The organism is Mesorhizobium sp. M0833 (assembly GCF_040319905.1).
Classification (GTDB): domain Bacteria; phylum Pseudomonadota; class Alphaproteobacteria; order Rhizobiales; family Rhizobiaceae; genus Mesorhizobium.
Window position 1 is genome coordinate 1 of the sequence record NZ_JAMYOQ010000001.1, and the last position, 57338, is coordinate 57338.

Here is a 57338-nt window from a genome sequence, read left to right on the forward strand (position 1 = left end):
GCTTGGGCATGGCAAATCACCTCCTTAAGGAAGTGAATCACAAACCCGACGTTAGCGGAATCCTTCGCGATTCAACCTGAATGTCCGACGCTCTAGGTGATCCTGGCGAAGAACGCCTCCAACTGGGCGAGGCCTTCGACCTGGTGACTCGACCGTCGGTTCGCGCCGGTCGATCCGGCCATGATCTGGACCTGAGGTCGTCGAGACCGACCTGCGGGCCGATCTCGCTTCCCGGTTCTTCAACAGAGCACGGTCTGCTTGTGGTCGAACTTGGCGTCGATCTGCCATCTGGCACTGAACATCGCCGCCTCACTCGTCCCATGCCTGCACGACGGTCTGCCGCGCGATCTGGCCGTTCTTCAGCTCCAGCATCGCCGCGCAGAACACCTTGGTCCGTCCGGATAGGCGCAGGCCTGGGTGAAGGCGAGATTGTTGCCGTCGGCGATGGTGGTGTCGACCTTGTGGGTCATCGCGCGGCTGCAGATGTCGTCCCAGAATGTGGTGATCGCCGCGCGCCCGCGGATTTCGCGCGGCTTGCTCGGCGGGTTGTTGCGGTCGATCACCCGCACCAATGCGTCGTCGGCATAGAAGCTCGCCAGCAATTTTCCGTCACGGCCCTCGATCGCCTTCTTGATCGCCGCGCCGTCTACCGCCTGTGTCTTGGTCAGCATTTTTGTCCTCCATGGGCCCGTCTTGACGATCGGGCGGTTGCTTGATCAGCCGCTGCCTGGCGCTCGCCGCCGGGCAGCGGTTTTTCACTGCGACTTCGCCTTGACGGCCGCGAACACCTCATCGGACTGCTTCTTGAAGGTAGCGAGATCGACCTGGCTGCCGTTGAGCATCGTCGACCAGTGGCGCACGATCGCGGCCATCGCCACCGCCTCCTTGATTTCCTCGTCGCTGGCGCCATTGAGCTTGGCCGCCTGCGTGTGGAAATAGATGCAGTATTGGCAGGGGATCTGCGAGGCGACGGCGAGGCCCATCAATTCCTTGGTCTTGCCGTCGAGAGCGGTGTTCGGGTTGAGTTGCACGCCCTTGATCTCGGCCCAGGCGCCGGCGACAGCGACGTCCGGCAGCGTCTTGAACATGTCCGGCACCGAGCCGAGCGTGGCCTGGATGTCCTTGTAGGCGGCCGTCGCCGAGGCGTCCTCGGCCTTGGCAGGAACTATCGCCAGCAGCGCGCCAACGCCTGCCGCCAGCACCAGCGATTTGAGTGTCGACTTCAGCATTTTATTTCTCCCTTCGCAGCGCCTTTCCCGGCGATATCCGCCTGGCCTGCATGGGACGAAGTGATAGCGCTCAGGCATGCCCAGCCGCTTCGCCCGAAAGCGCCATGGCTGCTATGGCCCGTGCGGGCCAGCGTGCCGGGCCGAGAACGCCGCCGCCGCCGCCCGCGACGGCAGGTCCAGCTTGAGCAGAATATTGGCGACGTGGCGCTTGACCGTGTGTTCGCTCAGCCCCAGTTCGGCGGCGATCGCGGCATTGCTCTTGCCGTCGGCAATGAGGTTCACCACCTCGCTTTCGCGCGCCGTCAGTGCGGCCGGCTCGGCAGCCTTGGCCTTCAGCCGGAAGGCCGGCTCCAGATGCTGTTCCGAGGTCGCCTCCACCAGCGCCAGCGGCTCATCCAGCTCGTCAAGTGCGATGCGCCCGGCGTCATTGAAATGAAGGTCTGAACCGGCGGCGAGGTCGGCGACCAGCCGCGATGCGAGGATGTCGCCGCGCCCGGCATGCGCGGCAAGCTGCATCGTCACGCGCGTCGTCAATCCCGTCGGCGGCCCACGCAACTCGACCTCGCCGACATGCACGCCCTGCGCGCTGGCGACGCCGATCTCCTGCGCCGCATCGCGCAGCGCCGCCGCGCAGCGTACGGCCCGCGCCGGGCCGTCGAAGCGCGCCATCATCAGCTCACCATGCGTGCCGGCCGGGCGGCCGCCATGGCGCCCAACCAGCAGGCGCCATGTTTCCTGAAAACGCTGGCTGCGCTCGCTCCACATGCGGTCGCCAAGCCGCGCCGTGTCGTAGATCCGGGTGACCAGCAGTGCCGCCAGCACGCGCTCGGCCTCGGCGACGGCGCGCGCTCCGGTCAGGAATTCCTCGATCACATCAGCCACCCGGTCGACATCGCCGGTCCAGATCGGGTGGTCGCGCCCGGGTACCTCGACCAATCGCGAATTCGGGATATTCCTTGCCAGGAAGCGGCTGGCCTCCGGGTCGACGCGTGCATCGTTTCGGCGGTGGACCAGCAGCGTCGGTGCGCTGATCGCCGCCAGCACGCCGCGCACGTCGATTGCTGCATTCATGCGGGCCAGGGCGATAGCCGCCGTCGGGCTCGCCGACAGCCGCTCGAAGCGCGCCCACCATGTGGCGAAACGCGGATCGTCGACGCGACCGGGCGCGAAATGCGGCAGGGTGGCGCCGGTGCCCCATGCGGTCTCCGCCGTCGCGATGAAGGCCTCGAGGCGTTCCGGCGGCATCACCCATTTGTGGAAATGCGCATAGCCGCCATAAAGCGCCAGCGCCCGCGTCCGCTCCGGGTAGGTGGCGGCGAACAGCATTGCCATCGGCGCGCCTTCCGAAGCGCCGAGCAAGGCGGCGCGGCCGCTGCCGGTCGCATCCATCACGGCGCGCACATCGTCCATGCGGGTTTCGAGGCTGGGCAGGTGGTGGACATCGACGCGGTCGGACAGGCCGGTCCCGCGCTTGTCGAACAGGATCAGCCGTGAGAACGCGGAAAGCCGCTTCAACAGCCGGCTGTAGCCCTCGTCTTCCCAGTGCAGGTCGAGATTGGAAATGAAACCCGGCACGAAGACGAGATCGAGCGATCCCTGGCCGACCACCTGATAGGCGATCCGCACGTCGCCACTGAGCGCGTATCGAGTTTCGATCGGCCTCACGAATTGTCCGCCCGACCCGACGATTTCTTATCGCCGGATTATAGCAGAGCCGCGCAGCTTGCGGCAGATGAAACTTTAGCGCGAGTGAATGTGGGCCGGCGACGCCTACTTCTGTGACGCGGCGGTCTCGGTGCTCGCTCCGCCGACGCTAAAACCTGCGCCCTCCGGCGCGCCCGGCCGCTTGATGTGTGGCGCGGCCGCGACGACAAGCTCGTTGAAACCTTCGCCGCCGCTGTCAAGCATCTCGAACAATTGCCGGCGCATTCTCGGCTCCCAGAACTTGTTGATGTGCTCGGCGACGCCGGCAATGCCTTGCTCGCGCGGCTTGGAGTGGAAAAAGGCGGCGATCTGGTTGGCCATGCGAACCAGCTTTTCGCTGGTGCTCATGAGGTGGCCTTCGTCATGCGACATGCTTGGCAACTCCGGAAACCACGCGGTCAGGATGGGTGAAAATATCGAAATCGTCGCCGCGCACCAGCGCCACCAGCGTCATGCCGGCCTCGTCCGCGGTGCGGATGGCAAGTGCGGTCGGCGCCGAGACGGCAATGATGACGGCCGAGCCGATCGCCGCAGTCTTCTGCACCATCTCGACCGAAACGCGCGACGTGACGACGACGGCACCGCTGGCGCCGTTGATACCGGCCCTGGCCAGCGCGCCGGCCAGCTTGTCCAGCGCATTGTGGCGGCCGACATCCTCGCGCGCCATTACGACGCCCCTGTCGGGAAGGTAAAAACCGGCGGCGTGGACCGCGCCAGTCTCGGTGTGCAGCGGCTGCACCTTCGACAGCAGCTTGACCGAACGGACGATGTCGTTGGCCTCAAGCGTAAGTGTTGACGCACCGACCGAGTTTACCGAGCGCATCGCTTCCTCGATCGATTCGATGCCGCACAACCCGCAGCCGACCGGGCCGGCCAGCCGTCTGCGCCGCGCTTCGAAGCGGGTGTTGGCCTGGTCCTTCAGCCGGATCTGGATGTCGATGCCGGCGCCGTGATCCTCGACCTCGATGGCCTCGATTTCGTCCGGCGAGGCAATGATGCCTTCGGTCAGCGAGAAGCCGAGCGCGAAATCCTCGAAATCGGCCGGGCTTGCCATCATCACCGCATGCGTGGTGCCGGCAAAGGAGAACGCCACCGGCGTCTCTTCGGGCACCATCCGGTTGGCGGCCGCGGTGCCGCCCGCGCGGCGCGCCAGCCGCGAGATCTGCGCAATGGCTTTGCGGCGCGCGGTCAAGGACTACTCCGCCGCTTCCAACTTCGCGATGCGGCGGCTTTGCTTTGCCTGCTCGTCATAGTCGCGCTGCCATTCCGACGGGCCGTTGGACGCGCCCACCTGCACTGCGGTCACCTTGTATTCCGGGCAGTTGGTCGCCCAGTCGGAGAAATCGGTGGTGATGACGTTGGCCTGGGTGTCGGGATGGTGGAAGGTCGTATAGACGACGCCTGGCGACACCCGCTCGGTGATCAGCGCGCGCAGCGTCGTCTCGCCGGAGCGGCTGGTCAGCCGCACCCAGTCGCCGTCGCGCAGGCCGCGATTTTCGGCGTCGTGCGGATGGATCTCCAGCCGGTCCTCGCTATGCCAGACCACGTTCTCGGTACGCCGGGTCTGCGCGCCGACATTGTATTGCGACAGGATGCGGCCGGTGGTCAGCAGCAGCGGGAAGCGCGGCCCGGTCCTCTCGTCGGTCGCGACGTATTCGGTGCGGATGAACTTGCCTTTGCCGCGCACGAAGCCGCCAATATGCATGATCGGCGTGCCCTCCGGCGACTTCTCGTTACAGGGCCACTGCACCGAGCCTACCCGGTCGAGAAGGTCGAAGGAAACGCCGGCGAAGCTCGGCGTCGTCTTGGCGATCTCGTCCATGATCTGCGACGGATGCGTGTAGGTCCAGCCGAGGCCGAGCGCCTTGGCGAGCTCCTGCGTCGTTTCCCAGTCGGCATAGCCGCATTTCGGCTCCATCACCTTGCGCACCATGTTGATGCGGCGCTCGGCATTGGTGAAGGTGCCATCCTTCTCGAGGAAGGTCGAGCCGGGCAGGAAGACATGCGCGTAATTGGCCGTCTCGTTGAGGAAGAGATCGTGCACGACCACGCATTCCATCGCCGCCAGTCCGGCGGCGACATGCTTGGTGTCGGGGTCGGACTGCAGGATATCCTCGCCCTGCACATAGAGCCCCTTGAACGAACCGTCGACGGCTGCATCCAGCATATTGGGGATGCGCAGGCCAGGCTCGTCGTCGAGCTTGACGCCCCACAGGCTCTCATAGATCGCGCGCACCGCGTCGCCTGAAATGTGGCGATAGCCGGGAAGCTCGTGCGGGAACGAGCCCATATCGCAGGAGCCCTGCACATTGTTCTGGCCGCGCAGCGGGTTCACGCCGACGCCCGGCCGGCCGATATTGCCGGTCGCCATGGCGAGGTTGGCAATGGCGATGACGGTGGTCGAGCCCTGGCTGTGCTCGGTCACGCCGAGGCCGTAATAGATCGCGCCGTTGCCGCCGCGAGCGTAGAGCCGGGCCGCGCCGCGTATGTCGTCGGGATCGACATTGGCAAGCTGGCCGACGACCTCCGGGCTGTTTTCCGGCAGTGCCACGAACGACGCCCAGTCCTGGAACTCGTCCCAGTCGCAGCGCTCGCGGATGAAGGCCTCATCGAACAGGCCTTCGGTGACGATCACATGGGCAAGCGCCGTCAGCATGGCGACGTTGGTGCCCGGCTTCAGCGGCAGATGGTACTGAGCCTCGACATGGGCTGAGCGCACGATGTCGGTGCGGCGCGGATCGAGCACGATCAGCTTGGCACCCTGGCGCATGCGCTTTTTCATGCGCGAAGCGAACACCGGATGCGCATCGGTCGGATTGGCGCCGATCAGCAGGATCACGTCCGTCTGCTCGATCGAATCGAAATCCTGCGTGCCGGCTGAGGTGCCGAAGGTCTGGCCGAGACCATAGCCGGTCGGCGAATGGCAGACCCGGGCGCAGGTGTCCACATTGTTGTTGCGGAAACCCTGCCGGACAAGCTTCTGGACGAGGTAGGTCTCCTCATTGGTGCAGCGCGAGGAGGTGATGCCGCCGATCGAGGTGCGGCCGTACTGGTATTGGATGCGGCGGAATTCATTCGCCGTGTGGGTGAGCGCCTCTTCCCACGACACTTCGCGCCACGGATCGCTGACCCGCTCGCGGATCATCGGCTTCAGGATACGGTCCTTGTGCGTCGCATAGCCATAGGCGAAGCGGCCCTTGACGCAGGAGTGGCCGTGGTTGGCCTTGCCTGCCTTGTAGGGCATCATACGGATGACCTCGTCGCCCTTGACCTCGGCCTTGAACGAGCAGCCGACGCCGCAATAGGCGCAGGTGGTGACGGTCGAGCGCTCGGGCAGGCCTTTCGCCAGCACGGTCTTCTCCCTCAGCGCATCGGTCGGGCAGGCCTGCACGCAGGCCCCGCAAGAGACGCACTCGGAATCGACGAACGCCTCGTGCATGCCGGCCGAGACCCTGGATTCGAAGCCGCGGCCCTCGATGGTCAGCGCGAACGTGCCCTGTACCTCCTCGCAGGCGCGCACGCAGCGCGAGCAGACGATGCATTGCGCCGGATCGTAGGTGAAATAGGGGTTGGATTCATCGCGGGCGATATAGTCGATGGTCAGCGAGCCATGGCCGGGCGCCACGCCGTTTTCCTGCTTGACGTGGTTGCGCCCGTCCACGCCATAGCGGTTCTCGGTCAGGCCGACCGTCCTGACGACCTTGTCGAACTCGCTGGCGCCGGTGCCGGCCTTCTCGCCCCACGCCACCGGGTGGTCAGAGACGTAGAGTTCCATCACGCCGCGGCGAATGGCGTTCAGCCGGTCGCTCTGTGTGTGCACGACCATGCCCTCGCCGACCGGCGTCGTGCACGAGGCCGGCGTGCCGCCGCGCCCGTCGATCTCGACGAGGCAGACCCGGCAGGAGCCAAACGAATCCAGCATGTCGGTTGCGCAGAGTTTCGGGATTTCAACGCCCGCTTCCATCGAAGCGCGCATGATCGAGGTGCCCGCCGGCACCGTCACCGACTTGCCGTCGACTGTCAGCGTTACCTGCTGTTCGGCTTCGGAGGCGGGTGTGCCGTAGTCGATTTCCTGGACCAGCGATTTGATGTCGAATGCCGCGTTCATGCCTGTCCGCTCCTATTCCGCTGCTTCGGCGACCGGCGTCGGCCGAAAGTCGTCCGGGAAATGGTTGAGTGCACTCATCACTGGATATGGGGTGAAGCCGCCGAGAGCGCAAAGCGAGCCGAACTTCATCGTGTTGCAAAGGTCGGTGACCAGTGCGATCTGCTTTTCCGGTTCGATGTTCTGGGCGAGCCGGTCCAGCACCTCGACGCCGCGCGTCGAGCCGATGCGGCACGGCGTGCACTTGCCGCAGCTTTCGATAGCGCAGAATTCCATGGCAAAGCGTGCCTGCTTCAGCATGTCGGCGCTGTCGTCGAAAACTACGATGCCGGCATGGCCGATCAGCCCGTCCTTGGCGGCAAACGCTTCGTAGTCGAACGGGGTGTCGAACAGCGCGCGCGGGAAATAGGCGCCGAGCGGGCCACCCACTTGCACAGCCTTGACCGGACGCCCGGTCGCCGTGCCGCCGCCGATATCGTCGACGATCTCACCCAGCGTCATGCCGAACGCCGCCTCGTAGAGACCGGGATATTTGACGTTGCCGGCAATCTGGATCGGGATGGTGCCGCGCGAACGGCCCATGCCGAAATCCTTGTAGAAGGCGGCGCCCTTGTCCATGATCACCGGCACCGAGGCCAGCGAGATGACGTTGTTGATCACCGTCGGCTTGCCGAACAGGCCCTTGTGCGCCGGCAGTGGCGGTTTGGCCCGCACCTGTCCGCGCTTGCCTTCGAGGCTGTCGAGCAGCGCCGTCTCCTCGCCGCAAACATAGGCGCCGGCGCCGACGCGGACTTCCATGTCGAATGAATTGGCCGAGCCGAGCACATTGACGCCGAGCACGCCGGCCTTGCGGGCGATCTCGACGGCCTTCTGCATCACCGCCACCGCATGCGGATATTCGGAGCGGATATAGATGAACCCCTTCGTCGCGCCGGTGGCGATGCCGGCGATCGCCATGCCTTCGATCAGCACGAAAGGGTCGCCTTCCATGATCATGCGGTCGGCGAACGTGCCGGAATCGCCTTCATCGGCATTGCAGACGATGTATTTGCGCTCGGCCGACGTATCGAGCACCGTCTTCCATTTGATGCCGGTCGGGAAGCCGGCGCCGCCACGACCGCGCAGCCCGGACTCGGTCACCTGCTTGACGATGTCGGCCGGCGTCATCGCCACTGCATTCTGCAGGCCGTTCAGCCCGCCATGCGCCTTGTAGTGATCGAGCGACAGCGGATCGGTGACGCCGCAGCGCGCAAAGGTCAGCCGCGTCTGCCTGGCCAGGAATGGGATCTTGTCGGGAGCGCCGAGCCAGCGCTTGTGGTGGCCGCCGGTGAGGAAGCCGCAGTCGAACAGGCTTTTGACGTCGGATGGCTTCACCGGCCCATAGGCGACACGGCCATTGGCCGTTGCCACCTCGACCATCGGCTCGAGGAAATAGGCGCCGCGCGAGCCGTTGCGCACGATCTTGGCCTCGATGCCGCGCTCGGCCAATTCCGCCCGAACCGCCTTGGCGACTTTTTCCGCACCCAGCGCCAGCGCGCCGGAATCGCCGGGAATATAGATACGCGGGATCATGAGCGCACCTCGGCAACGATTTCATTGAGCTTTTCGTCGTCGAGCCGCCCGATCACCTCGCCGTCCAGCATCGCCGACGGCGAGCAGGCGCAAAGGCCGAGGCAATAGACCGGCTCCAGCGTCACCGAACCGTCGCGGGTTGTCTCGTGGAAGCCTATGCCCAGCAATGATTTGAGCCTGGCGGCAATCGCATCCGAACCCATCGACTGGCAGGCTTCCGCCTGGCAGAGCTTCAGCACATGCCGGCCGGCCGGCTGGCTGCGATAATCGTGATAGAAGGTGACGACGCCATGCACCTCGGCCCTGGAAATGTTCAGCGCCTCGGCGATGACCGGCAGCGCGTCCTGCGGCACATAGCCGAACTCTTCCTGTATGCCGTGCAGGATCGGCAACAGCGGGCCTTCGAGGCCTTTCAGCTCGTGGATGATCGCCGCGGTGCGCGATGCGATCTCGGTACTTGCAGGCTGCATCGTCATGCAGCGCCCTCCCTGGTCGTGGCGGTCTTCCACTAAGTGCTTAGGAAATCAGAGGAAACCCGCTAAATCAATAAAGCCGATCCGTTGCTCGATAGAAATTTTCTATCGTTCGCGATCACCAGCATTGTCTAGCCTAGCGACGGGTGCGGAAATCGTCCGCCAGCGCCATTGCCTCGTCCAACAGCGCCGAGACCAGCGGCGTGTGCGGTTCGCGCGGCGCCGCCACCAGCCCGACGGTGTGGCTGGCATCCGGCTCGACGATCGGGATAGCCCGGATCGGCTCGGAAAAGCCGAACGTTTCCGCAAGGTTAAGCGGCATGATGGACGACCATTTGCCGGTGCGGATATGCGAGAACAGCACGATCATCGAGTTGGATTCCAATGTCGGCCGCACCTGCACGCCGGCTTCGGCCAGATGCTGGTCGATGATGCGGCGGTTCTGCATGTCCGGCGTCAGCAGGCAGAGCGGCAGCTGACTGAGCTCGGCCCATGTCACTTTGTCGCGGTCGAAATACCGGTTCCCGACGGCGGTGATCAGCTGATAGCGCTCGTCATAGAGCGGCACGCTGGTGACGCGTCCGAGCGGCTCGTTGTCGAGATAGGTGATGCCGGCGTCGATATCGAAATTGCCGAGCAGCGACAGCACCTCGATCGAGGTCCGCGACAGCACCGAGAAGGTGACGCCGGGGTGTTTTGCCCGAAACGGCGTCGTCAATCGCGCCACCATGGCCAGCGCCGTCGGGATCGCCGCGATGCGGATACGCCCTGACAGGCCGTGACGCGCCGCCCGCATCTCCTCGCGCATGGTCCTGCTATCGCCGACGATGCGGCGCGCCCACACCAGCACCTGTTTGCCTTCCGGCGTCAGCCCCTGGAAGCGCGAGCCGCGCAGCACCAGCATCACGCCGAGCTGGCCCTCCAGCTGCTTGATGCCGGCCGAAAGTGTCGGCTGGGTGACGCCGCATACTTCGGCCGCCCGGCCGAAATGCTCTTCCTTGGCAAGTGCTATGAAGAATTCCAGCTTGTCGATCATGCCGTCGGGAGCCTGTCACGGACGATATGTCCTGTCGTAGCGCGCAAGGTCGTGGAAATCGCCTTCGGCCGCAAGCCGCCTGTGTAAATCGTCCGCATCCACATCTTTCAGCCGGCTTACTGTTTCCCGCAATGGAATGCGGCGCTATGTGGATCAGACGGGGTCGTGGACTGGACACGACGGGAGACCGAACATGCTGGGCTGGTTCCGCAAGCTTTTGCCGCGCGAAGATCGCTTCTTCGACCTGTTCGAGCGGCATTCCCGCACCGTGGTCGGTGGCGCCGAGGCACTGCAGCAGCTTCTGCAGGGCAACGACATCGACCGCTGGTGTCAGACGATCATCGATCTCGAGGACGAAGCCGATCAGATCACCGCGGAGGTGCTGCTTGCGGTGCGGCGCTCCTTCATCACTCCCTTCGATCGCGGCGACATCAAGGACCTGATCCAGTCGATGGATGATGCCATCGACATGATGCACAAGACCGTCAAGACGGTAAGGCTGTTCGAGAAGAAGGAATTCGACCCGCTGATGCAGGAAATGGGAGGCGTCATCGTCGAGGCCGCCAAGTTGGTGGCCGAGGCGATCCCGCTGCTCGGCAAGGTCGGGGCGCACACGGTGCGCCTCAATGCCATCGCCGAGGAAGTCATGCGCGCCGAAGGCCGGGCCGACGACCTGCACGAGCAAGGCTTGAAGGACCTGTTCAAGCGGCATGGCCGCAGCGACCCGATGGCCTATCTGATCGGCAGCGAGATCTACGGCCAGCTGGAGAAGGTGGTCGACCGCTTCGAGGACGTTGCCAACGAAATCAGCGGCATCGTCATCGAGAACGTATAGTGGAAGCCGCGATAGCCTTTCCCGTGCTGGTCGGCCTTGTCGTCGTCGCGCTGTTCTTCGATTTCCTCAACGGCCTGCACGATGCCGCCAACTCCATCGCCACCATCGTCTCCACCAGGGTGCTGCGGCCGCATTATGCGGTGTTCTGGGCGGCCTTCTTCAATTTCATCGCCTTCATGTTCTTCGGTCTCCACGTGGCGGAGACGCTGGGAACCGGCATCATCGACGCCAGCATCGTCACGCCGGCAGTGATCTTCGCAGCACTTGTCGGCGCCATCGTCTGGAACATCGTCACCTGGCTCGTCGGCATCCCGTCCAGCAGTTCGCACGCGCTGATCGGCGGTCTGGTCGGCGCCGGCGTCGCCAAGGCAGGCACCGGCGCCATTGTCTGGGCCGGGTTGGGCAAGACCACGGCGGCAATCGTGCTATCGCCGGCGGCAGGCTTTCTGCTGGCGCTCGTCCTGATCCTCGCGGTCTCTTGGCTGTTCCTGCGGCAGACACCGTTTGCCGTCGACAGCACCTTCCGCGTCATGCAGTTCTTTTCCGCCTCGCTCTATTCGCTTGGACATGGCGGCAACGACGCGCAGAAGACCATGGGCATCATCGCCGTGCTGCTCTATTCGCAAGGCATGCTCGGCGCGAATTTTTACGTGCCGCTGTGGGTCGTCATCACCTGTCAGTCGGCGCTGGCGCTGGGCACATTGTTCGGCGGCTGGCGCATCGTCCACACCATGGGCTCCAAGATCACCCGGCTGAACCCGATGCAGGGTTTCTGCGCCGAGACCGGCGGTGCGATTACCCTGTTCGCCGCCACCTGGCTGGGTATTCCTGTATCGACCACGCACACGATCACCGGCGCCATCATCGGCGTCGGCGCCGCCCGCCGCGTCTCCGCCGTTCGCTGGGGCATTGCCGGCAACATCGTGGTGGCATGGATCGTCACCTTGCCGGCAACCGCGGCCATCGCGGCTCTCACCTACCTCGCGGTCGGCCTGGCAAAGTGATGCGAACGGGCCAGCGTCTGGAGCCGCCTCTGGCGCGGCGACTACCTGTCCACAAGGTTCAGGATGTTGCCGTCCGGATCCTTGAACCACGCGACCTTCATACCCTGGCCGACATGGACATCGCCCTCAAGCGTCAGGCCTGGCATGTCGTAATGCTCGAAGGTCACGCCCTTCGATTTCAATGCCTCAACGATTTTGCCGAGTTCATTGCCGACCGTCCAGGTCACAGCCGTCGCCTTGTTGGTCCCGGCGAAATTCGAACGGTACACGTTGATGGCGGTATCGCCGCTTTCGTAGACGATCAGTTCACCACCCTCATTGTGCACTTCTTTCAGGCCGAGGACCCCTTCGTAGAATGCCCTGGCGTTGGCCAGGTCCTTCACAGCGAGATTGGCGGTTGCGTTGCTGTTTGCGAGCATGATTCGTCTCCTTCCCTGGCGGTCATTCCATGTCCACTGAAATAGGTTGCGTTGACGATTTGGCGACGGCCACTCCCGCTGGAAATGCTGTCGTATGGCCCCGGCCTTCCCGGTACGTCGCGGCAACTGTTGGTCCATCGCTTGGTTCTGTTCGGGAAGTGCATTATCTGGAGCGGAGAAGTAGAGGAAAAACTCATGCCCGCCGCCCATGAAAACGTGACCAAGGAAATGGTTATCGAGCGCCTGAAGACGGTCAATGGGCCGGATTTCACCGGCAATATCGTCGACCTCGGCATGGTTTCCGAGATTTTCATTGCCGATGCCAAGGTGTTCTTCTCGATCACCGTTCCCGCTGCCCGTGCCCAGGAGATGGAGCCGCTGCGTGCGGCGGCCGAACGTGTCGTCAAGGCGATCCCCGGTGTCGCCGGCGCCGTGGTCGCGCTGACGGCGGAAAAGAAGGGCGGCGGCATGGAGGCGCCGGTTCCGCAAAGACCTGCTCAGAGGCCCGCCCCGGCGGCTGCACCTGCGCGTCCCGCCCCGCAGGCGCCTGCCTCGCACAGCCAGGGCAAGCGCGGCGTACCCGGCATCGAGGCCATCATCGCCGTCGCTTCCGGCAAGGGCGGCGTCGGCAAGTCGACCACCGCCGTCAATATCGCCCTTGGGCTTGCCGCCAACGGGCTGCGGGTCGGCGTGCTCGATGCCGATATTTATGGCCCTTCCATGCCGCGTCTGCTCAACATTCGTGGCAGGCCGCAGACCGTCGACGGCAAGATCCTGAAACCGATGCAGAATTATGGCCTCAAGGTCATGTCGATGGGCTTCCTCGTCGATGAGGAGACGCCGATGATCTGGCGCGGGCCGATGGTGATGTCGGCATTGACGCAGATGCTGCGCGAGGTCGAATGGGGACCGCTCGATGTGCTCGTCGTCGACATGCCGCCCGGCACCGGCGACGCCCAGCTGACCATGGCCCAACAGGTGCCGCTGGCCGGCGCCGTCATCGTCTCGACGCCACAGGACCTGGCCCTGATCGATGCGCGCAAAGGCCTCAACATGTTCAGAAAGGTTGACGTGCCGCTATTGGGTATCGTCGAAAATATGAGCTATTTTCTCGCCCCCGATACGGGAAAACGCTACGACATCTTCGGCCATGGCGGCGCGCGCCGCGAGGCCGAGCGTCTCGGGGTCACCTTCCTTGGCGAAGTGCCGCTCGAGATGGGCATCCGCGAAAGCTCGGATGCTGGCACGCCGGTGGTGGTCTCGAAACCCGATGGCGCCGAGGCGAAAATCTACCGCGACATCGCCGCCAAGGTTTGGGACCGCGTCAATGAAGAGCGCGGCGCGGCCGAGGCTGCAGTCCCGAGCATCGTGTTCGAGTGATGCGGATGTCCTCCCCCAAGTGGGACCTTGAGGGGAGGGCGGCCGGAACGGCCGGGTAGGTCCGCGGCGACACGTTCCAGCTTTTCCGGGATAGCGGGCTGACAAACCACGATCCCGTCTAGCGCGGAGGCAGATGTGTGTCTATCGCACCAAAGTGCGGATTCGGATGGCGCGTGCCCCTTGCCTGCTCCCGCGCGTTGTCATATCGATTTGTCATACAAATACGGAGACCACGATGGCAGGCGCCCCAACCAGCAAGAAAAAATTTCGCTCGCAGGAGTGGTTCGACAATCCCGACAATCCGGGCATGACGGCACTCTATCTGGAACGTTACCTGAATTACGGGCTGACGCGGGCCGAACTGATGTCCGGCAAGCCGCTGATCGGCATCGCGCAGACCGGCTCGGACCTGTCGCCCTGCAACCGCCACCACATCGAACTGGCCAAGCGCGTGCGCGAAGGCATTGTCTCGATGGGTGGCATCCCTTTCGAGTTCCCTTGCCACCCGATCCAGGAGACCGGCAAACGGCCGACTGCTGCACTTGATCGCAATCTTGCCTATCTCAGCCTGGTGGAGGTGCTCTACGGCTATCCGCTCGACGGTGTGGTGCTCACCATCGGCTGCGACAAGACGACGCCGGCCATGCTGATGGCCGCGGCCACCGTCAACATCCCGGCCATCGCGCTTTCGGTCGGGCCGATGCTCAACGGCTGGCACAAGGGCAAGCGCACCGGCTCCGGCACTATCGTCTGGGAATCGCGCCAGCGCCTGTCGGCCGGCGAGATTGGCTATGACGAGTTCATGGATATCGTTGCCTCCTCGGCGCCGTCGACCGGCTATTGCAACACGATGGGCACCGCCACCACGATGAATTCGCTGGCCGAGGCGCTCGGCATGCAATTGCCGGGCTCGGCCGCTATCCCCGCCCCCTATCGCGAACGCGGCCAGATCGCCTACGAGACCGGAAAGCGCATCGTCGACATGGTGCATGAGGATCTGAAGCCCTCCGACATCATGACCCGTAAGGCCTTCGAGAACGCCATCGTCGTCAACTCGGCGATCGGCGGCTCGACCAATGCGCCGATCCACCTCAACGCCATCGCCCGCCATCTCGGCGTGCCGCTCGACAATGACGATTGGCAGAAGGTCGGCCTCAACATACCGCTCATCGTCAATCTGCAGCCGACGGGCGAATATCTCGGAGAGGACTATCACCATGCCGGCGGCGTGCCGGCCGTGATCGCCGAACTGATGAAGGGCGGTCTGCTGCCCTATCCGGAAGCCACGACCGCTAACGGCAAGACCATCGGCGACAATTGCCGCGGCGCCGTTAACGAGAACCTCGACGTCATCCGCACGGTTGCCGAGCCGCTGAAAGCCAATGCCGGCTTCATCAATCTCAAGGGCAATCTGTTCGATTCGGCGATCATGAAGACCAGCGGCATCTCGCCCGAGTTCCGCGAGCGCTATCTGTCAAACCCGAAGGACCCCGAAGCCTTCGAGGGCAACGCCATGGTCTTCGACGGCCCCGAGGACTATCACGCCCGCATCGACGACCCGGCACAGGGCATCGACGAGCACACCATCCTGTTCATGCGCGGCGCCGGTCCGATCGGCTATCCCGGCGGCGCCGAAGTCGTCAACATGCAGCCGCCTGCCTATCTGATCAAAAAGGGCATCCACGCGCTGGCCTGTATCGGCGACGGTCGTCAGTCGGGCACGTCGGGCTCGCCGTCGATCCTCAACGCCTCGCCGGAAGCCGCCATCGGCGGCGGCCTGGCGCTGCTGAAGACCGGCGACCGCGTCCGCATCGACCTGCGCAAGGGCACCGCCGACATCCTCGTCAGCGACGACGAGATCGCGCGGCGCCGCGCCGAGCTGCAGAACAATGGCGGCTATCACTATCCGAAGCACCAGACGCCCTGGCAGGAAATCCAGCGCGGCATGGTCGACCAGTTTTCCGAAGGCATGGTGCTGAAGCCGGCGGTGAAATACCAGGATGTGGCGCATACAAGCGGCGTGCCGAGGGACAATCACTGACCAGGGTCCATCGCACGGGCCAGCCGTCAGGTCGCCGGTGTTGCGGTCACCTCATTTCTCCCCGTTAACAGCCCGCTAACGGGGAGAAATGTCCGGCACAGAGTTGGACGCGATCGTTTGTCAAAAACGATTGTCCTACGACAGCAGGGACAAATGCTTGACAAGCGAGCGTGACAAATCCACGATCATCGCAAGGGGTGCATCGCGACGACCCCGTGAGGCGTCAGCCCAACGTTCGCGTCCAAGCTTCTCTTTCAAGGAGGTGGACGCCATGCCGTCAACAACCGCTATCACCGTATCGCAACTATCCCGTCTGATTGGGCTGCCGGGTGCGCCCGCAGTCATCGACGTCCGCATCGATGATGACTACAACGCCGATCCGCGCCTGCTGCCGGGGTCGGATCGGCGTGATTTCAGGACTGTCTCGAACTGGGCTGCCGACTTCGCCGGCAGGCAAGTGACAGTCGTCTGCCAGCAGGGGAAAAAGCTCTCGCAAGGCGTGGCCGCATGGCTGCGGCACGAGGGCATAGCCGCCGAATCGCTCGACGGCGGGTTTGAAGCATGGCGCGATGCCAAGGGCCTTCTCGTTCACGCCGACAAGATACCGCCCGCCGACGCCAAGGGCCGCACCGTTTGGGTGACGCGTACGCGCCCGAAGGTCGACCGCATCGCCTGCCCCTGGCTGATCCGGCGCTTCATCGATCCTCACGCGGTCTTTCTCTTCGTCGAGCCGACCGAAGTGGCAGCCGTCGCCGATCGCTTTCAGGCCGTGCCTTTCGACATCGAGAACGTGTTCTGGAGCCACCGCGGCGAACGCTGCACCTTCGACACCATGATCGAGGAGTTCGGGCTTAAATCCGAAGCGCTCGATCGCCTGGCCACGATCATACGCGCTGCCGATACTGCGAGCCTCGATCTTGTTCCACAGGCGGCCGGGTTCCTGGCCGCCTCGCTTGGCCTGTCACGGATGTTTCGCGACGATCTGGAGCAGCTCGAGGCCGGCATGCTGCTCTACGATGCGTTCTTCCGCTGGTGCCGCGATGCCACCGAGGAGACGCATAACTGGCCGGCCGCCGGCGCAGTCAGTCTCGGCACGGGCAAACCATCGTGAGCGCCGTCCTTTCGAAAAAGCCGGCGGAGATCCGGGAGCCGGTTGTGCCGAGCTTCCGGCAGGCCGTGAAGGTCTGGGCGAAAATCGGGGTGCTCAGCTTCGGCGGCCCGGCCGGGCAGATCGCGCTCATGCACAAGGAACTGGTCGAGGACCGGCGCTGGATCGGCGAACAGCGCTTCCTGCATGCGTTGAACTACTGCATGCTGCTGCCTGGTCCCGAGGCCCAGCAGCTTGCCATCTATATCGGCTGGTTGCTGCACAAAACGGTCGGTGGCCTTGTTGCCGGCATTCTCTTCGTCGTGCCGGGCGCGCTTGTAATGCTCGTCCTGAGCAGCCTCTATGCGCTCTATGGCGATGTACCACTCGTCGCGGCGCTGTTTTTCGGGGTCAAGGCAACCGTGCTCGCCATTGTCATCGAGGCGGTGATCCGGATCGGCAGACGCGCGCTGAAAAACCCGGTCATGGTGTCGATCGCACTCGCCGCCTTCATCGCCATCTACGCGTTGAACGTGCCGTTTCCGCTGATCGTGCTGCTTGCCGGCCTGGCAGGCTGGATCGGCAACCGTAGTGCGCCGGCATTTTTTTCCGGCGCACCACAGGGCAAGGGCGATGTTCCCGACGTCAAAGGCGCGGTCGATCTGATGTTCGAGCGCGGCGAACTGACCCACGTCAGGCCGACGCGATGGCATGCGCCGCGCACTTTGGCGATCTGGCTGCCGATCTGGCTGGGACCTGTTCTGCTCGTCTGGGCTGTCACCGGCCCTGCCAGCGTTTGGACGCAAATCGGTGGCTTCTTCAGTGTCATGGCGGTCGTCACCTTTGGCGGCGCCTACGCCGTGCTTGCCTATGTCGCGCAGGCAGCGGTCGAGTCCTTCGGCTGGCTGGCACCCGGTGAAATGGTCGACGGCCTTGGGCTTGCCGAAACCACGCCCGGCCCGTTGATCCTGGTCTTGCAGTTCGTCGGTTACGTTGCCGCCTTCCGCCACTCCGGCGCGCTTGCTCCGCTGCTCGCCGGCGCGCTTGGGGCATTGCTCACATTGTGGGCGACGTTTACCCCATGTTTCCTGTGGATATTCCTTGGCGCGCCTTACATCGAAGCGCTGCGCGGCAACAAGGCACTGTCGGCGGCGCTCGGTGCGATCACCGCCGCCGTCGTCGGCGTCATCATGAACCTCGCTCTATGGTTCGGCTTGCACGTCATCTTCGGCGAAGTGCGCAATGTCGGGCTTGGAATGGACGTGCCGGTGCTTTCATCGATAGACTGGCGCGCGGCGCTGCTTTCCTGTGCCTCGATGATCGCCATCCTGAAGCTGAAGATCGGCATGCTGCCGACGCTTGCCGGATCGGCGCTGGCCGGTGTGTTGTTGCTGGCGGCGAGCGGGTAACGCTCAGCCGCCCATTCTGTCGCGCGGCAGCTTGATCATATCGCCGAAGCGGGCGCGCAATTTGTCGTCGACCGGTTTTGGCACATGGCGCGGGAAGCGTTCGGCAAGCACGCGTTTCTTCTCGATGATCGCCCGTTGCAGGATATCGGGCCTGCCTTTCTCATTCCATTCCTTCGGCGAAAAGCGGTCGCCGACGGCCGGATAGAAATATTCGGTCTGCATCAGCCGCAGCGTCTGCTCGTTGCCCAGATAATGGCCCGGCCCTTTCAGGCAGACATCGGCAATGGTGTCGATCGACAGCGACTCGTCCGTCACTTCGATGCCGCGCACGCAGCGCAGGCAGTGGCCGAGCATGTCATTGTCGATGATCAGGCTCTCCAGGCAGAAGCCGAGCAGCGAGGCATGCATGCCGGCCGACTCATAGACCAGGTTGAGGCCGGCGAGACCGGCCATCACGTCGGTTATGCCCTTTTCGTAGCCGGACTGAATGTCAGGCAGTTTCGAATCTGTCATGCCGGCGGCCGAACCGCCCGGCAGGTCGTAGAATTGCGCCATCTGCGCGCAGGCCGCGGTCAGCACCGCCTGCTCGGCCGACCCGCCCGACATGGCGCCGGTCCTGAGATCCGAGACAAACGGCCAGGTGCCGAAGATCGCTGGATGGCCGGGCTTGATGGCGTTGACGTAGATGAGGCCGACGAGCACTTCGGCGACCGCCTGCACCACGGCGCCGGCAATCGCCCCCGGTGCCGTTGCACCCGCCTGTCCTGCCGACAGCAGCAGGATCGGAATGCCACCCTCGACGCAGGCTTCGAGAACGCCGCAGGCGTCCTCGGCAAACTTCATTGGCGGCACGACGAAGCAGTTCGAATTGGAGACGAAAGGCCGGGCGCGAAAATTCGCTTCGCCGCCCGCGATCGCATAGAGCATGTCGAGCGCCGGCTTGACGTTCTCACGCACGGTAAACGAGGTGCCGACATGCTTCGACGTGCCCATGACGCAGGCGTAGAGCGTGTTGAAATCCATATCGAGCGGGTCGGGAATGTCGCGCGGCACCATCGGCCGCTGAAAGAAATGGATGTTGTCGAGCCCTTCGACCAGGCGCGCGGCATCGTAAATGTCCTGCAGCAGCGACTCGCGATACTCACGCTTTTCGACATCGACAAGATGCACCGCAGCACCAGCCGTGCCGTAATGCACACGCTTGCCCTGGATCACCATGTCGTGCTTCGGATCCTGGCCGTGCAGGGTGAAATGCCGCGCCGCTTTCTTGATGGTGTCGAGCACAAGGCCGCGAGGAAAGCGCAGGCGGCCGTCCTCACCGAGGGTCGCACCCGCCTTGGTCAGTGCCTCGATGCAGGAGGGGATGGCATTAGCGAAGCCGACCGTCTCCAGAAGGGTAAGCACGGCCTCGTGGATACGTTCGCAATCGCTGCCGCTGAGCGGGCTGTAGCTTCCGCCTTCGAGGCCGGCGCGCACCGGCTTGACGTCGTCGGCAAGCGGCGCCGCCCGCATGGCGCGGCGCGCCTCGCGCCCGCCGGACCGCCGCGAACGCTGGTCTGCGGACACGTCCTGCTTCTCATGGGCCATTGGCATGAAGGCACTCCAACTTTAGCTGCGGAGCGGGCGCGGCGGTTGGTCCACCATCTGCCTGCTTCGTCCCCTATACCCCGACTATGCCGCCGGCATTGGCACAGCCTATGTGCCAGCCGATCCCGTCGCATATGCCAAGGAGCTAAAGAACCGGAGCCGCACTACATGCGCCAGGCTCCGGTCGGGGAAGGGAGATCAGGCCGCTGCCGGCCTGCGTCCAGCTGCCGTCGCCAGTTCGCGGATGCCGGGTTCGATGTGCTGCAGCGCGATCGAGGAAATGCCCAAGCGCATGAAACGCGAAGGCTTTTCGGTGCGGTCGAAGAAGCGGTCGCCGGGCTCGATGATGACGCTGCGCGAGGCCGCGGCCTCCGCCAGTCCGCGCGAATCGGTGCCGCGCGGCCCCTCGAGCCAGAGCGACGTACCGCCGGCCGAATCGGTCGAGCGCCATTCGGGCAGGAAGGCGGAAATCGCATGGACCAGACGCTTTCGCCTCTCGTCGAAGGCACTCGACAGCCGCCGCACCAGCGCCTCGTGATGGCCGAGCGACAGGAAGAGCGCCACGGCGCGCTGGTTGTTGGCCGGCGGATGGCGCAGCATGAAGCGGCGCAGCGCCCGCAACTCGGAGATCAGCCCGGCCGAGGCGACGATGTAGCCGAGCCTGAGGCCGGGAGCCAGCGTCTTCGACATCGAGCCGACATAGACGACGCGGCCGGACCGATCGAGGCTCTTCAGCGCCTGCTGCGGCGCCTCGTCCAGGAGCTGGCTGTCATAGCCGTCCTCGATGATGATCTGGTTGTGCCGGTTGGCGCGCGCCAGAAGATCCTGCCGCCGCTCCGCCGACAGCGGCACCATGGTCGGGCAATGGTGGCTGGGCGTGACGAAGACGAAGCCGGAATCACTGGGAATGGCAGAGGTTACGATGCCGGAGGGGTCGACTGGAACCGGCTGGATATCGGCGCCGGCCAGCCGGAAGATCGAGCGTGCATCGGGATAGCCGGGGTCTTCCATCGCCACCTTGGAGCCCTTGGTCATCAACAGCGTGGCCAGCATGTAAAGCGCGTTCTGCGCGCCCAGCGTCACGATGATCTCGTCCGGATTGGCGAAGATGCCGCGCCGCGGCAGCAGCCGGGCCTGGATCTGCTCGATCAGGAGCGGATCGTCGCGGTCGACCATGTCGGATGCCCAGTTGCGGATTTCGAGCACCGCCAGCGCCATGCGGTTGCACTCGCGCCATTCGGCGGTCGGGAACAGCGCCGGGTCGAACTGGCCGTAGACGAAGGGGTAAGACGACTTGATCCAGTTGTCGTGCTTGGCCGGCGGTGGCATGTCGCTCGCCGCGATCTGCCGGCGCGCCTTCCAGTCGATCTCGTTGGCCTGGTCGGGCGCCTTCTGGTGCGGCTTGGCCGGCGTTGCCAGCACCTCGGGATTGACAAAATGGCCGCGGCGCTCGCGCGCCACCAGAAAGCCCTGGTCGACCAGCTGCTGGAACGCCAGCACCACGGTGCCGCGCGCTACGCCGAGTTTTTCGGCAAGAATCCGGCAGGACGGAAGCGGCATCGAAGCCGCGATCTGCCGGTCGAGGATGGCGGCGACGATCGCCTGGCGGATCTGCGCCTGCAGGGTCTGACCGGAGTCCGCCGAAATCCGGAACAGGCCGGACCATATGGCCGTGTCGTTTCGCTGTGGCATGGGAGATGTTCCTCGATGGCCAGCTTTTTTCACTTGGCTGGACCAGTCGAATGTACCGGTGGCACAAGGTGTTGCGCCAATCAATTTTTCTGATCGCTGGGATTTATGCCAGTGATCCTTTGCGCCGGCCCGCGCTGCGCTGCGGCATCGCTGCGCATTGAAACAGATGGAATTCGACCCGATAGTTTGCCGCGACGACACGCGCCGGAAACATCCGGCCTGATAAGATGCACCTCAAGAACCGGAGCGAGGCAGTGGATCAACCGTCCTTTCAAAAGCAGCTCGGCGCGTTGCGCGATCATCGTGCGGCCAAATCGGGCTCGATGCGCGAGGCTTTCGCCGCCGATCCGCAGCGCTTCGAGAAATTCTCCGCCAGCGACGGCGACGTGCTGCTCGACTGGTCGAAATGTGCGGTCGATGCGCGGACGATGGAGTTGCTGGAGAAGCTGGCCGAGGCCGCCGACCTCGAAGGCCGGCGCGACGCGATGTTTGCCGGCAAGAAGATCAATGTCACCGAAGGCCGCGCCGTGCTGCACACGGCACTACGCAACCTGACCGGCAAGGGCATCGTGCTCGACGGCCAGGACGTGAAGGCGGAAGTCCTCGCCGTGCTCGACGCGATGGGTGCCTTCGCCGACGCGGTGCGTTCCGGCAAAGCGGCCGGCGCGACCGGCAAGAAGATCACCGACATCGTCAACATCGGCATCGGCGGCTCCGATCTCGGCCCTGCCATGGCGACGCTGGCGCTGGCGCCCTATCATGACGGGCCGCGCGCGCATTACGTATCCAATATCGACGGTGCGCATATCCACGACACGCTGAAGGGTCTTTCCGCCGAAACCACCCTGTTCATCGTCGCCTCCAAGACCTTCACCACGGTCGAAACTATGACCAATGCCGAGACCGCGCGCGGATGGGTCGAGAAGGCGCTCGGCAAGGAAGCGGTCGGCAAGCATTTCGCCGCCGTCTCGACGGCGCTCGACCTGGTCGACAAGTTCGGCATCGCGCCCGATCGCGTCTTCGGCTTCTGGGACTGGGTTGGCGGCCGCTATTCCGTCTGGGGTGCGATCGGCCTGCCGGTGATGATCGCCATCGGCCCGAAGGATTTTCGCGCCTTTCTCGACGGCGCCCATGAGATGGACGAGCATTTCCGCACCGCGCCGCTGGCGAAGAACCTGCCGGCGCTGATGGGGCTGATCGGCTGGTGGCACCGCGTGATCTGCAAATACCCTGCTCGCGCCGTCATCCCTTACGATCAGCGTCTGTCCAGGTTGCCGGCCTATCTGCAGCAGCTCGACATGGAATCGAACGGCAAGAGCGTCACCCTGGACGGCGGCGCTGTGACGACGCCGACCGGCCCGCTGGTCTGGGGTGAGCCCGGCACCAATGGCCAGCACGCCTTCTTCCAGCTTCTGCATCAGGGCACCGATTTCATTCCGGTCGAATTCCTCGCCGCTGCCGTAGGCCACGAGCCGGAACTGAAGCATCACCACGACCTTCTGCTTGCCAATTGCCTGGCGCAGTCGGAAGCCTTCATGAAGGGCCGCACGCTTGAGGAAGCCCGCGCGCAGATGCTGGCGAAAGGCATGAAGCCGGCCGATGTCGACAGGATTGCTCCGCACCGCGTCTTCTCCGGCGACCGCCCCTCGGTGACGATTCTCTACAGAAAGCTCGACCCCCACACGTTCGGACGGCTGATTGCGCTCTACGAGCACCGCGTCTTCGTCGAAGGCACGCTATTCAACATCAACTCCTTCGACCAATGGGGCGTCGAACTCGGCAAGGAACTGGCGACCGGGCTGCTGCCCGTCGTTGAAGGCAAGGAGAACGCCGCAAAGCGGGACGCCTCGACTGCCGGACTGGTGGAATACATCCACCGCTTGCGCGGCCTGGAGTGAAAAGCTTGGCGGACATCAAGGGAATATTGTTCGACAAGGACGGCACGCTCGTAGATTTCAACGCGACATGGCTGGGCATCGCCGACTTCATGGCGATGGATGCGGCCGAAGGCGATCGCTGGAAAGCAGACAGGCTGCTTGCGGCGGCGGGCTTCGACTTCGCCAGCAAGCGCTTCAAGCCGGATTCGATTTTTGCCTCGGGGACCAACATGGACGTCGTCGAGCTGTGGTTTCCACGGCTGTCCGACGAGGACCAGATGCTTGCCGTCGCCCGCTTCAACGCCATTACTTCGGCGCAGGGATCGGCAATGGCGGTGGCGCTGCCGGGTGTGGTCGAGACGCTTGGCCTGCTTCACAGAAAATCCTACCGACTTGGCGTCGCCACCAACGACTCGACCAGCGGCGCGGAAAAGACCTTGGTCACTCTGGGCGTCGCGCAGCTTTTCGACGCCGCCTATGGTTACGATGCGGTGGCCAATCCGAAACCGGCGCCGGATACGATCCTTGCCTTCTCGGATCTGACAGGGCTCAGGCCGGCGACGATCGCAATGGTCGGCGACAATCGCCACGATCTGGAGATGGCGCGGGCCGGCGGCTGTGGCCTGGCGATCGGCGTGCTGTCCGGCACCGGCACACGGGAATCGCTGTCGCAGATCGCCGACGTCATCCTCGATTCAGTTGCCGATCTGCCCGATTTTCTTGCGGCCCGAGTCAGCGAGACGGTCTAGACTCGCAGCTAAACTGTCCGAACGAGAACACGCCACTCGGTTTCATCGCCGCATTCCTGCCTTCGCCGACATCCGGCACCTCGTATTCGGCCAGCAGGCGAAGCCGCGAGCGGGGCAGATAGGCGCGGCCCGGATCGCCGACCAGCACCTCGATGCCGGCAGGGAGGCAGCGGTCGAGGAAGGGAACGACCCGGCCGGCAAGATCATGGGCGTAAAACAGGTCGCCGACCACCACGACATCCACCGGTGGCGGCGGACCGCTGGTTATGTCCCCGCCGATCGTCGCAATCACAACGCCGTTCGCCATCGCATTGAGGCCGATCGCGGCAACGCCGTTGCGGTCGATCTCGGCCGCGATCACCGCGCTTGCGCCGGCTTTTGCCGCTGCGATGCCGACGAGGCCCGAGCCGGCGCCGAGGTCGAGCACGCGACGGCCGGTCACGGTCTCCGGCCGGTCGAATATATAGCGGGCGAGCACCGCGCCGCCGGCCCAGACGTAGGCCCAATACGGTGGCTCCGGTTCAGGTCCGTCTTCTTCGGTAGCGTGTTGGTTCCACTCGACAAGCCGCCTGAGCCCGCTTCCTGGATGGGCGGTGTAAAGCCGAATTTCGGGAATCGCAGGTACTGCCGCGACCCGCATGTTCGCCCGGATGAACTCTACCGGATCTGGGCGCGAACCTATGCCCACCGCGTTGGCGCCGGTGATGCAATCGCTCAAGCTGCGCCTAGCCCCGCAACGCCCGTCGCAGGATCTTGCCGACCGGTGTCTTGGGCAGCTCGGTGCGGAACTCGATATGCCTGGGGCGTTTGTAGCCGGTCAGGTTCTCTTTGCAATAAGCCGCCAGCGCTTCGGCGGTCAGCCCCGGGTCCTTCTTGACGACGAACAACTTCGGCACTTCACCCGAATGCTCGTCCGGCACGCCGATCGCCGCCACTTCGAGTACGCCCGGATGCTGCGCCACCACTTCCTCGAGTTCGTTCGGATAGACGTTGAAGCCGGAAACCAGGATCATGTCCTTCTTGCGGTCGACGATCTTGGTATAGCCAAGCTCGTCCATGAAGCCCATGTCGCCTGACTTGAAGAAGCCGTCCTCAGTCATCACCTTGGCGGTCTCGTCCGGCCGGTTCCAGTAGCCGGCCATCACTTGCGGTCCGCGGATGCAGATTTCGCCGACTTCGCCGAGCGGCAAATTGTTGCCGTCGTCGTCGCGGATGGCGATCTCGGTCGAGGGCAGCGGCAGGCCGATCGTGCCGGTGTAAACGCCGTCGCTGAATTTGTTGATGGTTGTCCCCGGTGAGGTTTCGGTAAGCCCGTAGGCCTCGCTGATCGGGCAGCCGGTCAGCGCCTTCCAGCGTTCGGCGATGGCCCTCTGCACCGGCATGCCGCCACCCAGCGTCAGGATCAGCGGCTTGAAATCGAGCTTGCGAAAATCCTCATTGTTGAGCAGCGCATTGAACAGCGTGTTGAGGCCCGGAAAGATGTGGATCGGGTATTTCTGCAGCTCTTTGACGAAGCCGGGAATGTCGCGCGGATTGGGGATGAGGACATTCTGTGCGCCTTGCTGCATGCCTACCAGCACGTTCGCCGTCAGCGCAAAAATGTGATAGAGCGGCAGCGCGCAGAGGAAGTTCAGATGCGCCGGCTTAGGCTTGACGGTAAAGGCGTCTTCAGCCCACAGCGCGTTCTGCGCGACGTTCGCCAAAATGTTGCTGTGCAAAAGCATCGCGCCCTTGGAGATGCCGGTCGTGCCGCCTGTGTATTGCAGGAAGGCGATGTCGTCGGCCGCGACCTTTGCGGGCCTGAAGGCCATGCCGGCGCCTGCCTTCAGCGCGGCGCTGAATTTGACATGGCCGGGCAGCGACCATGCCGGCACCATCTTCTTGACGCGGCGTACAACGAAGTTGACGATTGGTCCCTTGATCCCACCGAGCATGTCGCCCATCGAGGCGACCACGATATGCTTGACCGCGGTCCTGGCGATCACCGCCTGCAGGGTGCAAGCGAAATTTTCGAGGATGACAATGGCTTGAGCGCCGGAATCCTTGAGCTGGTGCTCCAGCTCGCGCGGCGTGTAGAGCGGATTGATGTTGACCACGACATAGCCGGCGCGAAGCACTGCCATGATCGCCACCGGATATTGCAGCACATTCGGCATCATCAGTGCGACGCGCGCGCCCTTCTGCAGCCCCGTTGATTGCAGATAGGCGCCGAAGGCGGCCGACTGTCGCTCGAGGTCGGCATAGGTGATCGATTTGCCCATGCAGACGAAGGCCGGCCGATTCGCAAACTGCTTGCACACGGTGACGAGAAAGTCGCCGATCGAGCTGGAGGGCAGAGCGCCGATCTCGGCCGGCACGATCTTTGGATAACTCTTAAGCCACGGTTTTTCCGGCAGGCCGGCGGCCAGCGACATGATCGCCTTTGGTAATCTCTTGGCCGGACCTGCCGACGGTCGGGGCGCTGTCGGCACTGCCTTCGCCGCCGGCTTGGCGGCAGACTTTGCAGCAGGCGCCATCTTGCGGGTTGCCGGTTTAGCAGCCGTTCCAGCCGTGGTCTTCGCCGCCGGCTTCGCGCTTGCCTTCGCGGTAGCCGCCGGCTTGGCGTCGGCCGCTTTTGACTTGACTGCTTTCGATGTTGCCTCGGCCTTTGCTTTCGCCGCGCTGGTTGTCTTTGCCGGTTTTGCCACCTGTCGCTCCCTCACTCGTTCTTATTGTTTCGGCATGCTTGCGCGCCACCACCGCCCTGATCAACAAAGATATCCCAACGCTTGCCGCAATGCCCGAAACCCGGGAAAATCCGGCACGCTGCCCATCTATCTATGTATTGCCACAAGCGGCGGCCGTGCAAGCCTTCGCCACCAGGAGTGCGGTAAGACTTGCCGTCAAACCTCTCGGCCGCGACCGGTTTTCGGACGCGGGTCTCTTGAACCGAAAGGCTCGATTCCCACAATTGGCGGCATCGCCGATCAACAAAAAATTGAAGTCGCTAATAATGTCGTGATCTGCGGATTCGGCTCGTTTTTTCCACAATTTGCCGCGTGCCGGAATTTTTTTCTGCTTCCCGTGGGTTAGGCAAACAAGCAGTTCCAAAGCTAGAAAAACGGTGCTTATATGCGGCCTTCGCGAGCCTGATAGAGGGGCTTGGAAGAACATCAGGGAGTGCTCAATGAAAAAGAAACTGACTTTTGCAGCCGCGTTGCTGGCTGCAAGCGTCCTCGGCGGCATGGCCAACGCAAAACAACTGGTCTATTGCTCGGAGGCTTCGCCGGCCGGCTTCGACCCGTCGCCATGGAGCGGCGGCAACGACTTCGACGCCTCGTCGCGCACCATCTATTCGCGCCTGGTCGAGTTCGAGCATGGCAAGACCACCATCTCCCCCGGCCTGGCAGAGAGCTGGACGGTTTCCGACGACGGTCTCGAATACACCTTCAAGCTTCGCCCTGGTGTGAAATTCCAGACGACCGATTATTTCACGCCGACGCGCGACCTCAACGCCGACGACGTGATCTTTTCCTTCGAACGCCAGTGGAAGAAAGAAAGCCCGTGGTACAGCTATCTGGAAGGCACCGGCTGGGAATATTTCACCGGCATGGGCTTCCCCGATCTCCTGAAGGAAATCGTCAAGGTCGACGACCTGACGGTGAAATTCGTGCTGAACAAGCCTGAAGTCGCGTTCCTGCCGGACCTCGGCATGGATTTCGCCTCGATCGTTTCCAAGGAGTATGCCGACCAGCTCGACAAGGCCGGCACCAGGCAGCAGTTCACCCAGAAGCCGGTCGGCACCGGTCCGTTCCAGTTCGTCGACTACCAGGTCGACGCGGTCATCCGCTACGCGGCATGGGACGGCTACTATGGCGGCCGCCAGAAGATCGATGATCTGATCTTCGCCATCACGCCCGATCCCGCCGTGCGCGCGCAGAAGCTGAAGGCGGGCGAATGCGATATCATGTCGTACCCGGCGCCAGCCGACATTGCCGGACTGCAGGCCGACACGAACCTCAAGGTCGATGAGCAGGAAGGCCTGAATATCGGCTACATGGCCTATAACACAACGCAGCCGCCCTTCGATAAGGTCGAGGTCCGCAAGGCCCTCAACATGGCGGTGAACAAGAAGGCAATCATCGACGCGGTCTATCAGGGTGCCGGCACGCCGGCCATCAACCCGATCCCGCCGACCATGTGGTCCTATAACAAGGACATCAAGGACGATCCCTACGATCCGGAGGCGGCCAAGAAGATGCTGGCCGACGCCGGCGTCAAGGATCTGTCGATGAAGATCTGGGCTATGCCGGTCAGCCGCCCCTACAACCCGAACGCCCAGCGCGTCGCCGAGTTGATCCAGGCCGACTATGCCGCCGTCGGCGTCAAGGCGGAGATCGTCAGCTACGAATGGACCGAGTATCGCCAGCGCGGCAAAGCCAAGGATCGCGACGGCGCCTTCCAACTGGGCTGGACCGGGGACAATGGCGATCCGGACAACTTCTTTTTCCTGCTCGGTTGCGATGCCATCGGCCAGTCCAATTATGCGATCTGGTGCAATCAGGAATTCGAAGCCCTGCTGAAAAAAGGCAAGGCAACGACGGACGTCGCCGAGCGCACCAAGATCTACGAGGAAGCTCAGGTGGTGTTCAAGCGTGAGGCTCCGTGGCTGACCATCGCCCATTCCAAGGTCTTCATGCCGATGAACAAGAAGGTGTCGGGCTTCGTTATGGACCCGCTCGGCATTCATCGGTTTGACGGCGTCGACGTCACCGAATAAGTCCTGAGAAATTGAACGGCGGCGCTGGACTTCCCGCGCCGCCGTTCTATGAAGCAAGATGCTCCGTTATCTCCTCCACAAGCTCGCTTTGATCATCCCGACCGTGTTCGGCATATCGCTGGCGGCGTTCGCTTTCGTCCGGCTTCTGCCCGGCGATCCCATCCTGGCCCTGGCCGGCGAGCGCGGCGTCAGCCCCGAACGCTACGCCCAGCTCATCGAGCAGTTTGGCTACAACCGGCCCTATGTCATCCAGTACCTGGAATATATCGGCAGGGTCCTCACCGGCGATTTCGGCATATCCATTGCCACCAAGCGGCCAGTGCTCGGCGAATTCCAGGCGCTGTTTCCGGCCACGCTGGAACTGGCGACGGTGGCGTTGATCATCGCCATCCTGCTTGGCATCCCTGCCGGCATTTTCGCTGCGGTCAAGCGGGGCTCCTGGTTCGACCAGGCGACGATGGGTGTCGCGCTGACCGGCTATTCGATGCCGATCTTCTGGTGGGGGCTGCTGCTCATTATCTTCTTCTCCGGCTATCTCGGCTGGACGCCGGTTTCCGGCCGCATCGGCCTGCAGTATTTCTTCAGGCCGACGACCGGGTTCATGCTCATCGACAGCTTGATCTCCGGCAGGAGCGGCGCTTTCAAATCCGCCGTCAGCCATCTGATCCTGCCATCGATCGTGCTGGCGACGATCCCGCTCGCCGTCATAGCGCGCCAGACGCGCTCGGCGATGCTCGAGGTGCTGGGCGAGGACTATGTCCGCACCGCGCGTGCCAAGGGCCTGGCGCCGCGCCGTGTCATCGGGCTGCATGCTTTTCGCAACGCGCTGATCCCAGTGGTCACCACCATTGGACTGCAGGTCGGCACGTTGATGGCAGGCGCCATTCTGACCGAAACCATTTTTTCCTGGCCAGGCATCGGCAAATGGATGATCGACGCCATCGGCAAGCGCGACTATGTCGTCGTGCAGAGCGGATTGCTGATCATCGCGCTGATCGTCATGGCGGTGAACCTGATCGTCGACGTGCTCTACGCCGTCATCAATCCGCGCATCCGGGTGCAGTGAGATGACCGACGAATCCGCCGCCGAAGCCACCGCTGCCTCCATCCCGACAGGCGGCAGGCAAAGGGCGTTTGCCGAGTTCTGGCATTACTTCTCGATGAACACCGGGGCCGTCATCGGTCTTGTCGTGTTTTCGGCGCTCGTGCTGGTGGCGATCTTTGCGCCGTTCGTCGCCCCGCATTCGCCCGACGAGCAGTTTCGCGATGCACTGCTGGCGCCTCCTGCCTGGCAGGAAGGCGGCAAATCGATGTTCCTGCTCGGCACCGATGCGGTCGGCCGCGACATGCTTTCGCGGTTGATCTTCGGGGCACGTTTTTCGCTCTTCATCGGCCTGGTGGTCGTCGTCTTCTCACTCACCAGCGGCATCGTGCTTGGCGTGCTCGCCGGCTATTTCCGCGGCTGGGTCGACACGCTGATCATGCGCATCATGGATATCATCCTGGCCTTCCCGTCGCTGCTTCTGGCGCTGGTGCTGGTGGCGATCCTCGGCCCGGGCCTGTTCAATGCCATGTTGGCGATCGCACTGGTGCTGCAGCCGCATTTCGCACGTCTCACCCGCGCCGCCGTGATGGCCGAAAAGAACCGCGAATATGTGATCTCCGCCAAGGTGGCCGGCGCCGGTCATCTTCGCTTGATGGTGAGGACGATCTTGCCGAACTGCCTGGCACCGCTGATCGTGCAGGCCACGCTGTCCTTCTCCAACGCTATTCTCGAGGCTGCGGCGCTCGGCTTCCTCGGTGTCGGTGCGCAGCCGCCGACACCAGAATGGGGCACGATGCTCGCTTCGGCGCGCGAATTCATCCTGCGCGCGCCTTGGGTGGTGACCTTCCCCGGCCTTGCCATCCTGATCACTGTGCTTGCAATCAATCTGATCGGCGACGGCCTGCGCGATGCCTTCGACCCCAAGCTGAAGAGATCATGATCCAATGCCTCTTCTCGAGATCAAGAACCTGACCGTTTCCTTCGACACCGCCGCCGGACCATTCATGGCGGTACAAGGCATCGACCTGTCGGTCGAACCGCGCGAGGTGCTGGCGATCGTCGGCGAATCCGGTTCCGGAAAATCGGTGGCGATGCTGGCGGTGATGGGGCTCTTGCCCAACACGGCGACGGTGAGGGCCGACCGCATGGCCTTCGACGGCATCGACCTGCTAGAGCTCGGCCCATCCGAGCGGCGCAAGATCGTCGGCAAGGACATTTCGATGATCTTCCAGGAACCGGTCGCCAGCCTCAACCCATGCTTCACCGTCGGCTTCCAGATCGAGGAGGTGCTGCGTTTTCATATGGGCATGGACCGCGCTCAGCGCCGGGCGCGCGCCATTGAACTAATGAAGCTCGTCGGCATCGCCGACCCCGAGGAACGGCTGGGCTCCTTCCCGCATCAGATGTCGGGCGGCCAGTGCCAGCGCGTCATGATCGCCATCGCCATCGCCTGCAATCCGAAGCTTTTGATAGCCGACGAGCCAACCACGGCACTCGACGTCACCATTCAGAAGCAGATCCTCGATCTACTAGTCGGCCTGCAGGCCAAATACGGCATGGGCCTGATCATGATCACCCACAATATGGGGGTCGTTGCCGAGACCGCCGACCGTGTCATCGTCCAGTACAAGGGCCGGAAGATGGAAGAGGCCGACGTGCTGTCGCTGTTCGAATCCCCCAAGAGCAATTACACCCGCGCGCTCCTGTCGGCGCTGCCGGAAAACGCCGTCGGCGACCGGTTGCCGACTGTTTCCGACATGCTGTTCGAGCCGGCCCCATCTGTAGTCGCAGCCCGATCCGCAGGAGGAACCGCCTCATGAGCGTGACGGTAGTCGAAGGCAAGAACATCGTTCGCGACTATCATGTCGGCGGCGGGCTTTTTCGCCCCTCCCGTACGGTTCATGCGGTCAAGGGTGTTTCGTTCAGCGTCGACAAGGGCAAGACGCTGGCCATCGTCGGCGAGAGCGGCTGCGGCAAGTCAACACTCGCCCGCATCATCACCCTGATCGACCCGGCGACCTCCGGCGAGCTTTTCATCGACGGCAAGAAGGTCGACATCGCGAGGGATGGTCTGTCGAAGGAAATGCGCCGCAAGGTGCAGATCGTCTTCCAGAACCCCTATGGTTCGCTCAATCCACGCCAGAAGATCGGCGACGTGCTTGGCGAGCCGCTACTCATCAACACCGACAGCACGGCCGACGAACGGCGCGATCTCGCCATGAAGATGCTGAAGAAGGTCGGTCTTGGCCCCGAGCACTATAATCGCTACCCGCATATGTTTTCGGGCGGCCAGCGCCAGCGGATCGCCATTGCCCGCGCGCTGATGCTCAACCCCAGCCTTCTGGTGCTGGACGAGCCCGTCTCGGCACTTGATCTTTCGGTGCAGGCGCAGGTGCTGAACCTGCTCGCCGACCTGCAGGATGAGTTTCAGCTGACCTATGTTTTCATCAGCCACGACCTGTCGGTGGTACGCTATATCGCCGACGACGTGATGGTGATGTATTTCGGCGAGGCGGTCGAATACGGCTCGCGCGACGAGGTCTTCGCCGACCCCAAGCACAGCTACACCAGGACGCTGTTCGCGGCGACGCCGCGTGCCGACGTCGCCAGCATCAAGGCAAGGTTGGCGAAAAAGAAGGCCGCCTGATCCGGCGAGGTTTGCCGGCCGGCTACGGCTTCTCGATCCCCGGAATGCTGGAGATCTGCTCGACGAGAAAGTCGACCAGCAGCCGCACCCGGGCAATGCCGGCGCCTTCCGGGACGATCAGCATGCTCAGCGGGACGGGGGGCGGAAAACAGCCCGGCAGGACCACTTCCAGCCGGCCGGCCGTCAGGAGATCGTCGACAAGCCAATGGTGGGCGGGTGCGATGCCGCGTCCGGCGACAAGGGCTTCGCGCGCGGCAAGCCCATGGTCGACTCGAAATCGACCGCCAAAGGGCACCGCAAAGGTCTCGCCGCCCGGCCCCTGCAGGGCGAGTGTGTCGCTTCCCGCGATGTTCGACATCCGGATGCCTTCATGGCCAGGCAGACCCTGCGGGACAGCCGGTCTGCCCCGCGCCGCCAGATATGCCGGCGCCGCCACCAGCAGACGCCGGGATTGTCCGAGCGCCCGCAGTTTCATCGAGCTGTCGGTGAGCGGACCTAGGCGAAGCGCAATATCGACGCCCTCCCGCACAAGGTCGATGCGCTCGTCGGTGAGGCTAAGATCGATGCCGATATCGGGATAGCGGTCCTGAAAGGCGAAGATCAGCCGGCTGACGTGCAAGACCCCGAGCGCCGCCGTGCAGGATATTCGGATCGTGCCGGCCGACGCGCCGCGCGTGCCCCGGGCCTCATCACCGGCCTGCTCAACGAGGCGCAGGATCTGGACGCTGTCGGCATAGTAACGGCTGCCTTCATCGGTCATCGTCACACGCCGGGTGGTCCTGCTGAGCAAGGGCACGCCGACGGCCTCCTCGAGTTCTCGCAAATGCCGTGTGACCGTCGACTGCCCAACTCCGAGCTCGCGCGCCACCGCCGAGAGGCTGCCGCGCTCGGCGACGCGAACGAAGGTGCGCATGCGCTCGAGAGTGACGTCCGATCTATCCATTATTCGGCATAATCTTATACATTTCATACATATAGTGGATCAGCCCGCGGCTGGCTACCTTTGGTGTCTATCGTCCTTCTTCGGAGTAGACCCATGAAAGTCCTGCTTGTTTTTGCTCATCCTGAGCCGCGTTCGCTCAACGGCGCGCTGCGTGACGTCGCCATCAGGGAACTCCAGGCCCAGGGCCACGAGGTGCGGGTGTCCGACCTCTATGCCGATGGCTGGAAATCCGAGGTGGACCGTGCCGACTTTCCGTCGTGGCCGCCGGAAGCACGTTTCCTGCCGGCCGGCGCCTCCAAAAAAGCTTTTGCGAGCGGCACTCTGACCGATGACGTCAAGGCGGAGATCGACAAGCTGTTATGGGCCGATACCCTGATCCTCCAGTTCCCGCTGTGGTGGTACGCCATGCCGGCGATCCTCAAGGGCTGGGTCGACCGGGTGTACGCCTACGGCTTCGCCTATGGCGTCGGCGAGCACAGCGACAAGCGGTGGGGCGACCGCTTTGGTGAGGGAACGCTCGCCGGCAAGCGCGCAATGCTGATCGTGACCACCGGCGGCTGGGAGGAGCATTATTCCGCCCGCGGCGTCAACGGCCCGATCGACGATCTGCTGTTCCCGATCAATCACGGGATTCTCTACTATCCGGGCTACGACGTGCTTCCGCCGTTCGTGGTCTACAGGGTGGACCGTTTCGGGGAGGCCGATTTCGAGCCTGTCGCGGAGCGACTGCGCGAGAGGATGCGGACGCTCGAGACAATCCGGCCCATTCCTTATCGGCAGCAGAATGGCGGCGATTACTTGATCCCAAGCATGCAATTGCGCCCTGGCCTGGAGAACCCGGGTGCAACCGCTTTTGCGCTCCACCAGAACGGCGCAAGCGCAGCCGGACAGCCCGATCAGGGCAGCCGGGCGATGACAGTACGCAGCGCCTCGCCGAAACGCCGAACTTCCTCAATCGTATTGTAATGCACCAGGGAGGCGCGGACGGCGCCGCTGTCCATGCTGAGGTTGAGCCGCTTCATCAGGCGCGGCGCATACATATGGCCGTCGCGAATGCCGATCTGCATCTCGGCCATTTCCTCGACGATCCTCTGCGGCGACAGCGTGCCGATGTTGAAACAGAAAGTCGGCACGCGCTCGCTGAGGCGTGCTTCGTCGGCGACACCATAGATCGTAGCGCCGCAATCTTTGAGCACCGCCAGCATTTCGCGCGCCAGCACCTGCTCGTAGTCGCGGATGGCATTCATGCCGGCAACGATGTTGTCGCGTCGCGACCGGTTATTGGCTGGAGCAAAATTGCGGCCGATCGATTCGAGGTAGCGCACCGCGGCATCCATGCCGGAGACGTTCTCGTAGATGAAGGTACCGGCCTCGATCTTGTAAGGCGGCTCGTCGGGGATGAAATCCTCGCGGAAGGTCGGCAAGCGCTTCAGTGTTTCGAAGCGGCCCCACAGGAAGCCCATATGAGGCGAGAAATTCTTGTAGCCGGAGCAGACCAGATAATCGCAATCCCAGGCCTGCACATCGATCAACCCATGCGGGCCGTAATGCACGCAGTCTAGGAACACTTCGGCGCCTGCCGCATGCGCAATCCCAGCCACGGAAGCAACGTCGACAATCGAGCCGATCGAATGCGCCGTCACCGTGCAGGCGACGAGCCGGGTGCGCTCTGAGACCAGCGGGCGCAAATCGTCGACATGCAGATTGCCGTCCTCGCGCATCCGCCACCATTTGAACTTGGCGCCAGCGGGCGCCAGCGCCAGCCACGTCGCGATATTAGCGTCGTGATCCATGTCGGTGATGACGATCTCGTCACGCTCCCCGTTTGGGCGCTCGGAAAGCATCTGGCCGATGGCGAGGCTGACCAGGCGGATGAACGAAGTGGCGTTCATGCCGAAGCAGATCTCCGCCGGGTTGGTAGCGTTGATCAGCAAGGCCACGCTTTCGCGCGCGCCGGCCACTGCTTGATCGACGGTGACGCTGCGGCCATAGCGGCCGCCGCGCTGCACATTATGCGCGACCAAATGGTTGGTGACCGCATCGAGCACGCTTTGCGGGATCTGCGCGCCGGCGGCATTGTCCATGAAGACGAAGTCTCCGGCTTGCTGCAAGGCGGGAAACATGGCGCGGATCGTCTCGACCGGGAAAGCTGCGGCATCGCCGGTTTTCGAAATCTGATGCTGGTTCAAGCTCGTCTCCTGCGAAGTGCCTAACGGAAGTTGATATTCGGGGAATTGGCGGACGGAAATCGTTGGCGACCTCAGCGGGTCTTTTCGGTCTGGAAGCGGCGTTCCAGGAGGCTGACGAGTCGGACCATCGGCCAGAGAAAGATCAGATAGACCAGCGCCGCGCCGATCAGCGGTGAGGGATTGGCATAGAGCGATTGTGCGTTGGTCGCTTCCTTCAGCAGTTCGGGCAGCGCCACGGTGGAAGCGAGCGAAGTATCCTTGAACATCGAAACGCAATTGCTGGTCATTGGCGGAATGACCACGCGGATCGCCTGCGGCAGTACCACCTTGCGCAAGGTCAGCAAGAACGGCAGGCCGAGCGCCTGCGCCGCCTCGAACTGGCCGTGCGGAATGCTTTCTATGCCCGAGCGGAACACCTCGGCCGAATAGGCCGCCATGATGATGGCGAACGCCATCACCGCGGACGTCCACGATGACAGGCGAATGCCGAGGAACGGCAGCGCATAGTAGATCAGGATCAGCACCACCAGCACCGGCATCGCCCGGAAAATGTCGATGTAGCCGACAGCCAGCAGCCGAAGCGGCTTTGGCGCATAGAGCCGCACCAGGCTGATCGCGAGGCCGACGGGAATACCGATGCCGATGCTCATGATTCCGAGCAGCAGCGTGTTCAGGAAACCGCGCAGCAGCGCCGGCAGGCTGGAGACCATGACGTCGGCGTTGAAGAAGGTGTCCAGCAGCGACATCGCAGCATTTCCGAAACGTTTGGCGTCCCGCGACGCTCGAGCCCCAGCTCGAAATCCCGAAATCGTGCCGGTACGAAAGCCGGCACGAAATTTAAGCGCGAACTGCCGCTCAGGCCTTCGGCACAGGCATTTCCTTGACGGTCGAGGAATCGGCCGGTGCGTCGCTGCCGAACCACTTCTTGTGGATCGCGGCCAGCGTGCCGTCCTTCTTCATCGCGGTCAGCGCGTCGTTCAGCTTGCCGAGCAGCGGGTGGTCCTTGGTCATCATCAGGCCGTACTGCTCGCCGGTCTTGATGCGCTCTTTTACGGCGAGATCCTTCATCCTGGTGAAAGAATATTCCAGGCCCGGAATATCGCTGACCGCCGCATCGACGCGGCCGGAGCTGAGATCGAGCAGCAAATTCTGCTGCGTGTCGTAGCCTTTGACGTCACTGAACCCGTCCGCCTCCTGGTGGGCCTTCACCCAGGCTTCGCCGGTCGAGCCGGACAGCACGCCGATGATCTTGCCCTTGAGGTCGGCCTCGGCTTTGATTGGGCTGTCGGCCTTCGCGGCGATGCCCATGTCGGAATCATAGTAGGGCTGCGTGAACGACTGAGACTTCAGCCGCTCCGGCGTGATGGTGATCGACGAGATGGCGACGTCGATGCGCTTCGAGGTGGTGGCGGCGAACAGCGCTTGGAAACCGAGGTCGGCGATGTCGGTGGTCATGCCGATACGCTTTGCCGCCTCATTGACGATGTCGACTTCGAAACCCTCGAACGTGCCGCTCTCGTTCTTGTATTCAAAAGGCGGATTGGTCGGATAGGCGCCGACATTCAGCGCGCCTTCGGCGTAGGCCGGGCCGCCGGCGATGCCGATCGCGGCAGCAACAAGAAGCAGGTTGCGACGGGTGAAGTTCATTTTCGTTCCCTCTGGTTGTGATCGGGCGGGTTTGGCCCCGCACGGTTTTGATGCGCCAAGTGACGGGACTGCCGGAAAGCCCTCCCGGCACGGCAGTCGTAAGACATCGGATGCTATCCAAAGTACCGCGCTTTTCAAGGCGAAAGTTTAAGCTTAAAAAATTGCCACGTGTTGCCGTCACTCCGGAATTACCGCCGTGGCCTGGATCTCAACCTTGGCGCGATCCTCGACCAGCGCCATCACCTGCATGGCGGCCATCGCCGGAAAATGCCGGCCGATCACCTCGCGATAGACCTCGCCGATCCCCTTGAGATTGGCCAGATATTCCGCCTTGTCCGTAAAGTACCAGGTCATCGAGGTGATATGCTGCGGCTTGGCGCCGGCCTCGGCGAGCACGGCGACAATATTGGCCAGCGTTTGCCGCACCTGACCGACAAGATCATCGGTCTCGAAGCAGCCCTGTCCGTTCCAGCCGACCTGCCCGCCGACGAAGACAAGCTGCCCGCGCGCGGCGACGCCGTTGGCGTAGCCGACGGGTTTCGCCCAGCCTTCCGGCTGCAGGATGGTGTGCATGTCAAAACCTCCCAATGCTCAAATCCGGTCGCTCAAACTCAAGGACAATCAATTTTTACGCAAATCCTGTCTCAGGCCGCTCCCATCACTTGCCGTGCAATCACCACTTTCTGCACGTCGGACGCCCCCTCGTAGATGCGCAGTGCCCGAATCTCGCGATACAGTCTTTCGACGATATGCCCCTTGCGGACGCCGTCGCCGCCATGCAGCTGGACAGCCTTGTCGATCACCTCTTGCGCTTTGTCGGTAGCGAACAGCTTGGCCATGGCGGCTTCGCGGGTAACCCGCGCCGCGCCCATGTCCTTGGTCCAGGCGGCGCGGTAGACCAGTAAGGCGGCGGCATCGACATCCAGCGCCATGTCGGCGATATGGCCCTGCACCATCTGCAGCTCGGCCATCGGTGCACCGAACAGCTTGCGCTCGGCCACTCTTGTGATGCCTTCGTCCAGCGCGCGCCGGGCAAGGCCGAGCGCCGCTGCGCCGACAGTCGAACGGAATACGTCGAGCACCGACATGGCGATGCGAAAACCGTCACCGGGTTTGCCGATCAGCGCCGAGGCTGGGACGCGTGCATTGTCGAAAGATAGCCGGGCGAGCGGGTGCGGCGCGATCACCTCCAGCCGCTCGGCGATGGTCAGCCCCTCGGCCTCGGAAGGCACGACGAAGGCGGAAAGCCCCTTGGCGCCGGGCGCCTCGCCGGTACGGGCAAAGACAACATAAAAGTCAGCGATACCGCCGTTGGAGATCCAGGTCTTTTCGCCGGATAGGTGATAGCTGTCGCCGTCTCGCGCGGCGGTCATTTCCATATTGGCAACGTCCGAGCCCGAACGCGGCTCCGAAAGCGCGAAAGCCGAAATCGCCTTGCCGGCCCGTGTCTTTGCCAGCCAGTGCTGCTGGTCTGGCGTGCCGAACAGGCTGAGCGCGCCGGTGCCGAGCCCTTGCATGGCGAAGGCGAAATCGGCGAGCCCATCATGCCGGGCCAGCGTCTCGCGCGTGAGGCAGAGCGTGCGCACGTCGAGCGGCGAGGGGTTTTCGATGTCGAGCGCCGTCGGCTTCAGCCAGCCGTCCCGGCCGAGCTTGGCCACCAGCTCGCGGCAAGCGGCGTCGACATCGTCATGCGCGACCGGCAGGTTTTTCCCGCACCAGGCATCCAGCTCTTCGGCGAGTGCGCGGTGTCGGTCCTCGAAGAACGGCCAGTTGAGGAAGGACCGATCAGGCATTTCTGCCTCCGCTATGCTTCGGGCCTCGCGCTCTACAGCGCCCCCCTCTGTCCTGCCGGACATCTCCCCCACTTGGGGGCAGATTGGCAGCTCCGGCGTCCGCCCGCATCTTGCGGCGGTTGCGATTGGCTAAGGGGGGAACCAAAGTCGATCTCCCCCCTTGAGGGGGAGATGTCCGGCAGGACAGAGGGGGGCGCTGTCCCGCGAACCTGTCGGTCTTTATCGAAGAAAACATCCTCAATTCCCCTCGAACACCGGCTTTTCCTTGGCGACGAAAGCCTCGTACGCCCGTTCGAAATCGCGTGTCTGCATGCAGATCGCCTGCGCCTGCGCTTCCGATTCGATAGCCTGGTCAAGCCCCATCGACCATTCCTGATTCAGCTGCGTCTTGGTCATGCCATGGGCGAAGGTCGGGCCGGAAACGACGCGCGCGGCCATGTCGAGCGCGTCGGCCTCTAGCGTTGCGGCATCGACCAGCCGGTTGTAGAAGCCCCAGCGCTCGCCTTCCTCGGCGCTCATCGTGCGGCCCGTATAGAGCAGCTCGGCGGCGCGGCCCTGGCCAATGACGCGCGGCAGGATCGCGCAGGCGCCCATGTCGCAGCCGGCAAGGCCGACGCGGGTGAACAGGAAGGCCGTTTTGGCCTGTGGCGTGGCGATGCGGATATCGGACGCCATGGCGATGATTGCGCCGGCGCCGACGGCCACGCCGTCGACCGCAGCAATAATCGGCTTGCCGCAATTCAGCATCGCCTTGACGAAATCGCCGGTCATGCGGGTGAAGGCGAGCAGCGCCTTCATGTCCATCTTGACCAGTGGGCCGATGATCTCGTGGACATCGCCGCCCGAGCAGAAATTGCCGCCATTGGGAAGGAACACCACCGCATCGACATCGTCGGCATAGACGAGATCGCGAAAAGTGTCGCGCAATTCGGCATAGCTGTCGAAGGTCAGCGGGTTCTTGCGCTCCGGCCGATCGAGCCGGATTTTTGCGATCTTGCCTTCGACCTGCCAGAGGAAATGCTTCGGCTTGCGGCCAGACATCTTCGTCATTCCCGTCCCTCCCAATTGCTGCGGAAGGAGGTCAGCATGCCGGTCAGCCGGCGCGCCTCGTCCTCGCTCACATTGCCCAGCAACTCGCCGACCCATTTTTCATGCGCGGCGGCGATCACGGCGAAAGTCTTCGATCCCTCTTCCGTCAGCCGTACCATCGAAGTGCGGCGGTCGCCATTGCGTCGGGCCCGCATCACCAACCCTTCCGAGACCAGCCGGTCGATGATGCCGGTGACATTGCCGTTGGACACCAGCAGGAAGCGCGACAGGTCGCTCATCAGCATGCCTTCCGGCGCGCGGTAGAGCGCGGCCATCACGTCGAAGCGTGGCAGCGTCGTGTTGAACTCTTGCCGCAGGCGTTCGCGCAGCTCGGCCTCGATGGTGCGCGAGGCGCGCAGCAGGCGAATCCACAGCCGCAGGCGGTCCTTGCCGGGTCCGGACGGGGCGGGTAGGGGACCGGCTACCATGTCTCACCTCCGGAGATCGACATCGTCTGCCCGGTAATCGACCGGGCGGCGTCGCCACACAGATAAAGTACCGCGGCCGCAATTTCCTCCGGCTGGATGAAGCGGTCTTGCGGGTTGGTCGCGGCAAGGCTTGCCCGTGCCTGCTCGGACGAGCGGCCGGTCGCTTCGACGATGCGCTGGACGGCGCTCTCCAGCATCTCGGTTTCGACAAACCCTGGGCACACGGCATTCACTGTTATGCCGGACTTGGCGGTCTCGACGGCGAGTGCCCGCATCAGGCCGACGACGCCATGCTTGGCGGCAACGTAAGCTGAGACATAGGGATAGCCTTTCAATCCGGCGGTGGAAGCGACGAAGATGATACGGCCAGTCTTGCGCACTGCCATGCCGGCCAACGCCGGCTTCACCGTCAGGAACGCACCAGTCAAGTTGACGTCGAGCGTGCGCTGCCAGTCTGCCAGCGAGGTCCGTTGCGCCGGCGCGCTGCCGGACATGCCGGCATTGGCAACGACGATGTCGAACGCTCCGTGTGCCGCTTCCGCGGCCTCGTAGAGTGCCGTCATCGATGCCTCATCGGTGACGTCGGCGGCAACTGCGAAGATGCGCTTGTTCTCGGCGGCAACCTCGGCAAGCGGCTCCACGCGCCTGCCGCAGATGGTCACGTTAATGCCCGCGCCGGCAAGCGCCAGCGCGATCGCGTGGCCGACGCCGGAGCCGCCGCCGGTGACCAGCGCGTGACGTCCCGAAATCGTCGCCGTGGCACTCATACCTTCAACCCCGCTGCCGCTTCGCGCTCGGCCAGCCGGTAGAGCTGGTCGCGGCCGGGCAGATAGGGATCCGGCCATTTGACGCCGCGATCGCCAAGCGTGACGGCCGCGTGCAGTGTCCAGTACGGATCGGCAAGATGCGGCCTAGCCAGTGCGACGAGATCGGCGCGGCCCGCCATCAGGATCGAGTTGACGTGGTCCGGCTCATAGATATTGCCGACCGCCATCGTCGCCATGCCGACCTCGTTGCGGATGCGATCGGAAAACGGCGTCTGGAACATGCGGCCATAGACCGGTCTTGCCACGGCCGAAGTCTGGCCGGCCGATACGTCGCAGATGTCTACGCCGGCCTCATGCAGCAGCCGCGCGATCTCTACGGCGTCGGCCGGCGTCACGCCTTCGATGCCCAGCCAGTCATTGGCGGAGATGCGCATCGAGATCGGCTTCTCGGCCGGCCATGCGGCGCGCACCGCATGAAAGATTTCCAAGGGATAGCGCATGCGGTTTTCCAGCGAGCCGCCATAGGAGTCGGTGCGCCGGTTGGTCAAGGGCGTGATGAAGGAGGACAGGAGATAGCCGTGCGCGGCGTGGATTTCGAGCATGTCGAAGCCGCAGCGCGCCGCCATCTCGGCCGAAGCGACAAACTGGTCGCGCACTATATCCATGTCGGCGCGGTCCATCGCCTTCGGCACCTGGTTTTCCGGTGACCACGGCACGGAAGAGGCTGCCATGACCGGCCAATTGCCTGAGGGCAGCGGCACGTCGGTTCCCTGCCAGCCGAGCCTGGTCGACCCCTTGGCACCGGAATGGCCGATCTGGGCGCAGATCTTGGCCTCGGTCTCGGCATGGACGAACTCGACCAGCCGCTTCCAGGCGGCCTCATGCTCGGGCGCATAGAAACCGGGGCAGCCAGGCGTGATGCGGCCCTCCGCGCTGACGCAGGTCATCTCGATGTAGAGGAGACCGGCGCCGCCCTTGGCCCGTTCGGCGTAATGGGCGAAGTGCCAATCGGTCGGACAGCCGTCGACCGCTTTGTACTGCGCCATCGGCGAGACGACGACGCGGTTCTGCAGCGCCATGCCGCGCAGCCGGAACGGCGCGAACATCGGCGCGCGACGCAGACTGTTGCCGCCGGCACCGGCCTGGCGCTGGAACCATTCCTCGGCGCCGGCCAGCCATTCGGCATCGCGCAGCCGCAAATTCTCGTGACTGATGCGCTGCGAACGCGTCAGCAGCGAATAGTTGAACTGCACCGGATCGAGGCCGAGATAGCGCTCGACCTCCTCGAACCATTCGAGCGAATTGCGCGCCGCCGACTGCAGCTTCAGCACTTCGGTGCGGCGGGCGTCCTCATATTTGCGGAAGGCTGCCTCGAGGTCCGGTTCGGACTCGACATAGTCGGCCAGCGCCACCGCGCTTTCCAGCGCCAGCTTGGTACCAGAACCGATCGAGAAATGCGCGCTCGCCGCCGCGTCGCCCATCAGCGCCAGGTTCTTGTAGGACCAGCGTTCGCACAAGACGCGCGGGAAATTGATCCACGCCGAGCCGCGGATATGATTGGCATTGGTCATCAGCGCGTGGCCGCCGAGATGACGGGCAAAGATGCGCTCGCAGACGGCAATTGATTCCTGCTGCGACATCGCGCCGAAGCCGAAGCGCTGCCAGGTCTGCTCGCTGCATTCTACGATGAAGGTCGCGGTATCGCTGTCGAACTGGTAGGCATGCGCCCACACCCAGCCATGCTCGGTTTTCTCGAAGATGAACGTGAAGGCATCGTCGAATTTCTGGTGGGTGCCGAGCCAAACGAACTTGCATTTACGGATGTCGATATCGGGCTTGAACACGTCGACGAAGGTGCCCCGCGCTTTCGAGTTCAGCCCGTCGGCGGCGACAACGAGGTCGTGCGTCTCCATAAACGGCTTTGGATCGGCGATGTCGGATTCGAAGACCAGCTTGACGCCGAGCTCGCGCGCCCGCCGTTGCAGCAGGGTGAGCAGCCGCTTGCGGCCGATGCCGCAAAAGCCATGACCGGTCGAGACCGTTCGCACGCCGTCATGGATGACGGCGATGTCGTCCCAATAGGCGAAATGCTTGCGGATCCAGACGGCGCTGACCGGGTCGTTTTTGGTCAGGTTCTCCAGCGTTTCGGCCGACAGCACGACGCCCCAGCCGAACGTATCATCGGCACGGTTGCGCTCGAATACCGTGACCTCATGCGCGGCATCCCTGAGCTTCAGCGAGATTGCAAAGTAGAGCCCGGCTGGTCCGCCGCCGAGAACCGCAACTTTCATCGTGCGATCTCCTCTTCGCTTCTGTTTGTCGAGTTTACGCCTGAAGCAGATTAATTCAAGCTTGAAGTTTCAGGATTGAAACAATCCCCCTCAGAAACCAAGCTTGCCGGCAGTCGGCTTGCGCAAGACCAGGGACGCTCCGGGTTATTTTTCGGGGTTCTTCGGGCTCCACAGCACCGTCTCCGCATCTCTTTCATAGGCCATGCCATTGGGATAGCTGATCGCCTCCAACTGCAAGCCCCAGGGCGCTTGGAAGTAGAGGATGGTCTGGCCGGCGGCCGGGCCTTCGGTAACCGGCAGCGGCCCCATCGGCGGCGATGTCGTCGACATAGAAGGCGATGTGGAAGCCGCCTATGTCGCTGTTGCGAGGCGTCAGGTCCTTCTGGTCCGGCGCGGTGTATTTGAACAGCTCGATGTTCGACCCGTGTCCGCAGCGGACCAGGGTGATCTCCTCGATCACTGCCTTGGGATCGACGCCCAGCAGATCCTGCATGAACGTGCCCTTGTCGTCGGCGAACGGGCCGAACGACATCGCCTTCTTGCAGCCGACCACCTCGGTAAAAAACTCGACGGCCTGCTGCATGTCGGGGACGGTGACGCCGGTGTGGTCGTGGCCACGCATGCCGGGTATCGAATCAGCCGAGGCTGCTCCCATCGAGCCGGCCAGAGCGGCCGCAAGCATCGTCTTTCTGATTGCGTGTTTCATTCCAGTTCTCCTCCGTTTCGCGAGCTGACTTGTCGGCGCACGTCCGAGGCCCGCTCTTCGGTGTGCGAGTAGGAATGTGTTCATGCCGGCGCCTTTGCGGCGGGAAGCAGCCAGGCGTCATCGATCTCGGGCAGCGGAATGGCGGCGAGGAGGTCGCGCGTGTAAGCCTGCTGCGGCTTCTCGAACAAAGTATCCGTCGCACTGGCTTCGACGATCGCGCCTTCGCGCATGACGATCACTTGCCGGCAGAGCCGCCGGATCACCGACAGGTCATGGCTGATGAACGCAACGGTCAGGCCCATCTCGGCGGCGAGTTTTTCCAGCAGCGTCAGGATCTGTGCCTGCGTCGACACGTCGAGGCCTGAGACGATTTCGTCGGCCAGCACGAATTTCGGCGACAGCGCCCGCGCGCGGGCAATGCCGCCGCGCTGGCGCTGGCCGCCCGACAATTCATGACGATAGCGGCTGGCGAAGCCTTGAGGCAGGCCGACGCGCTGAAGCGCTTCAGCAACTCGGGCTTTCAGATTGTCGCCGAGGCCATTCTGTTTGAGTGGTGCGGCGATGATGCTGGCGATGGTGCGGCGTGGGTTAAGCGACGACATCGGGTCCTGGAAGATCATCTGCAGATCGCGGCGCACGGGCCGTAGCTCCGCCTCAGGCAGATGCGTGATGTCGCGGCCGTCGAAGCTGACGCTGCCGGCGCTGGGCTCCAGCAGACGCACCAGCGCGCGGCCGAGCGTCGATTTCCCCGACCCGGATTCGCCGACGATGCCGGTCACCGATCCCCTGGGCAGATCGAAGTCCAGGCCTTTCAGGATCTCGGCCAGCGGAGCGCGGCCAAACAACGGCTTGCGCGTCATGTCGGGTAAGGCAACCTTCAGCCCACGCACGGAAAACAGCGGCTCAGCCATGCGGGTGCCTCCAGGCCTGATCGGCGGCGGCGATCTCCGCGGCTAGCCCGGCCAGTACCGCCTCGTCCACGGGTTTCAGCGAAGCGAGGGGATCGGTGTAGCGCGGCGTCGCGGCCATCAGCGCCCGCGTATAGGGGTGCTGCGGGGCAGCGAAGAGAGCAGCCGTCTCGGCCTCCTCCACCACCTTGCCGGCGTAGAGCACTGAAACTTTCTGGCTTATCTTGGCAACGACGCCGAGATCGTGGGTAACGAACAGGATCGCCGTGCCATGCTCGCGCTGCAATTGCGCGATCAGCCGCAAGATCTGCTTCTGCACGGTCACGTCGAGCGCCGTGGTCGGCTCGTCGGCGACGATCAGCCTTGGTTCGGCTGCGAACGCCGCGGCGATCAGCACGCGCTGGCGCATGCCGCCGGACAGCTCGTGCGGATAGCATTTGAGGACACGCTCGGGGTCGCGGATCTGCACCTCGTCCAACAATTGGCGGATGCATGCATCGGCCTTCTCACCGCTCCAGCCGAGGATGCGCACCAGCCGGTCGGTCATCTGTGGGCCGATTCGCCGTGACGGATTGAGCGCGGTCAGCGGGTCCTGCGGGATCAGCGCGGTGCGCGCGCCGATCAGCGTGCGCCTTGCCTTTGGCGCCAACCGACCGAGGTCCTCGCCCTCGAGCAGCATGTCGCCTTCGACAATGCGCACGCTGGGTGGCAGCACGCCGAGCACCGCCTTGCCGATCATCGTCTTGCCGGCGCCGCTCTCGCCGACCAGCGCGCGGACCTCGCCGGGTTGAACGGAAAGCGATACCGAGCGCAACACGCGCAAGCCATTAGGCAGTACCGCGCTAAGGTCGCGTATGTCGAGGCAGGATTTCGCCAGCACGTTCATCGCAGCACCGGGTCGAAACGTGCCCTGAGACCTTCGCCGAACTGGCTGAACGACAGCACCGTGAGGATCAGGGTGACCAGCGGGAACACCAGCACCCACCAGGCCTGATGGATCGATAGGCGACCCTCTGCGATGATGCCGCCCCAGGTCGGGTCGTCGGTCGAGATCGATAGATTGACGAAGGACAGGATCGCCTCGACGATGACGGCAATGCCCATCTCCAGCGACAGCAGCGCGACGATCGACGGCACCACATTGGGCAGCACTTCGCGCAGCATGATGCCGATGCGGCCGTAGCCGGCGATGCGGGCGTTCTCGACATAGTCCATGCGCGACTGGCCCATCGTCTCGGCGCGGATCACCCGGCAGAAGCGCGTCCAGTCGATGACGGCAATGGCAATGATAACCGAGCTCAAGCCGGTGCCGAGCACAGCGACCAGAAGGATGGCAAACAGCACCGGCGGAAACGCCATCCAGACATCGACGATACGCGAGATGATGCGGTCGGCCCAGCCGCCGAAATAGCCGGCGATCAGCCCCAGCGTCGAGCCGACCAGGCAGGCGGCAAGGGCTGCCGCGAAGGCGACGATGAAGGCGATGCGGGCACCGAAGATCAGCCGTGACAGAAGATCGCGGCCGAGGCTGTCGGTGCCGAGCCAGTAGCCGGGCTCAGCACCGCTCAGCCAGAACGGCGGCAGCCGCTCCAGCATCAAATCCTGCGCCAGTGGGTCCTGCGGCGCGACCAACGGCGCAAAAATCGCGGCCAGCAGCCCAATCAGCAGCCAGCCGCCGGCCAGCCACAGGCGTGCCCGCGAGCCATGTCTTGAAATGCGGGCCTCATCCATGGCGCAGCCTCGGATTAAGCAGCGCATACATCATGTCCACGCTGAGGTTGATCAGCACGAACAACAGCGCGAACACCAGCACGATGCCCTGGATCAGCGGCAGGTCGCGGTTGATGACGGCATCGATCGCCATGTTGCCGAGACCCTCATAGGAAAATAGCCGCTCGACGATGACCGTGCCGCCGATCAGGAAGGTGAACTGCACGCCGACCAGAGTGAGCGTCGGCAGGGCGGCGTTCTTCAACGCCTCGCGCAGGATGACCTGCGTTTCCGAAAAGCCCTTTACCCGCGCCAGCACGACATAGTCGAGGTCGAGCACTTCCTTCAGCGATTGTTTCAGCAGCTGCGAGATGATCGCGGCGAGTGGCAGCGCCAGAGCCACGGCCGGCATCAGCATATGCGCCAGCAGATCCTTGGTCAGGTCGAAGCGCAGCCGCACGATGCTCTCGAACAGATAGAACTGCGTGACGAAGGGCAGATCGAGTTGCGGCGACACCCGGCCGGAAATGTCGAAAACCGGCACCAGCACGCCGAACAAAAGGATCAGCACCAAACCCCACAGGAAATCGGGAATCGAGAGCGCCGCACCGCTGGCGATGTCGATGCCAGCCTCGACTGCGGTGCCGCGTTCGCGCGCGCCGAGGATCGCCGTCGTGCCGCCGATCGCCAGCGCCATCAAGAGCGCGATGATCGCGAGTTCCAGCGTCGCCGGCAGGCGGTTGAAGACCAGGCCCAGAACATCCTGCCGGAGCGAAATCGAAGTGCCGAAATCGCCCCTGACGACACCTGCCAGCCAGATGAAAAATTGCTGGACGATGGTCTTGTCCAGCCCGTAAAGCGCGCGCAGACGCGCGATGTCGGCATCGGTTGCACCGGGCGGCAGCATCATCGCGATCGGATCGCCTGGCGCGACACGGATGACGACGAAGACGACGACGGCCACGCCGAAGAGCGTGATCGCCATCGTCAGAAGACGGATCAGGAATCTTTGCAGCAGCATGGTCGCCCGTGACAGAAAATGCGCGCCGTCGTTCCGGACGGCGCGCGGCAAGCCGAAGACTGTCTCAGGCCGGGCTCATCAGCGCCGGCAACAGCGCGCCCGACACATGCTGCACGACATTGACGCCCTTGGCATGCACGATCGGCTGCGCATACTGGATCAGCGGCAGTACATAGGCCTGCTCGGCAATGTACTTGTCGACGGCCTTCCAGCCGGCAATGCGCTTGGCCTCGTCCTTCTCGCCCCACAGCGGGTTGATCATGTCGATCAGATCCTGGCTGTCCCACACCGAATGCGGGCTCGGGCCATACATGGCAAAGCCGGTCGAGGTGGTCGGGTCGCCGATGGCGTTGCCCCAATTGTAGAAGGCGGCCGGCGCCAGCTTGTCGGCGGCGCGCAACTCATAGTGCTTGGCGATCTCGTAGACCTCGATCGTCGCCTCGATGCCGACCTTGCGCCACATGCCGACGATCGCCTGGATCATCTCGTAGTCCTTGGGCTTGAAGCCCTTGGTCGTCTGTATCGTGAACTTGACCGGCTTTTCCGGCGAATAGCCGGAGGCGGCCAGCAATTCCTTGGCCTTTTCCGGGTTATGTTCGGCCTTGATCGACGCATCGTAGGCGGCGTATTCCGGCGTCTCCAGCGTATCGATGGGCTGGCCGTAACCGCGCAGCAGCCGGTCGACCAAAAGCCTTTTGTCGACGGCCATCACCGCTGCCTGGCGCACGTTCTTGTCCAGCATCACGTCGATGTCGTTGAAGAAGATCATGCCGATGTCGGAAACATTCTTGCATGAGCCGGCAAGTCCGTCCTTGCCGATCAGGCGGTCATATTCCTCATAGGGGAGTTCGAGAGTCACCTGCGAGGAACCGGACTCGATCTCGGCGACGCGGCTCGCCGCATCGGTGACGAACTTGATGGTTACGTTTTCGAAGGCCGGCTTGCCGCCCCAGTAGTTCGGGTTGGCCTTGAGCCGCAGGAAGGCATTGCGCTCGAATTTGTCGACCATATAGGGCCCGGTGCCGATCGGGGCTTTCTCAAAACCCTCGGCGCCGACCTTTTCGTAATAGGCCTTCGGCATGATGTAGCCGGTGAGGAACGACATCCATTTGAAATACACCGGGTCGAATTGCACGACGTCGCCGGTGATCTTGTTGCCGTCGATCTTGAAGTTGTTGACGTTCTTCCAGACGAACTGGATCGGGTTGCCGGTCTTTTCATCGCCCGCCCGCTGCAGCGACCAGACCACGTCTTCGGCCGTGAATGGCGAACCGTCATGCCAGGTGACGCCCTCGCGCACCGTCATCATGATCTTACTGCGATCCTCGTTCCAGCCCCATTCAGTGAGCAGGCCGGGCGCGAAAGAAAGGTCCGGCTTCTGCGGGATGAACTGGTCGAACACCGATTGGTAGAGACCCTGGATGGTCGGGTTGACCGCCGAAGGCCCGGTGGTCGGGTCCCAGGACGGTAGGTTGACGTTGTAGGCGATAGTCAATTCGCCGGCAGCCTTGGCGATTTGCGGCAGGCCGAGCGCCGTGGCGCCAAGTGCGGCCGCGCCGTATCCGAGCAATTCTCGTCTGTTGATTGTCATGGTCGTTCCCCTGTTGCTTTTATGCGCGGTGTCGTTGTCAATCGGTGGGTTCAGGCTCCTTGGGCAACCGCGCCTTGTCCTCCTTCACCCTGGATGAAAAATGGAGCCTACCTCCCGCCAAGTTGTTGTGCGAGCATGAAGCCCGACGCCGCCCCGGTGCCGGCGCCCGGCCATGTTGCCGCCCCGGTCAGGTGCAGATTGCCGATCGGCGTGTTCCAGCCGGCGTAACCGCGCGCCGGCCGGAACAGGAAATTCTGCACCAGATGATGGCTGCCGCAGACCTGGTCGCCGCCGACCAGGTTGGGATTCTCGCGTTCGAGGTCGATGGGCGAGAACACGGCGCGGCCGAGGATCTTCCGGCGAAGGCCGGGCGCATAGCGCTCGATAATGTCCAGGACGCGCTCGGCGTAGTGCTCCCTAGCCTCGTCCCAGTGGGCCGGCGCGATCATGCCCGCCGCATCGCCCACAATCTCGGCCGGCAGCATGCGCACCTGCACCCAGACCACATGCTTGCCGTCCGGCGCGCGCGACGGATCGACCGCGGTCGGCTGGCCGACGACCAGCACCGGCTCGTCCGGCAGCATGCCTGCCATCGCCTGCTGATAGGTTCGCGACATGGCGTCGAGCGACGGCGAGAGATGCACATAGGCGAACTGCCGAAGCTCGGCGCCGGCGCGCCAGTCCGGCAAATCGTCGAGTGCCAGATGGATCATCATCGTGCCCGGCGCGTGGCGGAATTTTTTCATGGCCGTGTCGAAGCCGGCGTCGCCCGATCCATTAGGCAACAGTTTCCCGGTCAGCGCCTTGGGCGCGACACCGGCGATGACGGCCCTGGTGGCGGTGTGGGTCTCGCCGGAAGCGAGCCGCACGCCGGTCGCCTTGCCGGCCGAAACCGTAATCTCGGCAACATCAGACCCAGTGATGATCTTGCCGCCGGCGGCCGTGAGCATGCCTGACAAAGCGCGGATAATCGTGTCGGCGCCGCCTCTGCCGAGCACCATGCCGAAGCACTGGTTGGCCATGGATTCGAGGTAAGGGAACACCGCGCCGCCAGCGATGTCAGGCGCGAAATCGAGATGCATGCCCCAGGTGGCCAGCGTCGCCCTGACATGCGGTGACTCGAAAGTCTGCTCGAGCCACGCGCGGGGTGAGGAAAGCAGTAATCGGCCGGTATCGAGCGCGCCGCCAATACCCTTCTTGCGCCAGAGCTTCCAGGCCGTGCCGGCGAGCGCACGCCCACTCATCGGCGAGCCCAGCAGCCGGAACAGATGCTCGGCCTCCGCCGGGAATGCCGCAACCAGACGGCGCCATGTGGCTGCGTCGGTCGCGGAGAAGGCGGTCATCCGTCCAGTGGTCTTCTCCAGGTCGCTGCTGACGCCGAACCAGCGACCGTCGGGGAAGGCGCTGGCAAAACAGTCGGCCACCTGCACGAATTCCAGCCCGTGGGTTTTCAATTCATTTGCATATTTCTTGTGAAAGGCTGAGCCGGCGAACAGGCCCAGATTCATTGCACCGAAATCGTGCCGGAAGCCTGGAAGCGTGAATTCACGCGTCTGGACGGCGCCGCCGATCGTTGGATTGCGGTCGAAAACCGCTGTTTTCCAGCCTTTGAGCGCCAGATGCGCGGCGCATGCCAGACTGTTGTGGCCTGCCCCGACAAATATGGCGTCGAACTCGCTCACGCCCCGTCCCATTTCCTTTATGCTTAAAGATAATTGCAGATGCATATGTTTTCGTCTAGTAGGATATTAAGGGCCGCGAGAGCCTTCAGCACCATTGAGAAAGAGGGAACAGAGACCATGGACACACAACAACTCCTCGGCGACGTCGCCGGCCAGCTTCTTTCAGGCGCCATCCAGGTGGTCGACCTGACGGCGCCGCTCGGGCCCAACACGCCGCTGATCAAGCTGCCGCCGGAGCTGGCGGTGGACACGCCGAAGGTCGAGATCCACGCCATCTCCCACTATGACAAGAACGGTCCGTGGTGGGCCTGGAACTGGCTGAAGCTCGGCGAACACTCGGGCACGCATTTCGACGCGCCGCAGCACTGGATCACCGGCAAGGATTATCCGGACGGTGCCACCGACACCATTCCGGTTCAGAATTTCGTCGGCCCGGTCAATGTCATCGACTGCTCGAAGCAAGCCGCCGCCGATCACGACTTCCTGCTCACCGTCGACCACATCAAGGCCTGGGAAGCCGAACATGGCGCTATCAACGCGGGCGAATGGGTGGTGATGCGCACCGACTGGTACAAGCGCAACGGCTCGGAAGCCGAGTTCCTCAACGCCAATGAGACCGGACCGCACACGCCCGGACCGACGGCCGAGGCCATCCAGTATCTGATCAGCAAGGACATCAAGGGCTGGGGCAGCGAGACGATCGGCACGGATGCTGGCAAAGCAGGGGGAATGGAGCCGCCATTCCCGGCGCACAGCCTGATGCACAAGGCCAACCGCTATGGGCTCGCCAGCCTGTGCAACCTCGACCGGCTGCCGCCGAAGGGCGCGATCCTGATCGCCGCACCGCTCAAGATCGAGCACGGCACCGGCAGCCCGATCCGCGCACTGGCGCTCGTGCCGAGACAATAGGGCAACTGGCGGTCTTCGGGAGAAGATCATGCTTGCAGGCAATATCGTGATGATGGGTAGAGAGTGGCAGCTTGGCAAGGCTGCCGCTCTACGGCGCCCCCCTCTGTCCTGCCGGACATCTCCCCCTCTAGGGGGGAGATCGGCCGTCGATACTGCCTTCGCCAATCTTCAACGTCGTAGGAACGAGCGGAGCGCCGAAGCCGCTAATCTCCCCCCGAGTGGGGGAGATGTCCGGCAGGACAGAGGGGGGCGCCGTAGAGCGCCAATCTCTGCAATTGAACTCCTGCCGGTTAGGAGCAACCCTCGATGAGCGATATCGATCACGTCATCGTCGGCAGCGGCATCAACGCGTTGGTTTGCGCGGCGATGCTTGGCGGCAAGGGGGCGAAGGTGCTGGTGCTCGAGCGCAACGACCGCATCGGCGGTTGCATGCGCACCGAAGAGATCACCGCGCCCGGCTTCATCCACGACGTGATGGCGACGACCTTCGTCCTGTTCATCACCTCACCGGCCTATGCGGCGCTGGGCAAGGATCTGGCGCGGCACGGCCTGGAGTTTTGCAACACCTCCACGCCGACCGGCGTGCTGCGCCCGGACGGCAGCCACGCCATCCTGCGCACCGATCGTATCGCCAATGTCACGGCGGCCAATGCGCTTGCCGCGGGTGACGGCGACCGGCACGCAAACGATGTCGGCGAGATCGAGCGCAACGCCGGTCTGCTGTTCGGTCTGCTCGGCGGCAGCCTGTGGTCCTACCCGACGGCCAGGCTGCTGGCGGGCGAAGCCTGGCGGCGCGGCCCGCGCGGCCTTGCCGCCTTTGTCGGCAGCGCGCTGGTGCCGGCGCGCAGTTGGCTGGAAAGCACCTACCGGTCGGAAACGATGCGCGCGCTGTGGGCGCCTTGGGTGCTGCATGCCGGCCTCGGGCCTGAGGACGCGTTCTCCGGCCAGATCGCCAAGGTCATCGCCTTCGCGCTTGAAGCGGCCGGCGCGCCGATCGTCAAGGGCGGTGCCAGGAATCTGCTGTCCGCGTTCGAAGCGCTGATCAGGGAACGTGGTTGCGAAATCCGCACTGGCGCTGATGTCGCCTCAGTCGTTCAGAGCAATGGCCGCGCCAGTGGGGTGCGGCTGGCTTCGGGCGAAACGGTCACGGCGAACAAGAGCGTCATCTGCTCGGTCACGCCGACCCAGCTTTACGGGCGGCTGCTCGGCGGTGCGGTTTCAAAAGCCGACGTCGAGGCAGCGCAAAAATACCGCTATGGCAAGGGCAATTTCCAGATCCACTATGCCTTGGACAAGCCGCCGGCATGGCGCGGCGAGGGCCTGGACAAGGTCGCGCTGCTGCATCTGACGCCGGGGCTCGACGGCGTCTCGAAGGCCTGCAACGAAGCCGTGCGCGGCATGCTGCCGGAGGTGCCGACCATGTGCGTCGGCCAGCCGCACGCGCTCGACCCATCGCGCTGCCCGGACGGCAAGGCGGTCCTGTGGCTGCAACTGCCCGAGGCGCCACGCCATATCAAGGGCGATGCCGCCGGCAAACTGCAGACACCGGCAGACGGTCGCTGGACCGAGGCGCTGCGCGAAGCCTATGCCGACCGTGCCGAAGCGATCCTCGCCAGCCATATCGATGGGTTCAAGAACAGCGTCATCGCACGCCGCGCCTGTTCGCCGGCCGACCTGGAAGCGATGAACATCAATCTGGTCGGCGGCGACCCCTATGGCGGTTCCTCGACCATCGACCAGTCGTTTCTGTGGCGGCCGTTCAAGACGAGCCGCAACCACGAAACCGGGGTCAGGGGTCTCTACCACATCGGTGCCTCGACCCATCCGGGTGCTGGCTTGGGCGGCGGCTCCGGCTTTCTCCTGGCGGGGAGGCTGTGATGGAACAGAAGGTTGAAAAACGCCAGCGCATCTCGACATTGGGCCAGATCGGCCTGCAGCAGTTCGCGCCCTATCTGATGAACCGCATCATGGGCCGCTACAACGCCACGCTGCGCGACAATTTCCGCAAGCAAGGCCTGACCATTCCGCAGGTGCGCACGCTGGCCGTATTGTCGGTCACCGATGGCGTCACCGTCAACGATCTCTCGGTCTATACCGTCATCGAGCAGTCGACCTTGAGCCGGACACTCGACACGCTGGAGGGGCAAGGGTTTGTTCGGCGCGAGCAGGGGGTCACCGACAGCCGTATCCGCCATGTGTTCCTGACCGACGATGGCCGCGCCGAGTTCGCGCGCGCCTGGCCGGCCATGCACGATGCTTTCGAGGCAATGTTCGACGATGTCGACGATGCCGAATACGCGGCGCTGATCGCGACATTGCAGAAGATGCTGAAGAACATTCGCAAGCACGACATCTAAGCTTACGCGCCGCCGGATCCCGGCGGCAACGGAAGGAGTCCAAAATGGCCGAACGGTCTTTTGCCAAGGAAGTCGAAAAGCTCAGGCTCGGCGCCGGCGAGGAGTTTTCCGGCGAAGGCATTCTCGCCATCACCAAGGCGCTGCTGCAATGCGGCGTCGGCTATGTCGGCGGCTATCAGGGTGCACCGATCAGCCATTTGATGGACGTGCTGGCCGACGCGCAGGATATCCTGGGCGAGCTCGGCGTGCATTTCGAGGCGAGCGCCTCGGAAGCCACCGCCACCGCCATGCTAGCGGCATCGGTGCACTATCCGATCCGTGGCGCGGCCACCTTCAAGTCTACGGTCGGCACCAATGTCGCCTCCGACGCGCTCGCCAATCTCGCTTCCGGCGGCGTCACCGGCGGTGCATTGATCATCGTCGGCGAGGATTACGGCGAAGGCTCCTCGATCATGCAGGAGCGCAGCCACGCCTTCGCCATGAAGAGTCAGGTCTGGCTGCTCGACCCGCGCCCGAACCTGCCGTCGATCGTCAAGGCAGTGGAGGACGGCTTCGAGCTGTCCGAGGTTTCCAACACGCCGGTCATGCTGCAGGTCCGCATTCGCTGCTGCCATGTCCACGGCCATTTCATCGCCAAGGACAACAAGCGCCCGGCGATGACGGTGGCCGATGCGCTCGAGGCGCCGCGCCGCGACACCGGCCGCATCGTGCTGCCGCCCGCGTCCTTCCTGCACGAGAAAGAAAAGGTGCAGAAACGCTGGCCGGCGGCGGTCGATTTCATCCGTACCAATAAGATCAACGAGTTTTTCGGCCCGGAGCACGGCTCGGTCGGCATCGTCATGCAGGGCGGCATGTACAATTCGGTCATCCGGGCGCTGCAGCGGCTCGGCCTCGCCGACACCTATGGCGACACCGACGTGCCGCTCTATGTGCTGAACGCCGTCTACCCGCTGGTCGATGACGAATTCCTGTCCTTCTGCGAAGGCAAGGACGCCGTGCTCGTCGTCGAGGAAGGCCAGCCCAACTACATCGAACAGGCCTTTGCCGCGATGCTGCACAAGGCCGGCCGCGGCACCAAGCTCGTTGGCAAGGAACATCTGCCTATGGCCGGCGAATATACCGGCCAGGTGATGCTCGACGGCATCGGATCGTTCCTGCGTGCCACCATCCCGCATCTGCTGCCAAGCGAGGTCCGCGCGCCCAACAAGATCGGCGACGGGCTCGACACCGCCGACCTGATCAACGTCGTCCCGGGCCGGCCGCCCGGCTTCTGCGTCGGCTGCCCGGAGCGGCCGATCTTCGCCGCCACCAAGCTGGTCGAGCAGGAGCTGGGCAAGCACCACATCGCCTCCGACATCGGCTGTCATTTGTTCTCGATCATGCCGCCTTTCGAGCTCGGCGCCACCACCATGGGCTACGGGCTGGGGCCGGCCTCGGCCTCGGCGTTCAACTCGCCCGATGCCAAGCGCCGCTCGATCTCCTTCGTCGGCGACGGCGGCTTCTGGCACAACGGCCTGACCTCCTCGATCGGCAATGCCGTGTTCAACAAGAACGATGGCGTCATCGTCATCGTCGATAATTTCTATTCGGCGGCGACGGGAGGGCAGGATATCCTTTCCTCCCGCGCCGGCAACAAGACCAAGTCGACCAAGCATCCGATCACCGAGGCGGTGAAAGGCATGGGCGTCAAATGGCTGCGCCACATCGACCGCACCTATGATGTGACCAGGATGCAAGACACGCTGCGCGAGGCGCTGACGACGGACGAGAAGGGCCCGAAAGTCATCGTCGCCTCGTCCGAATGCATGCTCAACCGCCAGCGTCGCGAGAAGCCTTTGGTCGACAAGGCGATCAAGGGCGGTGAGCGGGTCGTCAAGCCGAAATTCGGCGTCGACGAGGACATCTGCACCGGCGACCATGCCTGCATGCGGCTCTCCGGCTGTCCGTCGCTGTCGGTGAAGTCGCTCGATGACCCGCTGCGCGATGATCCGGTGGCGCATATCGACCAGAGCTGCGTCGGCTGCGGCAATTGCGGCGAGGTTGCCGATGCGGCGGTGCTGTGCCCATCCTTCTACCGGGCCGACGTGGTGCATAATCCAAGCCGCTGGGACCGTTTGCTTGAAGCCGCGCGGCGCGCCACGATCCGCCTCTTGCAGCGCCGCCGCGAAACCCGGCGGCTGATATTTGCCGATGCTTGACGCTGTCCCATCAACCCGTTCCAAGGCCGGCGCGCTGGACGATGAGCGCGTCATAAAGCTTGCCGTGCTGGCGGTCGGCGGCCAGGGCGGCGGTGTGCTGGCCGACTGGATCACCGACGTCGCCGAGCGCAACGGCTACGTCGCCCAATCGACCTCGGTTGCCGGCGTCGCCCAGCGCACCGGCGCCACCATCTACTATGTCGAAATGTGCCGCGACACCGGCCGGCTGCCGGTCTTCGCGCTGTCGCCGTCGCAGGGCGACGTCGATATATTGATCGCCGCCGAACTGATGGAAGCCGGCCGCGCCATCATCCGCGGGTTCGTCACGCCGGAGCGCACCACGCTGATCGCCTCGTCGCACCGCATCGCAGCGGTCTCCGAGAAGATCGAACCCGGCGACGGCCGCGCATCGTCCTCGAAGGTCCATGCCACGGCTGAAGCCGCGGCCAAGCGCTTCAT

51 protein-coding genes and 1 pseudogene (1 of these 52 running past the window's edge) are annotated in these 57338 nt (G+C 63.7%); 21 read left to right on the forward strand and 31 right to left on the reverse strand.

All coding sequences use genetic code 11. From position 1 onward, the window contains the following. Window positions 1-359 precede the first annotated feature (359 nt). The 9 genes from NKH98_RS00005 to NKH98_RS00045 form a co-directional block, all read right to left on the reverse strand. On the reverse strand, window positions 360-671 hold the full coding sequence (locus NKH98_RS00005; protein ID WP_352895717.1) for a nuclear transport factor 2 family protein: 312 nt from the start codon (window positions 669-671) through the stop codon (window positions 360-362). A gap of 84 nt (window positions 672-755) precedes the next feature. Then, window positions 756-1229 carry a carboxymuconolactone decarboxylase family protein gene (locus NKH98_RS00010; protein ID WP_352448517.1) on the reverse strand — a complete coding sequence of 158 codons (474 nt, stop codon included), beginning with the start codon at window positions 1227-1229 and terminating at the stop codon, window positions 756-758. A 111-nt stretch (window positions 1230-1340) separates the two neighbouring features. Beyond that, on the reverse strand, window positions 1341-2894 hold the full coding sequence (locus NKH98_RS00015) for an alpha/beta fold hydrolase (RefSeq protein WP_352895721.1): 1554 nt from the start codon (window positions 2892-2894) through the stop codon (window positions 1341-1343). A gap of 105 nt (window positions 2895-2999) precedes the next feature. Then, window positions 3000-3305 (reverse strand): formate dehydrogenase subunit delta, encoded by a 306-nt coding sequence (locus tag NKH98_RS00020; RefSeq protein WP_352895724.1) that lies wholly within the window; start codon window positions 3303-3305, stop codon window positions 3000-3002. Further along, window positions 3295-4125 carry a formate dehydrogenase accessory sulfurtransferase FdhD gene (fdhD, locus tag NKH98_RS00025; RefSeq protein WP_352895727.1) on the reverse strand — a complete coding sequence of 277 codons (831 nt, stop codon included), beginning with the start codon at window positions 4123-4125 and terminating at the stop codon, window positions 3295-3297. The genes NKH98_RS00020 and fdhD overlap by 11 nt, the downstream gene beginning before the upstream one ends. Window positions 4126-4128: 3 nt before the next feature. Then, complete coding sequence (gene fdhF, locus NKH98_RS00030) at window positions 4129-7041, reverse strand: formate dehydrogenase subunit alpha (RefSeq protein WP_352895730.1); 2913 nt, start codon at window positions 7039-7041, stop codon at window positions 4129-4131. A 12-nt stretch (window positions 7042-7053) separates the two neighbouring features. After that, window positions 7054-8610, reverse strand: a complete 1557-nt coding sequence (locus NKH98_RS00035; RefSeq protein WP_352800332.1) for a formate dehydrogenase beta subunit — start codon at window positions 8608-8610, stop codon at window positions 7054-7056. After that, on the reverse strand, window positions 8607-9086 hold the full coding sequence (locus NKH98_RS00040) for a formate dehydrogenase subunit gamma (RefSeq protein WP_352702411.1): 480 nt from the start codon (window positions 9084-9086) through the stop codon (window positions 8607-8609). The genes NKH98_RS00035 and NKH98_RS00040 overlap by 4 nt, the downstream gene beginning before the upstream one ends. 133 nt (window positions 9087-9219) lie before the next feature. Beyond that, window positions 9220-10119 carry a LysR family transcriptional regulator gene (locus tag NKH98_RS00045; protein ID WP_352895734.1) on the reverse strand — a complete coding sequence of 300 codons (900 nt, stop codon included), beginning with the start codon at window positions 10117-10119 and terminating at the stop codon, window positions 9220-9222. A gap of 193 nt (window positions 10120-10312) precedes the next feature. Between NKH98_RS00045 and NKH98_RS00050 the strand changes: the two genes are divergently transcribed. Both NKH98_RS00050 and NKH98_RS00055 read left to right on the forward strand, forming a co-directional pair. Beyond that, complete coding sequence (locus NKH98_RS00050) at window positions 10313-10954, forward strand: DUF47 domain-containing protein (RefSeq protein WP_254816177.1); 642 nt, start codon at window positions 10313-10315, stop codon at window positions 10952-10954. Continuing rightward, complete coding sequence (locus NKH98_RS00055; RefSeq protein WP_352506070.1) at window positions 10954-11958, forward strand: inorganic phosphate transporter; 1005 nt, start codon at window positions 10954-10956, stop codon at window positions 11956-11958. The genes NKH98_RS00050 and NKH98_RS00055 overlap by 1 nt, the downstream gene beginning before the upstream one ends. A 41-nt stretch (window positions 11959-11999) precedes the next feature. Here the strand turns inward: NKH98_RS00055 and NKH98_RS00060 are convergent, their stop codons facing one another. Then, complete coding sequence (locus tag NKH98_RS00060; RefSeq protein ID WP_352895737.1) at window positions 12000-12377, reverse strand: VOC family protein; 378 nt, start codon at window positions 12375-12377, stop codon at window positions 12000-12002. Between the two features lie 195 nt (window positions 12378-12572). On the opposite strand from NKH98_RS00060, the gene NKH98_RS00065 reads away from it, so the two are divergent. The 4 genes from NKH98_RS00065 to chrA all read left to right on the forward strand — a co-directional run bounded on the left by NKH98_RS00065 (window position 12573) and on the right by chrA (window position 18294). Further along, on the forward strand, window positions 12573-13757 hold the full coding sequence (locus NKH98_RS00065) for an Mrp/NBP35 family ATP-binding protein (RefSeq protein ID WP_352895739.1): 1185 nt from the start codon (window positions 12573-12575) through the stop codon (window positions 13755-13757). Between the two features lie 235 nt (window positions 13758-13992). Then, the gene (locus tag NKH98_RS00070) at window positions 13993-15798 is read left to right on the forward strand and encodes an IlvD/Edd family dehydratase (RefSeq protein WP_352506072.1); all 1806 of its coding nucleotides are present in this window, start codon (window positions 13993-13995) and stop codon (window positions 15796-15798) included. Between the two features lie 271 nt (window positions 15799-16069). Next, window positions 16070-16909, forward strand: coding sequence for a chromate resistance protein ChrB domain-containing protein (locus NKH98_RS00075; protein ID WP_352895742.1), 840 nt, complete (start codon window positions 16070-16072; stop codon window positions 16907-16909). Then, a complete protein-coding gene (gene chrA / locus NKH98_RS00080) occupies window positions 16906-18294 on the forward strand; it encodes a chromate efflux transporter (RefSeq protein WP_352895745.1) in 1389 nt (462 codons plus the stop codon). The genes NKH98_RS00075 and chrA overlap by 4 nt, the downstream gene beginning before the upstream one ends. Window positions 18295-18297: 3 nt before the next feature. Here the strand turns inward: chrA and NKH98_RS00085 are convergent, their stop codons facing one another. Both NKH98_RS00085 and pdxR read right to left on the reverse strand, forming a co-directional pair. Further along, entirely contained in the window at window positions 18298-19887 is a 1590-nt protein-coding gene (locus tag NKH98_RS00085) for a trimethylamine methyltransferase family protein (protein WP_352895748.1), read from the reverse strand. A gap of 192 nt (window positions 19888-20079) precedes the next feature. After that, entirely contained in the window at window positions 20080-21573 is a 1494-nt protein-coding gene (gene pdxR / locus NKH98_RS00090) for a MocR-like pyridoxine biosynthesis transcription factor PdxR (RefSeq protein ID WP_352702400.1), read from the reverse strand. A 5-nt stretch (window positions 21574-21578) separates the two neighbouring features. Between pdxR and NKH98_RS00095 the strand changes: the two genes are divergently transcribed. The 3 genes from NKH98_RS00095 to NKH98_RS00105 all read left to right on the forward strand — a co-directional run bounded on the left by NKH98_RS00095 (window position 21579) and on the right by NKH98_RS00105 (window position 24199). Beyond that, a complete protein-coding gene (locus NKH98_RS00095; RefSeq protein ID WP_254816186.1) occupies window positions 21579-21734 on the forward strand; it encodes a hypothetical protein in 156 nt (51 codons plus the stop codon). 93 nt (window positions 21735-21827) lie between these two features. Next, window positions 21828-23471, forward strand: coding sequence for a glucose-6-phosphate isomerase (pgi, locus tag NKH98_RS00100; RefSeq protein ID WP_352895750.1), 1644 nt, complete (start codon window positions 21828-21830; stop codon window positions 23469-23471). A gap of 5 nt (window positions 23472-23476) precedes the next feature. Further along, a complete protein-coding gene (locus NKH98_RS00105) occupies window positions 23477-24199 on the forward strand; it encodes an HAD family hydrolase (protein WP_352506078.1) in 723 nt (240 codons plus the stop codon). Here the strand turns inward: NKH98_RS00105 and NKH98_RS00110 are convergent. Both NKH98_RS00110 and NKH98_RS00115 read right to left on the reverse strand, forming a co-directional pair. After that, the gene (locus NKH98_RS00110; protein WP_352896303.1) at window positions 24183-24839 is read right to left on the reverse strand and encodes a class I SAM-dependent methyltransferase; all 657 of its coding nucleotides are present in this window, start codon (window positions 24837-24839) and stop codon (window positions 24183-24185) included. The genes NKH98_RS00105 and NKH98_RS00110 overlap by 17 nt on opposite strands. A gap of 85 nt (window positions 24840-24924) precedes the next feature. Beyond that, complete coding sequence (locus NKH98_RS00115; protein ID WP_352895753.1) at window positions 24925-26613, reverse strand: long-chain fatty acid--CoA ligase; 1689 nt, start codon at window positions 26611-26613, stop codon at window positions 24925-24927. Here NKH98_RS00115 and NKH98_RS00120 point away from each other — a divergent pair. The 6 genes from NKH98_RS00120 (at window position 26612) to NKH98_RS00145 (ending at window position 32650) form a co-directional block, all read left to right on the forward strand. Further along, window positions 26612-27271 carry a hypothetical protein gene (locus NKH98_RS00120; RefSeq protein WP_352895755.1) on the forward strand — a complete coding sequence of 220 codons (660 nt, stop codon included), beginning with the start codon at window positions 26612-26614 and terminating at the stop codon, window positions 27269-27271. The genes NKH98_RS00115 and NKH98_RS00120 overlap by 2 nt on opposite strands. A gap of 94 nt (window positions 27272-27365) precedes the next feature. Next, window positions 27366-28958 carry an ABC transporter substrate-binding protein gene (locus NKH98_RS00125; RefSeq protein WP_254816244.1) on the forward strand — a complete coding sequence of 531 codons (1593 nt, stop codon included), beginning with the start codon at window positions 27366-27368 and terminating at the stop codon, window positions 28956-28958. Between the two features lie 58 nt (window positions 28959-29016). Further along, on the forward strand, window positions 29017-30024 hold the full coding sequence (locus tag NKH98_RS00130) for an ABC transporter permease subunit (RefSeq protein ID WP_254816243.1): 1008 nt from the start codon (window positions 29017-29019) through the stop codon (window positions 30022-30024). Between the two features lies 1 nt (window position 30025). Continuing rightward, window positions 30026-30943: an ABC transporter permease subunit gene (locus NKH98_RS00135; protein ID WP_023676823.1), complete on the forward strand. Its 918-nt coding sequence runs from the start codon at window positions 30026-30028 to the stop codon at window positions 30941-30943. 4 nt (window positions 30944-30947) lie between these two features. Further along, window positions 30948-31823, forward strand: coding sequence for an ABC transporter ATP-binding protein (locus NKH98_RS00140; protein WP_254816241.1), 876 nt, complete (start codon window positions 30948-30950; stop codon window positions 31821-31823). After that, complete coding sequence (locus tag NKH98_RS00145) at window positions 31820-32650, forward strand: dipeptide ABC transporter ATP-binding protein (RefSeq protein ID WP_254816240.1); 831 nt, start codon at window positions 31820-31822, stop codon at window positions 32648-32650. Before NKH98_RS00140 ends, NKH98_RS00145 begins: the two co-directional genes overlap by 4 nt. A 22-nt stretch (window positions 32651-32672) precedes the next feature. Here NKH98_RS00145 and NKH98_RS00150 read toward each other — a convergent pair whose 3' ends face one another. Then, on the reverse strand, window positions 32673-33593 hold the full coding sequence (locus tag NKH98_RS00150; protein WP_352895758.1) for a LysR family transcriptional regulator: 921 nt from the start codon (window positions 33591-33593) through the stop codon (window positions 32673-32675). Window positions 33594-33686: 93 nt separating this feature from the next. On the opposite strand from NKH98_RS00150, the gene NKH98_RS00155 reads away from it, so the two are divergent. Next, on the forward strand, window positions 33687-34559 hold the full coding sequence (locus NKH98_RS00155) for an NAD(P)H-dependent oxidoreductase (RefSeq protein ID WP_352895760.1): 873 nt from the start codon (window positions 33687-33689) through the stop codon (window positions 34557-34559). Here the strand turns inward: NKH98_RS00155 and NKH98_RS00160 are convergent. The 16 genes and pseudogenes from NKH98_RS00160 to NKH98_RS00235 form a co-directional block, all read right to left on the reverse strand. Next, a complete protein-coding gene (locus NKH98_RS00160; protein WP_352895762.1) occupies window positions 34490-35782 on the reverse strand; it encodes a cysteine desulfurase-like protein in 1293 nt (430 codons plus the stop codon). The genes NKH98_RS00155 and NKH98_RS00160 overlap by 70 nt on opposite strands. Window positions 35783-35853: 71 nt before the next feature. Beyond that, window positions 35854-36528, reverse strand: a complete 675-nt coding sequence (locus NKH98_RS00165; protein ID WP_352800358.1) for an amino acid ABC transporter permease — start codon at window positions 36526-36528, stop codon at window positions 35854-35856. A 109-nt stretch (window positions 36529-36637) separates the two neighbouring features. Next, window positions 36638-37429, reverse strand: a complete 792-nt coding sequence (locus tag NKH98_RS00170; RefSeq protein WP_352805526.1) for an ABC transporter substrate-binding protein — start codon at window positions 37427-37429, stop codon at window positions 36638-36640. 177 nt (window positions 37430-37606) lie between these two features. Beyond that, window positions 37607-38002 carry a RidA family protein gene (locus NKH98_RS00175; protein ID WP_254816235.1) on the reverse strand — a complete coding sequence of 132 codons (396 nt, stop codon included), beginning with the start codon at window positions 38000-38002 and terminating at the stop codon, window positions 37607-37609. A 71-nt stretch (window positions 38003-38073) separates the two neighbouring features. Beyond that, window positions 38074-39222 carry an acyl-CoA dehydrogenase family protein gene (locus tag NKH98_RS00180; RefSeq protein ID WP_352805522.1) on the reverse strand — a complete coding sequence of 383 codons (1149 nt, stop codon included), beginning with the start codon at window positions 39220-39222 and terminating at the stop codon, window positions 38074-38076. Between the two features lie 237 nt (window positions 39223-39459). Then, window positions 39460-40272, reverse strand: coding sequence for an enoyl-CoA hydratase family protein (locus NKH98_RS00185; RefSeq protein WP_352895765.1), 813 nt, complete (start codon window positions 40270-40272; stop codon window positions 39460-39462). After that, window positions 40269-40739: a MarR family winged helix-turn-helix transcriptional regulator gene (locus NKH98_RS00190; RefSeq protein WP_254816232.1), complete on the reverse strand. Its 471-nt coding sequence runs from the start codon at window positions 40737-40739 to the stop codon at window positions 40269-40271. The genes NKH98_RS00185 and NKH98_RS00190 overlap by 4 nt, the downstream gene beginning before the upstream one ends. Then, on the reverse strand, window positions 40733-41506 hold the full coding sequence (locus NKH98_RS00195) for an SDR family NAD(P)-dependent oxidoreductase (protein ID WP_352895768.1): 774 nt from the start codon (window positions 41504-41506) through the stop codon (window positions 40733-40735). The genes NKH98_RS00190 and NKH98_RS00195 overlap by 7 nt, the downstream gene beginning before the upstream one ends. Then, the gene (locus tag NKH98_RS00200; protein WP_352895771.1) at window positions 41503-43797 is read right to left on the reverse strand and encodes a bifunctional salicylyl-CoA 5-hydroxylase/oxidoreductase; all 2295 of its coding nucleotides are present in this window, start codon (window positions 43795-43797) and stop codon (window positions 41503-41505) included. Before NKH98_RS00200 ends, NKH98_RS00195 begins: the two co-directional genes overlap by 4 nt. Before the next feature lie 144 nt (window positions 43798-43941). After that, window positions 43942-44503, reverse strand: a pseudogene (locus NKH98_RS00205) (VOC family protein). 80 nt (window positions 44504-44583) lie between these two features. Then, window positions 44584-45414: an ATP-binding cassette domain-containing protein gene (locus tag NKH98_RS00210; protein WP_352895773.1), complete on the reverse strand. Its 831-nt coding sequence runs from the start codon at window positions 45412-45414 to the stop codon at window positions 44584-44586. Then, entirely contained in the window at window positions 45407-46297 is an 891-nt protein-coding gene (locus tag NKH98_RS00215) for an ABC transporter ATP-binding protein (protein WP_352895775.1), read from the reverse strand. The genes NKH98_RS00210 and NKH98_RS00215 overlap by 8 nt, the downstream gene beginning before the upstream one ends. Further along, window positions 46294-47142: an ABC transporter permease gene (locus NKH98_RS00220; RefSeq protein WP_352895777.1), complete on the reverse strand. Its 849-nt coding sequence runs from the start codon at window positions 47140-47142 to the stop codon at window positions 46294-46296. Before NKH98_RS00220 ends, NKH98_RS00215 begins: the two co-directional genes overlap by 4 nt. After that, on the reverse strand, window positions 47135-48142 hold the full coding sequence (locus tag NKH98_RS00225; RefSeq protein WP_352895780.1) for an ABC transporter permease: 1008 nt from the start codon (window positions 48140-48142) through the stop codon (window positions 47135-47137). The genes NKH98_RS00220 and NKH98_RS00225 overlap by 8 nt, the downstream gene beginning before the upstream one ends. Window positions 48143-48206: 64 nt before the next feature. Beyond that, a complete protein-coding gene (locus tag NKH98_RS00230; RefSeq protein WP_352895782.1) occupies window positions 48207-49733 on the reverse strand; it encodes an ABC transporter substrate-binding protein in 1527 nt (508 codons plus the stop codon). A 107-nt stretch (window positions 49734-49840) separates the two neighbouring features. Next, window positions 49841-51415 (reverse strand): phytoene desaturase family protein, encoded by a 1575-nt coding sequence (locus NKH98_RS00235; protein ID WP_352895784.1) that lies wholly within the window; start codon window positions 51413-51415, stop codon window positions 49841-49843. Between the two features lie 117 nt (window positions 51416-51532). Between NKH98_RS00235 and NKH98_RS00240 the strand changes: the two genes are divergently transcribed. From NKH98_RS00240 to NKH98_RS00260, 5 genes are all read left to right on the forward strand, one after another. Then, the gene (locus tag NKH98_RS00240; protein ID WP_254816222.1) at window positions 51533-52324 is read left to right on the forward strand and encodes a cyclase family protein; all 792 of its coding nucleotides are present in this window, start codon (window positions 51533-51535) and stop codon (window positions 52322-52324) included. Between the two features lie 306 nt (window positions 52325-52630). After that, entirely contained in the window at window positions 52631-54202 is a 1572-nt protein-coding gene (locus tag NKH98_RS00245) for a phytoene desaturase family protein (protein ID WP_352895786.1), read from the forward strand. Further along, on the forward strand, window positions 54202-54681 hold the full coding sequence (locus NKH98_RS00250) for a MarR family winged helix-turn-helix transcriptional regulator (RefSeq protein ID WP_352455076.1): 480 nt from the start codon (window positions 54202-54204) through the stop codon (window positions 54679-54681). The genes NKH98_RS00245 and NKH98_RS00250 overlap by 1 nt, the downstream gene beginning before the upstream one ends. Before the next feature lie 44 nt (window positions 54682-54725). Further along, window positions 54726-56879, forward strand: coding sequence for a thiamine pyrophosphate-dependent enzyme (locus tag NKH98_RS00255; protein ID WP_352895787.1), 2154 nt, complete (start codon window positions 54726-54728; stop codon window positions 56877-56879). Beyond that, window positions 56872-57338, forward strand: partial view of an indolepyruvate oxidoreductase subunit beta family protein gene (locus tag NKH98_RS00260; protein WP_352895790.1) — the 5' portion only. Its footprint extends 1123 nt past the window's final position; only the first 467 of its 1590 coding nucleotides appear in the window; its start codon is at window positions 56872-56874; its stop codon lies off the right edge, out of view. The genes NKH98_RS00255 and NKH98_RS00260 overlap by 8 nt, the downstream gene beginning before the upstream one ends.

What these genes read in the sequence shown, in the direction of transcription:
- NKH98_RS00005 (WP_352895717.1), bottom strand. Translation starts at nt 671, where the DNA reads ATGCTGACCAAGACACAGGCGGTAGACGGCGCGGCGATCAAGAAGGCG.
- NKH98_RS00010 (WP_352448517.1), bottom strand. Translation starts at nt 1,229, where the DNA reads ATGCTGAAGTCGACACTCAAATCGCTGGTGCTGGCGGCAGGCGTTGGC.
- NKH98_RS00020 (WP_352895724.1), bottom strand. Translation starts at nt 3,305, where the DNA reads ATGTCGCATGACGAAGGCCACCTCATGAGCACCAGCGAAAAGCTGGTT.
- fdhF (WP_352895730.1), bottom strand. Translation starts at nt 7,041, where the DNA reads ATGAACGCGGCATTCGACATCAAATCGCTGGTCCAGGAAATCGACTAC.
- NKH98_RS00035 (WP_352800332.1), bottom strand. Translation starts at nt 8,610, where the DNA reads ATGATCCCGCGTATCTATATTCCCGGCGATTCCGGCGCGCTGGCGCTG.
- NKH98_RS00040 (WP_352702411.1), bottom strand. Translation starts at nt 9,086, where the DNA reads ATGACGATGCAGCCTGCAAGTACCGAGATCGCATCGCGCACCGCGGCG.
- NKH98_RS00045 (WP_352895734.1), bottom strand. Translation starts at nt 10,119, where the DNA reads ATGATCGACAAGCTGGAATTCTTCATAGCACTTGCCAAGGAAGAGCAT.
- NKH98_RS00050 (WP_254816177.1), top strand. Translation starts at nt 10,313, where the DNA reads ATGCTGGGCTGGTTCCGCAAGCTTTTGCCGCGCGAAGATCGCTTCTTC.
- NKH98_RS00060 (WP_352895737.1), bottom strand. Translation starts at nt 12,377, where the DNA reads ATGCTCGCAAACAGCAACGCAACCGCCAATCTCGCTGTGAAGGACCTG.
- NKH98_RS00065 (WP_352895739.1), top strand. Translation starts at nt 12,573, where the DNA reads ATGCCCGCCGCCCATGAAAACGTGACCAAGGAAATGGTTATCGAGCGC.
- NKH98_RS00070 (WP_352506072.1), top strand. Translation starts at nt 13,993, where the DNA reads ATGGCAGGCGCCCCAACCAGCAAGAAAAAATTTCGCTCGCAGGAGTGG.
- NKH98_RS00075 (WP_352895742.1), top strand. Translation starts at nt 16,070, where the DNA reads ATGCCGTCAACAACCGCTATCACCGTATCGCAACTATCCCGTCTGATT.
- NKH98_RS00085 (WP_352895748.1), bottom strand. Translation starts at nt 19,887, where the DNA reads ATGCCAATGGCCCATGAGAAGCAGGACGTGTCCGCAGACCAGCGTTCG.
- pdxR (WP_352702400.1), bottom strand. Translation starts at nt 21,573, where the DNA reads ATGCCACAGCGAAACGACACGGCCATATGGTCCGGCCTGTTCCGGATT.
- NKH98_RS00095 (WP_254816186.1), top strand. Translation starts at nt 21,579, where the DNA reads ATGTTCCTCGATGGCCAGCTTTTTTCACTTGGCTGGACCAGTCGAATG.
- NKH98_RS00110 (WP_352896303.1), bottom strand. Translation starts at nt 24,839, where the DNA reads ATGCGGGTCGCGGCAGTACCTGCGATTCCCGAAATTCGGCTTTACACC.
- NKH98_RS00120 (WP_352895755.1), top strand. Translation starts at nt 26,612, where the DNA reads ATGATCGCCTTTGGTAATCTCTTGGCCGGACCTGCCGACGGTCGGGGC.
- NKH98_RS00115 (WP_352895753.1), bottom strand. Translation starts at nt 26,613, where the DNA reads ATGTCGCTGGCCGCCGGCCTGCCGGAAAAACCGTGGCTTAAGAGTTAT.
- NKH98_RS00125 (WP_254816244.1), top strand. Translation starts at nt 27,366, where the DNA reads ATGAAAAAGAAACTGACTTTTGCAGCCGCGTTGCTGGCTGCAAGCGTC.
- NKH98_RS00130 (WP_254816243.1), top strand. Translation starts at nt 29,017, where the DNA reads ATGCTCCGTTATCTCCTCCACAAGCTCGCTTTGATCATCCCGACCGTG.
- NKH98_RS00135 (WP_023676823.1), top strand. Translation starts at nt 30,026, where the DNA reads ATGACCGACGAATCCGCCGCCGAAGCCACCGCTGCCTCCATCCCGACA.
- NKH98_RS00140 (WP_254816241.1), top strand. Translation starts at nt 30,948, where the DNA reads ATGCCTCTTCTCGAGATCAAGAACCTGACCGTTTCCTTCGACACCGCC.
- NKH98_RS00145 (WP_254816240.1), top strand. Translation starts at nt 31,820, where the DNA reads ATGAGCGTGACGGTAGTCGAAGGCAAGAACATCGTTCGCGACTATCAT.
- NKH98_RS00150 (WP_352895758.1), bottom strand. Translation starts at nt 33,593, where the DNA reads ATGGATAGATCGGACGTCACTCTCGAGCGCATGCGCACCTTCGTTCGC.
- NKH98_RS00155 (WP_352895760.1), top strand. Translation starts at nt 33,687, where the DNA reads ATGAAAGTCCTGCTTGTTTTTGCTCATCCTGAGCCGCGTTCGCTCAAC.
- NKH98_RS00165 (WP_352800358.1), bottom strand. Translation starts at nt 36,528, where the DNA reads ATGTCGCTGCTGGACACCTTCTTCAACGCCGACGTCATGGTCTCCAGC.
- NKH98_RS00170 (WP_352805526.1), bottom strand. Translation starts at nt 37,429, where the DNA reads ATGAACTTCACCCGTCGCAACCTGCTTCTTGTTGCTGCCGCGATCGGC.
- NKH98_RS00175 (WP_254816235.1), bottom strand. Translation starts at nt 38,002, where the DNA reads ATGCACACCATCCTGCAGCCGGAAGGCTGGGCGAAACCCGTCGGCTAC.
- NKH98_RS00180 (WP_352805522.1), bottom strand. Translation starts at nt 39,222, where the DNA reads ATGCCTGATCGGTCCTTCCTCAACTGGCCGTTCTTCGAGGACCGACAC.
- NKH98_RS00185 (WP_352895765.1), bottom strand. Translation starts at nt 40,272, where the DNA reads ATGACGAAGATGTCTGGCCGCAAGCCGAAGCATTTCCTCTGGCAGGTC.
- NKH98_RS00190 (WP_254816232.1), bottom strand. Translation starts at nt 40,739, where the DNA reads ATGGTAGCCGGTCCCCTACCCGCCCCGTCCGGACCCGGCAAGGACCGC.
- NKH98_RS00195 (WP_352895768.1), bottom strand. Translation starts at nt 41,506, where the DNA reads ATGAGTGCCACGGCGACGATTTCGGGACGTCACGCGCTGGTCACCGGC.
- NKH98_RS00200 (WP_352895771.1), bottom strand. Translation starts at nt 43,797, where the DNA reads ATGAAAGTTGCGGTTCTCGGCGGCGGACCAGCCGGGCTCTACTTTGCA.
- NKH98_RS00210 (WP_352895773.1), bottom strand. Translation starts at nt 45,414, where the DNA reads ATGGCTGAGCCGCTGTTTTCCGTGCGTGGGCTGAAGGTTGCCTTACCC.
- NKH98_RS00215 (WP_352895775.1), bottom strand. Translation starts at nt 46,297, where the DNA reads ATGAACGTGCTGGCGAAATCCTGCCTCGACATACGCGACCTTAGCGCG.
- NKH98_RS00220 (WP_352895777.1), bottom strand. Translation starts at nt 47,142, where the DNA reads ATGGATGAGGCCCGCATTTCAAGACATGGCTCGCGGGCACGCCTGTGG.
- NKH98_RS00225 (WP_352895780.1), bottom strand. Translation starts at nt 48,142, where the DNA reads ATGCTGCTGCAAAGATTCCTGATCCGTCTTCTGACGATGGCGATCACG.
- NKH98_RS00230 (WP_352895782.1), bottom strand. Translation starts at nt 49,733, where the DNA reads ATGACAATCAACAGACGAGAATTGCTCGGATACGGCGCGGCCGCACTT.
- NKH98_RS00240 (WP_254816222.1), top strand. Translation starts at nt 51,533, where the DNA reads ATGGACACACAACAACTCCTCGGCGACGTCGCCGGCCAGCTTCTTTCA.
- NKH98_RS00245 (WP_352895786.1), top strand. Translation starts at nt 52,631, where the DNA reads ATGAGCGATATCGATCACGTCATCGTCGGCAGCGGCATCAACGCGTTG.
- NKH98_RS00250 (WP_352455076.1), top strand. Translation starts at nt 54,202, where the DNA reads ATGGAACAGAAGGTTGAAAAACGCCAGCGCATCTCGACATTGGGCCAG.
- NKH98_RS00255 (WP_352895787.1), top strand. Translation starts at nt 54,726, where the DNA reads ATGGCCGAACGGTCTTTTGCCAAGGAAGTCGAAAAGCTCAGGCTCGGC.